This window comes from Roseateles sp. P1_C1_2, assembly GCF_056406535.1.
Genome location: NZ_JBFUAB010000014.1, coordinates 56116 through 109862, shown reverse-complemented (window position 1 = coordinate 109862; position 53747 = coordinate 56116). Strand labels below are relative to the sequence as shown.

Here is a 53747-nt window from a genome sequence, read left to right as displayed (position 1 = left end):
GCGCCCAGTGGGCGGCATGTGCCTGCCGAAGAGCTGCGGCTCATGCCGCAGCGCGGTCTGCAAGACCGACTGGGCTTGACGGCGTTCAGCGCGGCAAGACTGGGCGAGGGGCGCCCTTTACTTCAGTCGATGCAGGTGCGGTTGCGGCCCTCGGCCTTGGCCTTGTAGAGCAGCTGGTCCGCACGCTCCAGCGTCTGGGCCAGCGTCTCGCTGCGGCGGTGGCCGGTCAGGCCGATGGAGACCGTGATCGCCACCTGCTTGCCCTCGCCAATGCCGATGCGCAGCGCGGCGGTCTGCTGACGCAACCTCTCCATGCCGGCCACGGCGGGCGGCATGGCGGTTTCGGGCAGCAGCACGAGGAATTCCTCGCCGCCCCAGCGGGCCAGCACATCGGTGCCGCGCAGGGCGGTCTGGCCACCCTGGGCGAAGGCCCGCAGCACGGCGTCGCCGGCGGCGTGGCCGTGTTCGTCGTTGACGCGCTTGAAATGGTCGAGGTCGACGATGGCGATACAGAAATCGTGGTGGTGGCGCAGCGAGCGCAGCAGCTCCTGGTCCATCAGCGCCTGCATCTGACGGCGGTTGGGCAGGCCGGTCAGCTCGTCGCGCGTGGCGATGGCCTGCAGCTGGGCGAGGGTCCGTGCCAGCTCCTCACGCTGCTCGGCCAGGCGCCGGCGGATGTGGCCCAGCCGCGTCGTCAACACGGCGCCGGCAGGCAACACGCAGGCCAGCATCATGAAATGGCCCAGTTCCACGGCCGGTGGGTAGTGCACGGGGTCCACCCAGGCCATGACGCCCATGACGAGACCGAACACGAGCAGCGCATAGACGCTCATCGCGTGGGCATTGCGCGTGCGCAACTGGAACATGCCGAACATCAGGGTCAGCATCAGCGCCAGGAAGCAGGCGCCACGCAGGGCGCCGGCTTGGGCGTAGGCCAGGGCGGCAGCGGCAATGGCAAAGGCGATCTGCTCGCGCGTCAGTGACGGATCGGCAAAGCGCAAGGACCAGCCGCTGCGGATGGCGGCATAGACCAACACCAGGCCGCCCAGCGACACCACCGTCCAGGGCCACAGCCACGGGCCAGGGGGGCGGCCGCCGACATGCACCGCGTAATGCAGCATGGCGACGCTGATCCCCATCAGCGCCACGGCGAGCAGGTTCTGGCGCAGCCGCAGGCGCTGGGCCGGGTCGCTGCCCAGCCACAGGTCGACGAGGTGCGACACGGCCATCACGCAAGCCTAACGCGGCCAAAGGTGGCGGGGCCTGGTTTTTCATGGGCTTACGTCACGCACCGCTCGTCTCAGCCGCCCAGGTGCCCCAGCGGCAGCACGCCGCTGGCCTTGACCTCACCCAGCGAGAAGCTGGTGTGGATGTCTTTCACGTTGGGCAGGTTCAGCAGCGTGTCGATGGAGAAGCGCGAGAAGGCGTCCAGGTCGGTGGCCATGACCTGCAGCTCGAAGGTGCCGGCACCGGAGATGTAGTGGCAGGCGATGACCTCGGGCAGCTGGCGGATGGCGTCTTCCAGCGGCTTGGTGGCGGCACCCGCGCTGCGCTCGGCGTCCACGCGCACAAAGGCCAGCACGCCCAGGCCGAGCTTGCGACGGTCGATCTCGGCGCGGTAGCCGGTGATATAGCCCTGGTCCTCCAGCCACTTGACGCGCCGCCAGGTGGGCGCGGCCGACAGGCCGATGCGCTGGGCCAGCTCGGCGTTGGACAGGCGGGCGTCGGCCTGCAGCTCGGCCAGGATGGCGATGTGGTGGCGGTCGAGGGCTTCTGGGGTGGCTTCTTCGGAGCTCATGGTTTGCCCTGATTGGTGAAGTGGCGATGAGATTTGAACAAATTCTGCATGTTTGAGAAAGGATGTTGCCAATCGAATGGATTTCGAGCGCAATTGAGAAAGCACTGCTCGCCCCCATTTCCCTACACTGATCGGTCCGGCCATACTGGCCCATGGCCCGCGCGGCCGCCTCACAAGGGCAGGTCGAACGGGTCGCCATTCAGGAGCCCCACCCGATGAACGCCCCGCTGCCCGAACACATCCTGCGCGCGCTGCAGACCGTCTCGCTCGACGACAAATACGCGCTTGATTCCGGCCGTGCCTTCATGAGCGGCGTGCAGGCCCTGGTGCGCCTGCCGATGCTGCAGCGCACGCGTGATGCGATCGCCGGGTTGAACACCGCTGGCTTCATCAGCGGCTACCGCGGCTCGCCGTTGGGCACCTATGACCAGGCACTGATGCAGGCCAAGAAGCATCTGGCCAAGCAGAACATCGTCTTCCAGCCCGGCGTCAACGAGGAACTCGGCGCGACGGCCGTCTGGGGCACGCAGCAGCTCGACCTCTTCCCCGAGAAGGCCAAGTTCGACGGCGTCTTCGGCCTCTGGTATGGCAAGGGCCCGGGTGTGGACCGCTGCATCGACGTGTTCAAGCACGCCAACATGGCCGGCACGTCCAAGCACGGCGGCGTCATCGCCATCGCGGGCGACGACCACATCGCCAAGAGCTCGACGGCGGCGCACCAGAGCGACCACGTCTTCAAGGCCGTCGGCTTCCCGACCTTCTTCCCCAGCAGCGTGCAGGACATCCTGGACATGGGCCTGCACGCCTTCGCCATGAGCCGCTTCTCGGGCGTTTGGGCGGGCATGAAGACCATCCAGGAGATCGTCGAGTCCTCGGCCTCGGTCAGCGTCGACCCGGACCGCGTCAACATCATCCTGCCGGAAGACTTCCAGATGCCGGCGGGCGGCCTGCACATCCGCTGGCCGGACCCGCCGCTCGAGCAAGAGTCGCGGATGATGAATTACAAGTGGTACGCAGCCCTCGCCTACATCCGCGCGAACAAGCTGAACTACAACGTCATCGAAGGTGCCAACGACCGCTTCGGCATCATCACCAGCGGCAAGGCCTTCAACGACACCCGCCAGGCGCTCAACGACCTGGGCCTGGACGACGACACCTGCCGGCGCCTGGGCATCCGCCTCCACAAGGTCAACGTCGTGTGGCCGCTGGAAGCGCAGATCACGCGCGACTTCGCCAAGGGCCTGCAGGAGATCCTGGTCGTCGAAGAGAAGCGCCAGATCATCGAGTACCAGGTCAAGGAAGAGCTCTACAACTGGCGCGCCGACGTGCGCCCCAATGTGCTCGGCAAGTTCGACGCTGGTGACGGTGGCGAGGGCGGCGAATGGAGCGTGCCCAACCCCAGCGACCACTGGCTGCTGCGCCCGCAGGCCGACCTGACGCCGGCCATCATTGCCCGCGCCATTGCCAAGCGCCTGAAGAAGCTCGGCGTGGACAGCGACGTCGTGGCCCGCCTCGATGCCCGCCTGGCCATCATCGACGCCAAGGAAAACTCGCTCAAAGCCGAGGAGAAGACTGCCGGCGGCGCCGATCGCACGCCGTGGTTCTGCTCGGGCTGCCCGCACAACACCTCCACCCGCGTGCCGGATGGCTCGCGTGCGGTAGGCGGCATCGGCTGCCACTACATGGTCACGTGGATGCCCGGCCGCAACACGGCCACCTTCACGCAGATGGGCGGCGAAGGCGTGCCCTGGGTCGGCCAGGCGCCGTTCACCGACGAGAAGCACATCTTCTCCAACCTCGGCGACGGCACCTACTTCCACAGCGGCAGCCTGGCCATCCGCCAGAGCATCGCCGCGGGTGTCAACATCACCTACAAGATCCTCTACAACGACGCCGTCGCGATGACCGGCGGCCAGCAGGTCGGCGAGCGGCCCGAGGGCCACACCGTCATCCAGATCATGAACAGCGTGATCTCGGAAGGCGTCAAGAAGCTGGTCATCGTCACCGACGAGCCTTTCAAATACGAGGGCGTGGCCCTGGCGCCCGGCGTCACCGTGCACCATCGCGACGAGCTGGACGAGATCCAGCGCCAGTTCCGCGAGCTCGAAGGTACGACGGTCATCATCTATGACCAGACCTGCGCGACCGAGAAGCGCCGCCGCCGCAAGCGCGGCAAGCTGGTGGACCCGGCCAAGCGCGTCGTCATCAACGAGCTGGTCTGCGAGGGCTGCGGCGACTGCTCGGTGCAGTCCAACTGCCTGTCCATCGAGCCGCTGGAGACCGACTTCGGCCGCAAGCGCCAGATCAACCAGAACACCTGCAACAAGGACTACTCCTGCGTGAAGGGCTTCTGCCCGAGCTTCGTCACGGTGGAAGGCGGCGAGCTGAAGAAGCCCAAGAAGGAGGCGCGCAAGAGCCCCTTCGACGCCGCGCTGCCGCAGTTGGCCATGCCCGTCGTGCCCAATCCCGAGAAGGCCTGGGGCATCGTCGTCGGCGGTGTCGGCGGCACCGGCGTCATCACCATCGGCCAGCTGCTGGGCATGGCCGCCCACCTGGAAGGCAAGGGCGTCATCACACAGGACGCCGCGGGCCTGGCGCAAAAGGGCGGCGCGACCTGGAGCCACATCCAGATCGCCAACTCGCCTGAAGCGATCTTCTGCACCAAGGTCGGCACGGCGGAGGCGGACCTCGTCATCGCCTGCGACGCCATCGTGGCTGCCAACAAGGCCACGCTGGCTGTCATGCGCGAAGGCCGCACCTATGTGGCGCTGAACACGCATGGCTCGCCGACGGCGACGCTGGTGAACGACGCCAACTGGAGCTTCCCCGGCGCCGCCTGCGAGGCCGCCGTGGGCAATGCAGTGGGCCGCGACCATCTCGGCTCCTTCGACGCCGAGGAAGTGGCCGTCAAGCTGGTGGGCGATTCGCTCTACACCAACCCGCTGATGCTGGGCTACGCCTGGCAGCAGGGCCGTATCCCGCTGAGCTATGACGCGCTGATGCGCGCCATCGAGCTCAACGGCGTGCAGATCGACAACAACAAGATCGCCTTCGAATGGGGCCGTCGCTGTGCGCAGGACCTGAAGAGCGTGCAGGCGCTGTATGCGGCCCAGCAGGTCATCCAGATGGTCAAGCGCCAGGGCGTCGACGAGATCATCAGCAAGCGCGTCGACTTCCTGACCGGCTACCAGGACGCCGCCTATGCGGCCGAGTACAAGGCCTTCGTCGACAAGGTGCGCGCCGCCGAAGCCAAGCTCGGGAGCAAGACCACGCTAACCGAAGCGGTGGCGCGCTATCTGTTCAAGCTGATGGCCTACAAGGACGAGTACGAGGTGGCCCGACTGCACACCGACACATCGTTCATCAACAAGATCGCCAATCAGTTCGAGGGCGACTACAAGCTGGTGCACCACCTGGCGCCGCCGCTGCTGGCCAAGAAGAACAACAAGGGCGAGTTGGTGAAGCAGCAGTTCGGCAGCTGGATCCGGCCCGCCTTCGGCCTGCTGGCCAAGATGAAGGGCCTGCGCGGCACGGCTTTCGACATCTTCGGCTACACCGCGGAGCGCAGGATGGAGCGCCGCTGGATTGCCGACTACCGTGCCGGTGTCGACAAGGCCCTGGCTGGCCTGACGGCTGAGTCACTGGCCAACGCCGTCGAACTGGCCCGTGTGCCGGAAGACATCCGCGGCTACGGCCATGTGAAGGAGCGCCACGAGAAAGTGGCCAAGGCCAAGTGGGACAGCTTGCTGGCCAAGGTCTGATCTCGCGCAGGCCGCACACTTACGTGCGGGCCGAGCGCCGGGCCGCTCCCTAGCCGGCCCGCCTCAGGCGATGTGCTTGCGGCTCAATGCCGCGAGCATCGCCGCCCTCTCGGGGGACCGACCAGGCACGCCCGCGTTCAGCAGGGCGCGACTGGGCGACGGGCTCACGGTCTCACTGTGGAGTGCTGCAGCACGATCAGCCAGCGTCCCTCGATGCGCTGGTAAGCAAAGCTGTAGCGCGCCGGCCTCTCCTTTGACAGCCCGTCGACCTGTTCGGTGAACTCGTATTCGCCCGAGCGCACGGCGGTTTCGCCGAACAGCATCAGGTTGCCGATCATCCAGCGCATGCGGGCCGTCGGCCGCTGCGCCATCTGCTCGAAGAACACCGGCAGCGCGACGCCATCCAGCGGCACAGCCAGGTATTCGTCGTCGGTGATCAGCGCGCCCGGGGCATACAACTGCTGCAGCCGCCGCGGGTCGCGGCTGTTGTAGGCGTCCTTCCAGTCCTCCAGCGCCAGCATCAGCTCGCTGACGCAGCTGTTGCCGGGCCGGTCGCAGGGCAGCGGCGGCGACACGCTCACGCTGGGCGTCGAGCAGCCGCTGCTCAGCACCGCCAGCACGCAGGCCGCAACAGTGAGCGTCGCTCGCAACTTGCCGATCATTTCCATGTCCGCTCCCATCTTGTGGCGCGGATTGTGAAGCGCTGCCGCCGCGGTGCGCGGATCGCCAGGGTGTGAATCCTCCCCTGGGGGGCATTCCCTGAATGGCGCTGACTTTGCGGCCACCTAGACTGCGGCCCTTTTGCAGGGAGTGCAGATGAACAAGAGCTTCCGCGGCCTGCTGGCCGCCCTGGTCGCCTGCGCGGCCTTTGCGGCCCAGGCCGCCGACGCACCGCCCGAGAATCCCGCCTGGACCGAGGCCAAGGCCGCTGCCAAGGCCGGTCCGGCCGATGTGGCCATTGCCGGCCAGGCCACGCTGCACCTGCCGGCCGACCGCATCTTCATTCCCCAGCCCCAGGCCGGCAAGCTGCTGCGTGCCATGGGCAATCCGGGCGAGCACAGCGAGCTGGCCGGGCTGGTCTTCCCCAAGGGCGAGGGCGAATGGTTCGCCACGCTGCGCTATATCGCCTCCGGCTATGTGAAGGACGGCGACGCCAAGGAGTGGAAGGCTGACGAGCTGCTGGCCAGCTACAAGGAAGGCACCGAGGCCAGCAACGACGAGCGCAAGAAGATGGGCGTGGCGCCCCTCGAGATCACCGGCTGGGCCGAGCCGCCGGCCTACGAGGCGACCCAGCACCGCCTGGTCTGGGCCATGAGCTCCAAGGAAAAGGGCGCACCGGCCGATGCCGCCCTCGGCGTCAACTACAACACCTACGCTCTCGGCCGTGAGGGCTATCTGAGCCTGAACTTCATCACCGACCTGAAGGACCTGCCGGCGCAGAAGCCCGATGCCAAGGCCCTGCTCGGCGCGCTGGAGTTCGACAAGGGCAAGYGTTACGAAGACTTCGACTCGGCCACCGACCATGTCGCCGAGTACGGCCTGGCGGCCCTGGTCGTCGGCGTCGGCGCCAAGAAGCTGGGCCTGCTGGCCGTCATCTTTGCCTTCGTCGCCAAGTTCGCCAAGATCATCTTCATCGCGGTCATCGGCTTCGGCGCGGCCATCACCAAGTTCTTCAAGCGCGACAAGCCCGCCTCCTGATGCTCAAGCTGCTCGCGCTGCTGCTGTCGGGCGCCAAGTTCGGCAAGCTGCTGACCACCGGCGGCAGCATGCTGATCTCGCTGGTGGTCTATGCCTGGATCTACGGCTGGCGCTATGCGGCGGGCTTCATCGCGCTGCTCTTCGTGCACGAGATGGGGCATTTCATCGCGGCGCGCTACAAGGGGCTGAACGTCGGTGCGCCGACCTTCATCCCCTTTGTCGGCGCCTGGGTCGAGCTCAAGGACATGCCCCACGATGCCCAGACCGAGGCCTTCGTCGGCCTCGGCGGGCCGCTGCTCGGCACGGTGGGCGCCACCGTCACCTATCTGATGGCGCGCTCATGGGGCGCCGACTGGCTGCTGGCCGTGTCCTACAGCGGCTTCTTCCTGAACCTGTTCAACCTGATCCCGATCTCGCCCTTCGACGGTGGCCGCATCACCGCCGTGCTGTCACCGCGCATCTGGCTGCTGGGCGCCCCCATGCTGGTTGCGCTGTTCTTCTGGCGGCCCAGCCCGATGCTGATCCTGATGGCGCTGCTGGCCTGGCCCCAGCTCATCAAGGCCTGGAAGCACCGTTCAGACAGCGCCGAGGCGCAGACCTATTACGCCGTGCCCGCCGCCGTGAAGTGGGAGTACGCCACCTACTACCTGGTGCTGGCCGCCTACCTCGCCGTCATGTGCCACGACGTGCACGAGATGCTGGCCGTCATGCGGGGCTGACACGAGTTGGCGCCCGACGCCGGTGGGAGCCGCCGCTCGGTTTCGGCCCTGTTTCGTGCCAGGGCGCACTACGATCCAGCCGCCCTGTGGCTTGGAGGTCCTCCCATGACCCGCATCTGCCTGCTGCTGGCCTTGTGCCTGTCCGCCCTGCTGGCGGCGCCGGCCCGCGCTGAGCGGCGCCTGCGTGGCTGTGCCCATCCGGCCGCCCAGCCGATGAGCTGGGAACAGCAGGGCCGCATGCATGGCGTTTGTGTCGAGATGGCGCGGCGGGCCTTTGCGGCAGCGGGCTGGACGTTGGAGGTCGAGGCGGTCGGTCCCTGGGCGCGCTGCCAGGCGCTGGTCGAGCGCGGCGACGTGGACGCGATGGTGTGTGCCTTCGACAACCCCAAGCGCCGCGAGTACGCGCTGGTCGTCGAACCCGCGCTGGCGCGCAACGAGGCGGCTCTGTTCGTGCGGCGCGACAGCCCGGTGCGCTTCGACACCTGGACTGATCTGGCCGGCCTGCGGGTCGGCGTCGGCCGGGGTGTGAGCTTTGGCACCGAGGTCGACCGGCAGCTGGCTCGGCAGGCCCAGGTGGACAACGCGCTCAGCGAGGACCTGAACCTGCGCAAGCTGTTGCTGGGCCGCCTGGACGCGGTGGTGACCGCGCGCGAGGCAGGTGTCCAGATGCTGCGAGCGATGGGTTGCGAGCAAGAGGTGCGCATGCTGCCTCGCGGGCTGGGCGCAGAGGGGCTGCATCTGCAGATCTCGCGTCGCTCTCCCGCTGCTGCGGCCACGCCGCAGATCCGCGACTATCTACAGCAGGCCGACTATCCGGCGGCGCTGCAGCTGCTGCACCGCCAGCAGGCAGAGCTCTATCGCCAGCAGAACCCGCCGCCCGAAGCGGGCCGGTGCGCACGCTGAGGGCGTGTCAAGTCAGGCTTCACCAGACAAGAGCCGCGCGGCCGCCGACCACGCCTAGACTGGGCCGCGCATGCCTGCCGCCGCCTCTTCGACCTCGACCGCAACGGACCGCCGTTGGCTTGGCCTGCTGCTGGCGGTGCTGGGCGCCATCGGCTTCTCGGGCAAGGCCATCATCGTCAAGCTGGCCTACCGCTACGGCGTGGACGCGGTCACCCTGCTGATGTGGCGCATGCTGCTGGCCCTGCCTTTCTTCCTGGCCATGGCCTGGTGGGCGGGGCGGGGCAAGCCTGCACTGACAGGGCAGGACTGGCGCGATATTGCGGTGCTGGGTTTCACCGGCTACTACCTGGCCAGCTATCTCGACTTCGCGGGCCTGGCCTACATCACGGCCAGTCTCGAGCGCCTCATCCTGTATCTCAACCCGACGCTGGTGCTGCTGATCTCGGTGGTGTTCTTCCACCATCGCCTGCAGGCCCGCCAGGTCGTGGCGCTCGCCATCAGCTATGCCGGTGTCGTCGCGGTGTTCGCGCATGAGTTGAGCTTCGAAGGCAGGAACACCGCCATCGGCGCTGCCCTGGTGTTCGCCAGCGCCATCAGCTATGCCATCTATCTCGCGCTGTCCGGCAAGGTCGTGCAGCGCCTGGGCTCGATGCGCCTGGCCGGCCTGGCCAGCAGCGTGGCCTGCGCCTTGTGCATTGGCCAGTTCGCCGTGCTGAAGCCCATCTCCGCCTTCATCGTGCCCGAGCCGGTGATGTGGCTGTCGCTGCTCAACGCCACCGCTTGCACGGTGGCACCGGTGCTGATGGTGATGCTGGCCATCGCCCGCATCGGCGCGCCGCTGTCGTCGCAGGTCGGCATGRTGGGCCCCATGAGCACCATCCTGATGGGCGTCTTCATCCTCGACGAGCCGATGAATGCCTGGATCGTGCTCGGCACGGCGCTGGTGATGGTCGGTGTCTTTCTCGTCACCGCCCGTACAAGTAACCCGGCAGCCACAGCGTCATCCCCGGCCAGAGATACATGAACACCATGCACAGGATGACGATGAGCATATAGGGCATCATGCCCGCGAAGATCTGGTTCAGCGTCACGTGCGGCGGGCTCACGCCCTTCAGATAGAAGGCCGACATGGCAACCGGCGGGCTCAGGAAGGCGGCCTGCAGGTTCACGAACACCAGCACGCCCCACAGCATGGGGTCGATCTGGAAGTGGGCCAGCAGCGGCAGGAAGATGGGCACGAAGATGACGATGATCTCCGTCCATTCCAGCGGCCAGCCGAGCACGAAGATGATGGCCTGGGACAGCAGCATGAACTGCAGCGGCGTCAGGTCCATGGACAGCACCCAGCGCTCCACCAGCGCCTGGCCACCCAGCAGCGCGAACACCGCGGAGAACAGCGCCGAGCCGACGAAGAGCCAGCAGACCATGGACGTCGTCTTGGCCGTCAGGAACACCGCTTCCTTGGTCTTCTGGAAGGTCAGCGAGCCCGCCTGCCAGGCCATCAGGAAGGCCCCCGCCGCGCCCACCGCGGCGGACTCGGTGGCCGTCGTGATGCCGAACAGGATGACGCCCAGCACCACCAGCGTCAGGATGCCCAGCGGCATCACCGACGACACCAGCATGTTCAGGATCTCGTACTGCTCGGCGTCGAAGCGCCAGTAGTACCAGGCCAGCAATGCTGCCGTCAGCGCGCAGGCGATGGCGAAGCCCGTGTAGAAACCCGCCGGCACGGCTTCGTGATGGGGTGCGTCGTCGGTCGAGCCGCCCATGCGCTGCAGCGGCTCGTCGCCGGCCGGCTTGGTGGCACCCGGCTCGGCCAAGGCGCCGGGGGGTTCGCTGAGGCCGGACGATGCGCCTGGCGGCTCCTGCAGGCCACTGCTGGCGCCCGGTGGCTCGGCCAGCCCGCCCGTGGTGCTGGGCGGCTCCTGCAGGCCGCCGGATGGTGCGGGCGCGTCGATCTTCTGCAGCGCCGCGGGTGCGGAGGCCTCGGTCTTCTGCGAGTAGATGGTGACGTACCACCACGTCGTGCCCAGGCAGACGATGGCCAGCCATAGCGGCACCAGCGCGCGCAGCAGGCCGACCAGCAGCCCGCCCCAGCGCATGGAGGCGCCGGCTGGCGACAGCAGCGCCTTCACGAGGGCCCACAGCATGCGCGGCGAATAACGCTCTGCCAGTGCCGCCACGGCCGGCGAGATCGGCGCGCGCTGCTGCTCCGGCGGCAGTTGCGGCGCGACCTTGGGGTCGATCATCGCCCAGCCGATCACGTAGACGAGGTAGAGGAAGGCCAGGAAGAAGCCCGGGAACATCGCCGCTGCGTAGAGCTTGACGACCGACTGCCCGGCCACGGCCGCGTAGACGATGATCATCACGGAGGGCGGGATCAGGATGCCCAGCGTGCCGCCGGCCGTGATGACGCCCGCGGCCAGGCGCGTGTCGTAGCCTGCCTTCAGCATGGGCCGCATCGCGATGACGCCCATCAGCACGACGACGGCGCCGACCAGGCCGCTGGCGATGCCCCAGAAGGTGCAGATGACCAGCGTCGTGACGGCCAGCGAACCGGGCAGGCGGCGGAAGGCCAACTGCACGCTGTGGAACATCTTGTCCACCAGCGCGCCGCGTTCCATCACATAGCCCATCAGCACAAACAGCGGTATCGACAGCAGCGTGTCGTTGTTCATCGCGCCATAAGCGCGCTGCACCATCAGGTCGAAGATGCGGTTGTCCAGCCAGGGCTGGCCGGGGTCGTAGAAGGCGACGAAGCCGAACAGCATGCCCAGGCCCATCAGCGTGAAGGCCGTCGGGAAGCCGAGCAGGATGACGACCACGATGAGGCTGAGCATGGTCAGGCCGAGGGCGGCATTACTCATGCGGGTTGCCTCCAGTGGTGCTGCGCTGGCGCGCGATTTCGTCGATGCTCTTGGTCCGTTCGATGGCCTCGCGGGCCGCGGCGGCGTCGACGTGCGTGCTGGCCGCCAGCTGCTGCTCGACGACGTCGATCTCCTCGGCGTCGCGCAGCCTTGGCGTCCACGCCCCCGTGCGTATGCAGACGATGCAGCGCAGGATCTCGGACAGGCCCTGCAGCATGACCATCGCGCCGGCGATCGGGATGATGGCCTTGAAGGGGTAGACCGGCAGCGGCGTGGCGTTGAAGGTGGTCTCGTGGATGCGCAGCGAGTCGCCGAAGTAGGTCCAGCCGCTCCAGGTCAGCGCGCCGATGCCGGGCAGGAAGAAGACGACGTAGAGCACGAGGTCCAGCCAGGCCTGGGTGCGCGGCTGCATGCGCCCGTAGAGGAAGTCGCCGCGCACATGGCCGTCGTGGGCCAGCGCGTAGGCGCCGCCCATCATGAACAGCGTGCCGTAGAGCATGTTGCTCGCGTCGAAGATCCAGGCCGTCGGCATGTTCAGCGCGTAGCGCTTGAACACCTCGGCCACCACCATCAGCATCAGCACGACGATCAGCCAGGCGGAGGCCTTGCCGACCCACGTGCTGATGCCGTCCACCCGATGCAGCAGCTTCTGCACATCCATCGCGACACCCCTCATGCAGGACAGGCCCCGAAGGGCCCGTCGATTGACACGCTCAGTGGGACTTCAGCCCTTCTTGGCGAAGTAGTGGTTCCAGGCCATCTTGAAGTCGACCAGGTAGTCGTTCTGCCATTGGCCGGCACGCAGGGCGAAGGCACGCTGGCTGTCCAGCACCTTCTTGAAGTGCGGGTTCTCGGCCGACTTCTTGGCGATCACCTTGTCCCAGGATTCGAGCTGGTTGCGCAGGATGGCGTCCGGCGTCTTGTAGAAGGCCACACCGCCCTTCTTCATCTCGGCGTAGTCCTTGGAATTGCGGTCGATGGCCTTCCAGCTCATGTCGGCGCTGGACGCCTGCACCGCGTAGTCGATGATCTTCTTCAGCTCGGCCGGCAACGCGTTGTACTTGCCCTTGTTGAACAGGATCTCGAACTGCTCGGTGCTCTGGTGGAAGCTCTGCAGCATGCAGTTCTTGGCCACGTCGGGGAAGCCGAGGATGCGGTCGCTGGTGGCGTTGTTGAACTCGGCCGCATCGATGAGGCCGCGGTCCAGCGCCGCGACGATCTCGCCGCCGGGCAGCGGGTTCACGGCCGCACCCTGCTCGGTGTAGAGGTCCACCGCCAGGCCCACGGTGCGGAACTTGACGCCCTTCATCTGGTCCAGGTTGGCCACCGGCTTCTTGAACCAGCCATAGGGCTGGGTCGGCATCGGGCCGTACAGGAAGGACACCACTTCCATGTTGATGGACTTGTAGATTTCCTCCAGCAGGGCCTCGCCGCCGCCGTAGTTGTGCCAGGCCAGCAGCATGTTCGGGTCCATGCCGAAGCCAGGGCCGGAGCCCCACAGCGCCAGCGCCGAGTTCTTGCCGTAGTGATAGGCCACCACGCCGTGGCCGCCGTCCAGCGTGCCCTTGTTGACGGCCTCGAGCAGCTGGAAGGCCGGCACCACCGCGTTGGACGGCAGCACCTCGATCTTCAGCCGGCCGCCGGCCATGTCGTTGACCTTCTTGGCGAAGTCCTGGGCGTACTCGTGGAAGATGTCCTTGGCAGGCCAGGTCGACTGGAAGCGCAGGCTGACGGTCTCCGCTTTCGAGATCATGGGGGCTGCCAGGGCGGCACCCCCGGCCGTCGTGGCCGCGGCCGTCTTGATGAAGCGACGGCGAGCGCTGGGTTTCTGGGTCATGGGCTGTCTCCAATGGATGTTTTGAATGCGCCTTCAACAGAACCTGCGGCCGGGCGCGCGCCGCTGAGACCGAGTCTGGCTGGGAGCTGTCGGTGCGCAACTGGGTCAAACCCACGGGATTGCACGCACCACCCCCGAGCCGTTCAAAATCGCTGAACATTGGCGACAAGGCCAATGAACCGCTCCCCCCTCTGCCGGGAACACACTGCAAACCCATATGAGCCCTGCCAACCGCTACACCCCCATCGCCATCGCGCTGCACTGGTTGCTGGCGCTGGCCATCGTCGGCGCCTTCGGCGTGGGTCTGTACATGACCAGCCTGCCGTTCTCGCCCACGCGGCTCAAGCTCTACAACTGGCACAAATGGGCCGGCGTCACCATCCTGACGCTGTCCGCCTTGCGCCTGTTGTGGCGCCTCACCCATCGCCCRCCAGCCGACATCCCCATGCCGGCCTGGCAGTTGCGCGCCGCCCATGTGACGCACAACCTGCTCTATGTGCTGTTCTTCGCCGTGCCGCTGTCCGGCTGGGCCTACAGCTCGGCGGCGGGTTTTCCCATCGTCTGGTTCGGCGTGCTGCCGCTGCCCGACTTCGTGGGCAAGGACAAGGAACTCGCCGAGACGCTGAAGCTGGTGCACCACTTCGCCGCCTATGGCCTGGGCCTGCTCGTCGCCGCCCATGTGGCCGCCGCCCTCAAGCACCACTTCATCGACCGCGACGGCCTGCTTGCCCGCATGGGCCTGGGTCGTACCTGAACCGCGCCTGAAAGGACCTCATGAAACGCCTGTTCTCCGCCCTGCTGATCGCCACCAGCGCCCTGGCCACCCAGGCCGCCACGCTGCAACCCGAGAAGAGCGACCTCAGCTTCACCTTCAAGCAGATGGGCGTGCCGGTGGACGGCAAGTTCAAGAAGTTCGAAGCCCAGCTCGATTTCGACACCAAGAAGCCCGAGGCCGGCAAGATCGCCTTCACGGTGGACCTGGGCAGCGTGTCCCTGGGCGACGCCAGCTTCGACGCCGAGCTCGCCAAGACGCCCTGGTTCGACACCAAGCGCAACGGCAAGGCCACATTTGTGTCCAGTGGCATCAAGGCCACCGGCCCCGGCAAATACGACGTGGCCGGCAAGCTGACCATCAAGGGTGCCAGCCGCGATGTTGTCGTGCCCCTCACGCTGGCCTCAGGCGTGGCCAGTGGCAGCGTGGCCATCAAGCGCCTGGACTTCAAGATCGGTGACGGCGAATGGGCCGACACCTCCATGGTGGCCAACGATGTGACCGTGAAGTTCAAACTGTCTTTCGCCGGCCTGTAACCTCAACCCCTTCCTTCCCCTCACCCCCCGGAGACCTTCACGATGAAGAAAGCCCTGCTGCTCGCCACCCTGCTCGCCGCCGTTGGCGCCGCCCAGGCCCAAAGCGCCACCTACGCCATCGACCCCAGCCACACGGCGGTCACCTTCGAAGCCAAGCATTTCGGCACCAGCACGCTGCGCGGCCGCTGGGACAAGAAGGAAGGTTCGGTCACGCTGGACAAGGCCGCCAAGACCGGCAAGGTCGAGTTCACCATCGACATGGCCTCCCTCACGACCGGTACGGCCCCGTTCGATGGCCACCTGAAGAGCAAGGACTTCTTCGCCGTCGAGGAGTTCCCGACGGCCAAGTTCGTCGGCGACAAGTTCACCTTCAATGGCGACAAGGTCGCCAGCGTCTCCGGCGAGCTGACGTTGCGCGGCAAGACCAACCCGGTCACGCTGACGGCCACCGGCTTCAACTGCTACGAGAACCCGCGCCTGAAGCGCGAGGTTTGCGGCGGCGACTTCGAGACCACCATCCAGCGCAGCCAGTGGGGCATCGTCTACGCCATGCCGGCCGTCACGCCGGACGCCATCCGCCTGCTGGTCCAGGTCGAGGCCATCAAGCAGTAAACCCGCTGCCCTTCCTCTCGAAGCCCGCCTCTGGCGGGCTTTTTGCTGGGCGATCCGTGAACTATTCCCACGGCCTTCACAGCCCTGTCACGGCCGGCCGCACGGCCTGTCGCCCGTCCATGCAGTTCGTCCCCCACCCCGGCCGGCGTGTCGCGTCAAGCCCACGGCGCCCGGCCACTCTGCTTACAGTGGCCCCAACGACGACAAACCGGCCATGACTCCCACCTTCTCTCCCAGCCCCCAGCAAAAGCTCTGGATCGAGCGCTGGCAGCGTTTTTCCGCCACGGTGGTGCGCTACTTCCACATCTACGCCGGCTGGCTGGTCGGCATCAGCTGGAAGCGCTTCGTGCTGCTGTCGCTGGCGCTGCTGATCGGCGTCAACGTGCTGAAGAACCTGCCCCCCTTCACCTGGCGCGTCAGCGAGCAGGTCGAGGACCATGACCATGGCGCCGAGCGCCGCCGGGCCAAGGCCGAGGCCGAAGCCAAGAAGGCTGTCGAGCAGGCCCGCAAGGCCGTCGACAAGGCGGGCAAGAAGGAGGCCGACAAGGGCATCCACTACGAAGTCAAGATCGACGAGCGCGGCGTGCGCATCCAGCCGGTGCGCCCGGCCTCGGCAGCCAGTGCCGTCGATGACGACGGTGAGCCCAAGGCCGACCCGGCCCCGGCCATCTCCATCGACTTCCCCAAGAGTGCCCGCCCTGAGGACATCCGCGCCGCCATCGACCAGGCCAAGGAGCAGCTCGGCCAGCTCAAGCAGGAGGCCGAGGAGGTCAAGGACGCTCAGCAGGCCGCCGCCGAGGCCCAGGCTGCGCTGCAGGACGCCGTCGAGGAAGCAAGCAATGCCCAGAGCCGCAAGCGCGTCACCATCGTGCATGCCGGCGACTCCCTGGTCGACCTGGCCATCTTGTGGATCCTGGCCTCGGCCGTCATCAAGGCCATGTACAAGGGCCGCATCCAGGCCGAGGTGAAGGCCGCCCAGGCGGCAGAGAACGCCGAGAGCGAGGCGCTCAAGCGCCAGGTCATCGAGGCCCGCATGGCCGCCATGCAGGCCCAGGTCGAGCCGCACTTCCTGTTCAACACGCTGGCGTCCATCGACCACCTCATCGAGGTCGACCCGCCGCGGGCCAGCCAGATGCAGAAGAACCTGATCGCGCTGCTGCGGGCCTCCATGCCCACCATGCGCGAGGCCAACGCCACCGCCACCCGTGACCTGGGCCGCGAGCTGGCCGTCATCCGGCCCTATCTCGAGATCCTGAAGATGCGCATGGAAGAGCGCCTGCAGACCGAGATCGACGTGCCCGAGGGCCTGCTGTCCGCCGAATTCCCGCCCATGATGATCCAGGGCCTGGTCGAGAACGCCATCAAGCATGGCCTCGAACCCAAGGCCGAGGGCGGCAGCCTGAAGGTCAAGGCCGAGATCGTGCACGGCAAGCTGGCCGTCACGGTCGCCGACACCGGCCTGGGCTTCGGCCGCGCCGCCACCAGCGGCACCGGCGTGGGCCTGGCCAACATCCGCGAACGCCTGCAACTGCTGCATGGCAGCAAGGCCAGCGTCACCGTCACCGAGAACCAACCCAGTGGCACGGTCGTCACGATCACCGTGCCCTATCGCAGCCGCAACGACGAAGGAGTCGCAGCATGAAAACCCTGTTCAAGATCCTGTTCATTGGCACCGCGCTGATGGTCCTGGTGGCGATGTTCGGCGGCTTTGCGCTGCTGCACCACCACGGCGGCCCGGACATGCACATCGTGCTGGACGACGGCGAGTTCTTCCTCGGCGGCAGCGATTTCGGCGACTGGCTGGGTGCCAGCATCGGCCTCTTCGTCGCGGCCCTGGTCTGCATCGTCGTCGTGCCCCTGGTGCTGCTGCTGGGCGTGGCCCTGCCGCTGCTCATCGTCGGCGGCGTGCTGGCCCTGGTCGTGGCCAGCCTGCTCGGCGTCGGCGCCGTGCTCGGCTCGCCGCTGATCCTGCTTGGCCTGCTGCTCTTCGTCGTCCTGCGCAACCGCAGCCGCGCCAACACTGCCAAATCGACGCCAGTCTGAACTAGCATCGTCGGCTATGAGCAATGCACCCATCCGTGCCGTTCTGGCCGACGACGAAAGACTGATGCGCGAGCAATTGCGCGCCCGATTGACCGAGGTCTGGCCCGAGCTGGAGATCGTCGCCGAGGCCAAGAACGGCCTCGAGGCCGTCGAGCTGACGAAGCAGCACAAGCCCGACATCGTCTTCCTCGACATCCGCATGCCGGGCCTGACCGGCGTGGAGGCTGCCCGCCAGATCGCCCAACTGGGCGACGAGGGGACCGACGAGGACGACGACTGGCTGGTGCCCGAGATCGTCTTCATCACCGCCTACGACCAGTACGCTGTCGAGGCCTTCGAGCAGGGCGTGGCCGACTATGTGCTGAAGCCCGCCGAGCGTGAGCGCCTGCAGCTGACGGTGGCCCGCATCAAGAAGCGTCTGGCCCAGCGCGAGGCGCCGTCAAGCGACTTCAGCGACAGCGCGCCGGTGCCGCTGCAGCAGCTGCTGCACAAGTTGTCGGGGCAGATGAACCCCGCGGGCAAGCCGCAATATCTGCAGTGGATCCAGGCCACCGTCGGCCAGGCCATCCAGATGATCCCGGTCGAGGACGTGCTGTTCTTCATCAGCGACGAGAAGTACACCCGGGTGCAGACGGCCAAGGTCGAGGCGCTGATCCGCAAGCCCATCAAGGAGCTGGTGGACGAACTCGACCCGCAGGTCTTCTGGCAGATCCACCGCTCCACACTCGTGAACGCGCGCGCCATCGACGGCATCACGCGCGACTTCCGCGGCCGTCAGCTGGTGGGCGTGCGCGGCCTGACCGAGAAGCTCGAAGTCAGCCGCAGCTACACGCACCTGTTCAAGGGCATGTAGGCTCGCGCGAGCGGCGCATCCCTGGTTTGGGCGATCTGCGGCGTTGCAAATGCTCGCCGGGCGCGAGCCCGGCTCCGCTTTGCGCCTTGCAGCTCATCCCAAACCAGGGCGCGCCGCACGCGCGGCGGCACTGGCTGAAAGTGGATTACTTTTCTACAAACGCGCGCTCGATGACGTAGTCGCCCGGCGTCGTCGTGCTGCCTTCCTTGAAACCACGGATCTCCAGCATCTCCTGCATGTCCTTCAGCAGCGCGGGGCTGCCGCACAGCATGATGCGGTCGGTCTCGGGGTCCAGCGCCGGCAGGCCCAGGTCTTCCTGCAGCTTGCCGGTCTGGATCAGGTCGGTGATGCGGCCCATGTTCTTGAAAGGCTCGCGCGTGACCGTCGGGTAGTACAGCAGCTGCTCGGCAGCGAATTCGCCGAGGAATTCGTGCTGGTGCAGGTCGACGGTGAGGTGGTCGTGGTAGGCCAGCTCGTTCACATGGCGCACGCCATGCACGACGATGACCTTCTCGAAGCGCTCATAGGTCTCGGGGTCGCGCGCGACGCTGATGAAGGGCGCCAGGCCCGTGCCGCTGCCCAGCAGGTAGAGGTTCTTGCCCGGCAGCAGATAGTCGATCAGCAGCGTGCCCGTGGGCTTGCGGCCGACGATGATCTTGTCACCCGGCTTGATGTGCTGCAGCTTGGAGGTCAGCGGGCCGTCCGGCACCTTGATGCTGAGGAATTCCAGCTGCTCTTCGTAGTTGGCGCTGACGATGCTGTAGGCGCGCAGCAGCGGTTTGCCCGTCTCCGTCTTCAGGCCGATCATCGTGAAGTGGCCATTGGAAAAACGCAGGGCCTGGTCGCGCGTCGTCGTGAAGCTGAACAGGCGGTCGGTCCAATGGTGGACGGTCAGGACGGTCTCTTCGTGGAAGGCACTCATGGCGGTCGTTCTTGCGGACGGTTGGGCGGACGGTTGGGCGGACGGTTTGGCGGGTTAACCCGGGTATTTTCGCCGGGAAGTGCTCACCCGCCGTCGCCAAGGGGTCAAGTCGCGGTTTCGATGCGCAGAAGCCTCGCCCCGGCACCCTCGCCGCGCTTGACGTCCTCGGGGTTGTAAAGGGCGCATGCCTTCAGCGACAGGCAGCCACAGCCGATGCAGCCCGTCAGCCGCTCGCGCAGCTGCTGCAGGGCCGCGATGCGCTCGTCCAGCAGCGGCGCCCAGCCGGCCGACAGCCGCGTCCAGTCGGCCTTGGTGGGCGTGCGGCTCTGCGGCAGGGTGGCCAGCGCCGCCTTGATCTGCGGCAGCGTCAGCCCCACCACCTGGGCGGCGCGGATGAAGGCCACCCGGCGCAGCACATGGCGCGGGTATTGGCGGTGCCCGCCGCTGCTGCGGCCGCCGGCAATCAGACCTTCGGCCTCGTAGAAGCGCAGCGCGCTGGCTGCCACGCCCGAGCGCTTGGCCAGCTGGCCAATGCTCAGGGGAGCGGTCGGGCCGTCAGGGCTTGACTTCAAGTCCACTTGAACTTCGAGCATGGCGCCATGTTCCCACAGCCGAGACCGCCCATGCTGATGAAGACCGCCACCCCCGCGCCCGCCACGCTGGCCCAGCTGCACCACTTGCTCGATGCCGGCGCGGCGCTGTCGCCCACCTACCGTGGCCGCCTGAGCAACCACCTGCCCATGGCCCAGCAGGCGCTGCTGGAGCTGGGCGCCTCGGCCGCACGCCTGCAAGCCTGGAGCGAGGGCTATGAAGCCCACCTCGAGCCGCGCGTCAACGGCCGCCCGGCCAGCATCAGCCTGGAGCGCGACCTGGGGCGGCCGGACAGCGAGGCCGCCTGGCACGCCCACTTCGCCGCGCGCATCGCGGAGACCGGCGCCGCTGACACGTTGCGCGAGGCCCTGGCGCTGCTRTTGCCCGGCGTGGGAGCGATCGCCTTCCATGGCCTGATCCGCACCGGCCATGCGGTGCTGGCCGGCCATGATGGCGAGCTGGCCAGCGGTCTCGCCCACTGGGCGGCCCACTTCCTGCCGCTGCCGTCGCCGACGACGGCCGACGCTCCGCCGCTGGAAATGGCCGATTGGTTGCAGGCGCTGCGCAAGCTGCCGCCTGTCATCTACCCGGCGGGCGCGCTGATCCATGGCCGTATGCAGGCCTGGGGCGAATCGCCCGACTTCGCCGCGGTCGCCGGCCGTCTGCGGCAAGGGCCGGACACGCTGCGCGAGCTGGCGCTGCTGGCGGCGCGCACCTATTCAGCGACCGGCAACTTCACCGTGCTGCATCTGCTGACGGCCAGCCACGCGATGGGGGTGCTGGAACCCTGGTGGCCGGCGCCCGGGCTGGCCCTCGGCTTCAGCATCGCCGCGGCGGCCGGCCTGCTGGCCAGCGGCGCCGAGCCGGCGCTGATGCTTGACCGCCCGCCCAGCCGCCCCTGGCCGGCACTGATCGCGGCCGCCTGTGAACAGGACGACGCCCATGTCATCAAGCTCACCCATGCCGCCTGGCGCCTTGGCCGGCGCTGGCCCGACCCGGCCTGGCGTCGCGCCGTGGAACGGGCCATTCCATTTTGATGGAAAGAAAATTCCAGTAAACTGGAATGCATGGACATCACGCAACGCATCGGCCGCCGCCTCCACGAACTTCGCTCGGCTGCCGGCCTGTCGCTGGACGCGCTGGCGCAGAAGAGCGGCGTCAGCCGCTCCAACATCTCGCTGATCGAGCGCGGCCAGAGCAGCCCGACGGCCGTCGTGCTGGACAAGCTGTCGTCGGCCCTCGGCGTCAGCGTCGCGTCGATGTTCGAGGCCGGCCCCGCGCCAGCGGCGCCTTCGCCATTGACGCGCGTGGCCGATCAGCCCGTCTGGGATGACCCCGCCTCGGGCTACCGCCGCCGCAATGTGTCCCCGGCCGGCGCGTCGCCACTGCAGCTGGTGGACGTCGTCTTCCCGGCCGGTCAACGCGTGTCCTTCGAGACATCGGAGCGTGACGCCGACATTCATCAGCTGGTCTGGATGATCGATGGCGTCATGGAAATCGGCCACGGCAGCGAGCAGTGGCAGCTGAACCCCGGCGACTGCCTGGCCATGCGGCTGGATGCGCCCATCCGTTTCCACAATCCTGGAACCAAGCCGGCGCGCTACCTTGTTGCGCTCACTGGAGCCCGCCCATGAACGTCCGCGAACTCGATGGCGCCGAGGCGCTGGCCCGTGTGGATGAACTGGCCGAGGTGCTGCGCGATTGCGTCGAGGGTGGCGCGTCGGTGGGGTTCATGCTGCCGCTGGCGACCGGCCGGCCCGAGGCGTTCTGGCGCAAGGTGGCAGCGGGAGTCGCTGCGGGTGAGCGCCATCTCTTCGTCGCCGAAGACGAGGCTGGCCGCATCTGCGGCACGCTATCCCTCGTCATCGACATGCCAGACAACCAACCTCATCGGGCGGACGTCGGCAAGATGCTGGTTCACCGCCGCATTCGCCGACAAGGCGTCGCCGAGCGGCTGCTGCGGGCGCTGCAGTCGCGAGCGCAAGAACTGGGCAAGACGACGCTGGTGCTCGACACCGTCACGGGCAGCGATGCATCGCGGGTCTACGAAAGAACGGGCTGGCAGCGGGCGGGGGACATTCCGAACTACGCGCTGATGCCGGATGGGGCGCCATGCTCGACAACGTACTACTACCGGGCTCTTTGACGGAGATGGCGCGCTAGGCTGCGAGCAGCTGTGAATTGTCATCGGTGTCTTGCGGGAGCATTCAATGCAGCATCGCTTCTTAGCGCAGTTCGGCGTCGCACTGTTCATCTGCACGACGGTTCACGCTGACGACGCGCTGATTTCGCAGTCGTTCGATGCCGAGGGGATTGAGCGCGTCGTCTTGAGATCGGCGCACGCAGAACGGGCGAAGGTTGAAACTGCGAACGCGATGCAAATCACAGTCGCTGGTCGTGTCGAGGGCGGTGCTCAGGGCTATCACTCCCCCGATCCGAACTGGAAGGAAACACCCGCATCTCAATGGGGCATGAAGTTCGTTGCCAAGCGCTTTGGCCCGGTCCTGGTGGTGTCCAGCCTGAACGAGATGGGCTACATCCACCATCAGTACGCTATTGAGGCCATCACAGTCACCTTGCCGAAAAATGCGCAGCTCGTTCGAGAGACGCGCACGCTCACCGGTTCCGGTGATCCTGACCTCCGCGACCCTCAGTAGCCGGGTCGCTTTGGGTCAAGCCCTGAACCCGATTCCCCTGCGCTCGCGCACCTCCGGCTTGGCCCGATGCTCAGCCTCCAGCTGAGCCAGGAACTCATCCGGCGTGAAGGCCTCGCCGAGGATCTCGACCTGGTTCCGAACGGCTGCGAAGTCGCCATGCGTCAGGCAGTCCATCGCGGCCAGTCGCACGCGTTGCTCGTCCGTCGGGGCCTCGCCCGCCTCGCGCTCGAACATCGCCATGCGTTGCTCGGCTTTCAGCGCCTTGAAGCGGATCTTGAACGCGAAGCGCCGCAGTGCCGCCTCGTCGAGATCGTCAAACAGATTGGTCGTGCAGATGAAGAGGCCGCTGAAGCGCTCCATGCCGGCCAGCATCTCGTTGACTTCACTGACCTCGTAGTTGCGCTCGGCATGCTTGCGGCTGCGCAAAAAACTGTCGGCTTCGTCGAGCAGCAGCACGGCGCCTTCGGTCTGGGCCGTTTCGAACATGCGTGCCATGTTCTGCTCGGTCTCCCCGACGAACTTGCTGGCGATGTCGCTGGCGCGCCTGACCATCAGCGGCCGGCCCAGGGCCTGGGCGATGTGCTCGGCCAGCGCGGTCTTGCCGCTGCCGGGCGGGCCGTAGAAGCAGAGCTGGCCGCTGCCCTTGCGGCGCAGGGCCTCGACGATGCGCGGGATCTCGAAGCGGCTTTCGCAGTTCAGCAGACTCAGCGCATAGCTGGTGACACAGGGCCGAGCCATGCTGCTGCCATCGTCGCGGCCCAGGGCCTTGTCGGCGTTCAGCAGCTGTCGCTCGATGAGTTTTTCGGCCTCATCGGCACCACCGGCCAACTGGGCAAAGCGCACCGCGGTGCGGATCTGCGCCGGCGTCAGGCCCGGGCGCTCGGCCAGCTTGGCGATGAAGGTTTCGCTGACGCTGACTTCACCCAGCGCCTTGGACACCAGGCCCTTGCGTGCACCGGGCGGCGGCGACTTCAGCTCCAGGTGGTACTGGAAGCGACGGCGGAAGGCCGGGTCGATCTGCTCGATGCGGTTGGTCACCCAGATGACGGGCACCGGGTTGGTTTCCAGGATCTGGTTGACCCAGGCCTTGCCGCTGACCGAGTTGCCGACGCCACCTTCGCCGCTGGCGTCCAGCCGGTTGAGCAGCGACGCCGTGTCGCTGGACAAGGGCGGGAACACGTCCTCGACCTCGTCGAACAGCAGGGCCACATTGGCGCTGGCCTTCAGGAAGACCTGGCTGATCTGCAGCGAACGGTAGCGGTCGCGGCCGGACAGGGAATTGCCGTCGCGGTCGGCGTACTCGACCTCGTACAAATCCAGGCCCGCGGCCGCGGCGGCCACCTTGGCCAGCTCCGTCTTGCCCGTCCCCGGGGGGCCGTAGAGCAGCACGTTGACGCCGGTCGCATGCGTGGCGACGGCCTGGCGCAGCAGGCCTTGCAGCAGGCCCAGGTCGTCGCTGACGAACTGGAAATCGCTGGCGCCGAGCATGCTCAGCGTGGCCGGCCGCGTGAACACGGCCATCAGGTCATGCGGGCCCTGGTATTCGCGCATCAGCACCGGTGGCAACTGGTCGCTGACCTTCATCAGGTCGGCCAGGTCGGTGATGTTGTGTTCCGAGATCAGGTTCTCGACCATGCCGATGCGCTCCAGGCGCGAGCCGGCGCGGAGGGCTTCGGCCACCTCGCGCTCATCGACGCCAGCGACGGCGGCAATCGCGGCAAAGGCCTCCTGGGCCGTGTTGACCTTGAACTCGACGAGGGCGCCGCGCAGTTCGCGCTGGTAGCGGGCCAGCGTGCCGTACAGCAGGATGGCGCGCTCGGCCGGGTTGAGCTGCAGCAGCGTGCCCAGTGCGGCGATGTTCTTCTCGACCAGCGTCGACTCGCGCTTGAGCTGGCGGTCCAGGTGCTCGCAGGTGGTGGCGAGCAGGGCCATCATGTCCTTGGGCGCATCCTTGACGTATTCGTCGAGGTAGAAGAACAGCGTGGCTTCCGAGAAGGGGCCGCTCCATTGGCCGAAGCGGTCCAGGAAGGCCTCGTCGCTCAGCGCGTCGTGGCCGCGCCACAGCTCGTTGCCGGCGCAGCGCTGCCCCAGATAGCCGCGCAGCCTCTGCAGCACGCGGGTGGGCCAGACGAGGTGGCGGCCCGTGAAGGACAGCAGGCCGTTGAAGTCGCGGCGCAGATTGAAGCGGCCCGCGTGCCTGACGGTCAGCGTCAGCACGAACTGCGAGCACATGCGGTCCAGCACCGGGGCGCTGTCCAGGCCGGGCGAGGGCAGCACGCGGGCAGATGCCCGGGCGGCTGTCTCAGCGGCGACTCGCTTCACCATTCGATGGACTCCTTGCGCAGCCTGCAACGGCCGGCGCGGACCCATCTTGTATCAGGCTTGGCGGCAGATCAATGCAAGATCGGCCCCCCAAGTGCTCAGTGCATCACGACTGGTTGCTGGCCCATCACGGCATAGCGCTCGATGAAGGCGTCCAGTTCGTCCTCGGAAGGCTCGCCGTCGTCGATGAGGGCCTGCACGCCTTGCTGGAAGGATTCGGCCAGGGCGCCCTCGATGAAGATTTCCTTGCGGGCGAACTTGTCGACGATCTCGAAACCGCCGCGGTTCAGCTGCGGCCCCGCTTCCACCGCCTGAAGCTCGGCGTGCGGCACGTCAAACTGGACGACGATGAAGCTGTCGGAGTTGTAGAGCATGTGCATGGAGTTCTCCTCAGGGCTTCAACTGCGGGTGGGGCCGGGCGTTTCAAGCCCCGCTTGGTTCAGATACTGGCAGAACACCCCGCTGTTCGGGTCATCCCATGCGCTGACAACGTGTAGGAAGCGTCAGGAGTTCACGTCGGACAGACGGATCTCGAAACCGCGCGTTTCCGGGTCGCCCTGGCGCAGCCGCACCGGCCAATAGGCCCGCGCCGGGTCCAGCCACAGCTCGACGCCGGGGTCACGCTCACCCAGCGGCAGGCGGCGCAGATGCAGCATGCCGGCGTCTTCGGGGCCTGGATCCACGGCCTCGAAGGTCCATTCCCGCAGCTCGCCGCGCAGTCCGGCTACCCAGACGCGCCAGCGCCCGCCGGGTGCCGGGGTGGCCTGCACCAGCGCCGCGAGCTGCAGCCACCAGGACAGGCGGTCCTGCGCGCCCTCCGGCAGGTCGAGCTGGGCGGGGCTGGCCGAAAAGCTGACGCGCCGGCCCTCGGCATCGAAATTGATGGCCTGGCGGTCCTGGCCGCCGCGCTGCAGCGCGAAGCGTTCGGGCGCCAGGCCGGCACTGCCCAGATGGCCCAGGCTTTCCAGCGCCGGCAGGGCGCGCTCGCCGACGCGGCGTGTCAGGCGCAGGCTGTAGCGGCCGTCGGCCTCGGGGCGCCAGTCCAGCAGGGCCTCGCCATCCTGGCCGCCCTGGCGCAGCCGGAAATGCCAAGCGGCCGGGCCGGCCAGCCGCAGCAAGGGTGCATCGAGCGCAGGGGCGGGCGCTTCCACCGCCGGCATGGGAGGCCGGGTGCTGGGGCGGCTTGAGCGCGCCTGGGGCGAGGGCGGGACGGGCAGCGCCGGTTCGGGCAGGGCCGTTGGCGCGGTCGGCGGCAGCAGCAGCGCGACGCTGACGGCCCGTGCCGGCCGGGTGGCGCCGTCGTCGCGCACGCGCTCGCCCCCCAGCAGCGCCAGGTGGGCGAGCAGGCTGGCCGCCAGCGCGAGCAGGGCGGCGCGGGGGAAGAGCAGGCCGGCGCGCATCGCACAATGCTGCCATCACCCCGGATCTCCGCCCATGAAACTCGCCAGCTACGCCGACGGCTCGCGCGACGGCCATCTCGTCGTCGTGTCGCGCGACCTGACCCAGGCGCATTACGCCACCGGCATCGCCACGCGCCTGCAGCAGGTCCTCGACGACTGGGGCTTCCTCGCTCCCCAGCTCGAAGACCTGGCCGTGCAGCTCAACCACGGCAAGCTGCGCCACGCCTTCGCCTTCGAGCCCGAGAAATGCGTGGCGCCGCTGCCACGCGCCTTTGGCTGGGCGGTGGTCGATGCCGATGGCGGCGTGCGGCGCGAAGCCGGCCAGTTCCAGGCCTCGCACCAGCCCCTGAAGGCGCCCGCAGCCTGCGAGCCGGTGCTGGCCGCCATCAGCGGCGACCTGGCTGCCGCCAGCGACACCGCTGCCGCACTGGACGCGCTGCGCCTGCTGACTTTCGCCGTGGACTGGCGCCTGGACGGCGAATTGATCGCCACCCACTGCGCGCCGCTGGCCGTCACACCCGATGAGCTGGGCGAGGCCTGGGCGGGCGGCCGCCTGCAGGCCCGGCTGAACGTGCTGCACAACGGCGCCAAGCTCGACCCGCGTGATGTGGCTGCAGCGCCCGGTGAAGTGCTCGCGCGGCTGGCCCGCCTGCGTTCGCTGCGTGCCGGCCAGCTCGCCGGCGCGACCCTCGGCAGCCTGGAACTGCCGCTCGCCGCCGGCGACAGCCTGCGTCTGGACCTCAAGTCCGCCGAGGGCGCCAGCCTCTTCGGCGCCATCGACCTCGACCTCGCACCCCCGCCCGCCCTCGTATGAGCCAAGCCATCATCATCGACACCGACCCCGGCCAGGACGACGCCATCGCGCTGCTGCTGGCCGCCGCCAGCCCCGAGTTGGAGCTGCTCGGCGTGACGACGGTGGCCGGCAACGTGCCGCTGGCGCTGACGACACTGAACGCCCGCAAGGTCATGGAACTGGCCGGCCGCCGCGACGTGGCCATCTGCGCCGGCGCCGACCGGCCGCTGGACGTGCCGCTGGTGACCGCCGAGCATGTGCATGGCGATACCGGCCTGAACGGCGTCGAGCTGCCCCAGCCGACTCTTGGCCTCGACCCGCGCCATGCGGTGGACTTCATCATCCAGACCCTGCGCGAGCGCGAGGCCGGCACGGTGATGCTGTGCCCGCTCGGCCCGCTGACGAATATCGCGCTGGCCCTGCGCCAGGCCCCCGACATCGCGGCGCGCATCCGCCGCATCGTGCTGATGGGCGGCGGCTTCTTCGAGGGCGGCAACGTCACGCCGGCGGCCGAGTTCAACATCTACGTCGATCCCCAGGCCGCCCATGAGGTCTTCACCAGCGGCGTGCCCATCACGATGGCGCCGCTGGACGTGACCCACGAAGCGCTGACGACGGCGGCCCGCATCGAGGCCATCCGCCACCTGGGCAACCGCGTCGGCGGCGTCGTTGCCGCGTGGATGGAGTTCTTCGAGCGCTTCGACGAAGAGAAATACGGCCAGGACGGCGGCCCGCTGCACGACCCCTGCGTGATCGCCTGGCTGCTGCGCCCGGAACTCTTCACCGGCCGTGACTGCAATGTGCGCGTCGAGACGCAGAGCGAGCTGACGCGCGGCATGACCGTCATCGACTGGTGGGCCGTGACCGGCCTGCCTGCCAATGCCCAGGTGCTGCGTCATGTCGACTCGGATGGCTTCTTCGGCCTGCTGACCGAGAGATTGGCGCGATTGCGCTGATCGTCTGCCGCCGCATTCTTCTGCTCGCCCGCATGCACGCGGGCACCTCATTTCGAGACAGCCATGTCCCTTGCCCGCCTGCTTGCCGTGTGCAGCACCCTGTTGTTCGTCGCCTGTGCCACGCCGCCGCAGCCTTCCGTCGTGCGCATCGGCATTGCCGGGCCGACGTCGGGAGTGATCGGTCATCTCGGACGAGACAACGAGTACGGCGCGAGGCTGGCGATCGAGGAGCTGAACCAGAGCAGCTTCAACATTGGCGGCCGGGTGGTCACTTTCGAATTGGTGAGCCGGGACGACCGGGCCGATCCGCGGGAGGGCGTGGCCGTCGCTCGGCAATTGGTCGAAGCGCGCGTGCAAGGCGTCGTCGGGCACCTGATTTCAGGCACCTCCATTCCGGCGTTCAAGGTGTATGCGGATGCCGGTATCCCGTCGGTGGCGCCGGCCGCCACCAACCCCAAGCTCACCCGGCAAGGCCTGCGCACAGCCTTCCGCGTCGTCGTCGACGATGTGGCGGTCGGCCGCGTGATGGGCCGGCATGCCGCTCAACTCAAGTTCCGTTCGCTGATCATCGTGGACGATCGCTCGGCTTACGGCCAGGGCCTGGCGGATGCTTTCGAATCCGGCCTGCGCGAGTCCGGTGCAACGGCGAGCGGGCGGGAGTACACGAGTACTTTCTCCAGCAACTTTGCTGCTCAGGCGGGCCGTATCGTCGAAGCCCAGGCCGATGCCGTCTTCTATGGCGGCACGGACCGCGAAGCCAGGGTCTTGCTCGAAGCCCTGGCCCAGTTGGGCTGGAAGGGGCAATTCTTCGGCGGTGACGGCATCTGCACTGGGGAAATCGGGTCGGTCCGCTTGTCCGCCCAGATTCTCTGTGCCGAGCCTGGAGGGCTGATCGACGGCCCCGGCAGCGATGAAATGCGGACCTTCAAGCAGCGCTTTCGCAGCCGTTTCGGCCTTGACGTGCAGCTCTACGCTCCCCAAGCCTATGACGCGGTGAAGCTGCTGGCCGATGCCATGCAGCGCGCCGGCTCGGCCGACCCGGCCCGATATCTGCCCTTGCTGGCCGCAACGCGCAGCTACCAGGGCGTCACCGGCAGCATCGGCTTTGATGCCAAGGGTGATTTGCTGGAGCCTTTGGTGCCGCTGTATGGCTACCGGAACGGGCGTCGACAGTTCGTGCAGGTTCTGCGCTGATCCCAGGCTGTGCCCGGATTTGAGCCATTCCTGATGGGTAAATCCCCGTCGACATCATTTATGTCTGGATGTAAAAATCCACCCTGAACAGGGTTGTTCCCGACAGAGAGCATCGCTCCGCGGGGCCGCATCCAGGGTGATGCAGGCAGGAGTCGYAGGTGCCGAGCAGAGAAAAGCTGCTGGAGGTGATCGCCATCCAGACCGAGGTGGCTCGGCTGGGACTGGATCTGGGCGGGCTGATGAGCCTGGTCGTGCAGCGCACATTGAGCCTGGTGGGCGCCGACGGTGCGGCCGTCGAGCTGGCCGAGGGCGAGGACATGGTCTATCGCGCCGCGGCCGGCATGGCCCGCGGCAGTCTGGGCCTGCGGCTCAAGCGTGGCGCCAGCCTGTCGGGCCTGTGCGTGCGCGAGGGGCGCGCCCTGCACTGCGACGATGCGCTGACCGACCCCCGCACCGACCGCGTTGCCTGCGAGAAGCTGGGCCTGCGTTCCATGGTCGTCGTGCCGCTGCGCCATCAGGGCGAGACGGTGGGCGTGCTCAAGGCCATGTCCAGCCAGGTGGCTCATTTCAATGACCGCCATTTCGCATTGCTGGAGCTGCTGTCCGACCTGGTCGCCGCAGCCATGTATTTCGCCACCCGGTATGCCCCCGGCGAGCTCTTCCACAAGGCGACGCACGACGGTCTGACCAACCTGCCCAACCGCTCCCTCTTCCTGGACCGGCTGCGCTCCTCCCTGGCCCAGGCTGGGCGCGACGGTCTGCCCTTGGCTGTGCTGATGCTGGACCTGAACGGCCTCAAGCCCATCAACGACAACCATGGCCATCGCGTGGGTGACGCGGCCCTTTTGGAGTTCGCCGGACGGCTGAACGCCAGCGTGCGCCAGTCCGACACGGCGGCTCGCCTGGGCGGTGACGAGTTCGGCATTCTGTTGCGGCCCCTGGCCCCTGAAGGCGGGCTGGAGGCGACGATCGCCCGCCTGCGCCAGCAACTCAACGGCGACTTCCACTTCGAAGGCCGCAACCTGCCGCTGGCGGCCAGCCTGGGTGCGGCCTGCTTCCCCGAAGACGGCAGCGATGTCGTGCAGCTGCTGGAACTGGCCGACCAGCGCATGTACCGCCAGAAGCGCGAGATCCAACGCGCGCTGCAGCACGTCGTCGCAGCCTAGAACGGGCGATGGCAAGATGGGGCTCCCCCGACCGGAGCCTGTCACCATGCAACGCCGCCTCGTCATCGCCAGTGCGCCCGCTCTCCTGCTGCTGCGTCCGGCCTGGGCACTCAACCTCAGCGAGGGTGACGCCAACGCCGGCATCCGCACGGCCCTGGAGCGTGGCGCCAATTCCGCCGTGGCCTTGCTTGGCAAGCAGGACGGCTTCCTCGGCAACCCCCTCGTCAAGATCGAGCTGCCCGGCTATCTGAAGGACGCCGCCAAGCTGCTGAAGGCCACCGGCCAGGGCAAGAAGCTGGACGAACTCGTCGCCGCGATGAACCGCGCCGCCGAGGCGGCGGTGCCGGCCGCCAAGCCTCTGCTCGTCAAGGCCGTCAAGGACATGAGCGTCGACGACGGGCTGAAGATCCTGAAAGGCGGCGACGACTCGGTGACGCAGTTCTTTGCCGGCAAGACGCGTGAGCCACTGGGTCAGCAGTTCCTGCCCATCGTGACCAAGGCGACCGAGAAGGTGTCGCTGGCCGACAAGTACAACGCCGTCGCCAAGAAGGCCGGCGGCTTCGGCCTGGTGAAGGGCGACGAGGCCAACATCCAGCAGTACGTGACCGCCAAGGCGCTGGACGGCCTCTATCGCATGATTGCCGAAGAGGAGAAGAAGATCCGCCAGGACCCGGTCGGCACCGGCAGCGCCATCCTCAAGAAGGTCTTCGGCGGCCTTGGCTAGAGGCCGTGTGCCTGGTGCCACTCGGCCAGCGAGTGGTCCGGGTACTCATCGAAACGCGGGTCCTTTGGCGAGCCTTCCACCTCGACCCAGTCCGCCTTGGAGCCCACCATGCAGTGCACATGCTCAGGTGGCGTCGGCAGCGGTGTGTCGATGGCGCTGGCGTGCGGGTGCACGAGCTCGGGCCAGGTCGGGTCCCACAGCCACAGGGCGCTGCCGCATTTCATGCAGAAATAGCGTCGCGCGCTGCTCTTGTGCTGGCCCTTGCCCGACTTGTCGGGCAGCTTGGCGCGGTAGATGCGCAGATGCCGCTTGCCCTTGACCTTCATCGACAGCGTCTTCGCTCCGAGGTTGATCGCATAGCCGCCCGCACCGGCCGTCTTGCGGCAGATGGAGCAGTAGCAGCGCATGAAGGGGACGGGCGAATCCGCTTCGACGGAGAACCTGATCTGGCCGCAATGGCATGAGCCTTCGAGGTGCATTGGGCTGGCCTTTCCAAGAGATGGCGTGCAGGTGGCCATGATGGCCGACAATCCCGGCCCTTGCCTGTTTGCTGCCGCTTCGGCGGCTTTGCGATGAATTCCGATCTTCCCGATCCCGTCACCCCGTCCGAAGAACCGGCAGCCGCTGCGGCTGCGCCCGTGTCCGCACCAGAGGCGACGCCCGCCACCGAGAGCGTGTCCGAGACGCCCGCCGACGCTGCGCCGGCTGTTGCCGAGGCCGCGCCCGCTGCATCGGCGGCAGACGCCACGGCCGAGCTGAAGGCTCTGTTCCCGGCGCTATTCACCGGCAGACCTAAGCCGGTCAAGCTGCGCGTGCAGGCCGACATCCAGGAGCGTGCGCCCGGCAAGTTCAGCAAGGCCCAGCTCAGCGTCTTCCTGCGCCGCTACACCGGCAGCACCGGCTATCTGATCGCGCTGACCCAGGCCAAGACCCGTTTCGACCTCGACGGCCAGCCGGCCGGCGAGATCACCGAGGAACACCTCAAGGCGGCCCAGGAAGAGCTGGCCCGCCGCCGCGGCCTGAAGCAGGAACGCGAGCAGGTGGAGCAGGAGCGCCACCAGCTGGAAGCGCAGCAGCGCCGCAACCGCGGCCAGCTGCTGTGGGACTTCGAGCGCACGACGCTGACCGAGGCCAACTTCTGCGTGCTCAAGGGCGTCGTGCCCGAAGAGCTGCCAGGCCTGCTGGAGATCGCCCGCAAGGAGCGCGCCGAGGCCCCGCCGGCACCGCCGCGTGAGGCCCGCCGCGACGGTCCGCCACCGCGACGCGATGACCGCCGTCCCGGCGGCGGTGGTCGACCGGAAGGCCGCCGCGATGATCGTCGTGAAGGCGGCCGCCCGCCCCAGCGCCAGGGGCAGGGCAGGAAGCCCGACCAGCCGCGCCGAGATCAGGCCGCCATGCCCAAGGCTCCCGAGGCCGCTCCGGCCCAGGAGGCTCAGCCGCCTGGCAAGGATCAGGCGACCGAGTAATCAGGCCGAATACCGCTGCTCCAGGTAGGCGAGCAAGGTGCGGATCGTCTGCGCCTCGCCGCCCACCGGGCGGCCAGGGCGCGGCGCGTCGTTCCAGGCGAACAGGTCGACGTGCAGCCAATCCTGCTGGGCCGGCAGGAAGTCTTCGAGGAACAGCGCGGCGTTGATGGCGCCGGCCAGCGGGCTCTTGCCGGTGTTGACGATGTCGCCGATGGTGCTCTCGATGCCCGAGTGATACGGCGCCCACAGCGGCATATGCCAAAGCGGGTCGTCCAGCTTCAGGCCCAGGTCGACCAGGTCGCGGGCCGTGTCCATGTGCTTGGCGAACAGGGCCGGCAGCTGGGCCCCCAGGGCCACGCGGGCCGCGCCGGTCAAGGTCGCCAGGTCGATGACGAGGTCGGGCTTGCCTTCGGCGGCATAGGCCAGCGCGTCGCAGAGGATGACGCGGCCTTCGGCGTCGGTGTTGCCGATCTCGATGTGCAGGCCCTTGCGGGTCTTGATGACGTCGCCGGGCCGGTAGGCGTTGCCCGAGATCGAGTTCTCGACCGCCGGGATCAGCAGCTGCAGCCGCACCGGCAGCTTGAAGGCCATGATGAGGCCGGCCAAGCCCAGCGCATTGGCCGCACCGCCCATGTCCTTCTTCATCTGGCGCATGCCTTCGCCGGGCTTGATGTTCAGGCCGCCGGTGTCGAAGCAGACGCCCTTGCCGACCAGGGCCAGCTTGGGGTGCTTGGGATTGCCCCAGTTCACCTCGATCAGGCGAGGTGAGCGCGTGCTCGCGCGGCCAACGGCGTGAATGCTGGGGAAGTTCTTCTTCAGCAGCGCGTCCCCGACGGTTTCGGTGAAGGTCGCGTCGTACTGCTTGGCCAAGGCCTTGGCGGCGGCGGACAGCTCGGCCGGGCCCATGTGCTCGGCGGGCGTGTTGACGAGGTCGCGCGTGGCGGTCATGGCCATCGCCAGCGCGATGCCGCGCTCGGCGTCGCTGCCTTGCTTCAGCGCGAGCGTCGCCGGCGCCCGCTTGGCCGGCTTGTACAGGTCGAAGCGGTAGCCGCCCAGCTCCCAGGACATGGCCGCCGCCTCGGGCAGCAGAGCCAGGCCGGCGTCATCCAGCTTGTAGAGCCCTTCCGGCAGGGCCAGCGGCAGATGGCTCAGCGCAAAGGGGTGGGCCGTGTGCGCCACGCCGGCAAACACCTGGGCGAGGCGGCCGTCGGCGCCGGGCAGCAGGGCGTGGCTGTCGGCGGCACCGACGAAGCCGACCGTCGCCAACCAGGCGCGGGTGGCCTCGGGCAGGCCGGGGGCCAGGGCCTGGAAGGCAGCCCGGTCGACGACGGTGATGGGGGTGGCCTTGGCCGGGAGGGTTTTCTTCAGCTGGACGGTCATCGCAGTGCCCTGAATATCAAAACCGGCATTTTGTACACGTCAGGTGACTGCAAGCCACAACTGCAAAGAAGTGTTTTGGACCTGTCAACCAGCCCCGGCGGGCTGGCGTTGTGCCTCCCAATCGCGCCGCAATCGGCGTGAGACGGCCCCCAAGGGCCACCAGCCATCATGAAGATCCAGCCCCGCACCGAACACCAGCCGCGCCGCCTGCCCCTCCCCGAGGCGGCCTGGAGCGCCGAGGAATCCGTCGAAAAGGGCCGCAAGCACGAGGCCTTCGACACCGGCTTCTACAGCGGCGAGCGCCGCGGCCTGGCCCGCGCCATGCGCTTCGACCGCAAGCGCTGACACCCCCAGCGATCCACTTCCCAGCCCGCCGTCCGGCCCCGGACGGCGGGCTTTGTTTTGGGCCGATCGGGAAATCCTCCCGAATCCGGAGCGCCGACAGCGCCGAGAATGCGCCCCCATGAAAGCCGCCCGCCGCTCCATCGCCTTCTTTTCCGGCCTCCTGCTTTACTGCTTCGGCGCGGGCGCCGCCATGAAGTACGCCAGCACCGGTCTGCCGCGCCAGATCTATGCCCAACTGGGTGGTCGCAACAGCCTGCCGGTGATGCTCGGCGAGGCCATCGCCATTGCGGTACTGCTTTTCCTCGTCTCGCTGACCTGGGGATACCTGACGCTGCGGCCGCAGCGCCGCCGCCATCGCCCCTATGTCGCCTGGATGATGTCGGGCATCGGCGTGGCCTGGGCGGGCTGGCTGATCTTCGGCGCCTTCAGCTTTGCGCTGAAGCCGCGTGCCTATTCGGCGCCGCTGCAGAACATGCTGCTGTCGTCCAACGCGGCACCGCTGTTCGGGGCGCTCAACATCTTCGGTGTCGTCGGCGGCGTCTGGCTGGCCGGGCGCCTGGCCAAGCGGCGCCAGGAAGGCCTGCCGAGCACGCGCTCGCGGCGTCGTGCCAGCGAGGAGGCGGCGGCCGCCGATGCGGGCGCCGACAGCACGGTGTCGACCATCGCGCCGCATTCCGTGTCGCCACCGGCGAACTGAGCCGCGACACCATGCCGCGCGCGGTCTGCCCGCGCTGCGAGCGCCCCGCCTCCACCTGCCTGTGTGCGACGCTGCCGGCGCCGCTGGCCGTGAGCACCGAGCTGCTGATCCTGCAGCACCCGGCCGAGGCCGGCCATGCCAAGAGCACCGCCGTTTTCCTGACGCTGGGTTTGAACCCGGCTGCGCGGCTGCTGCGGGGCGAGGCCTTCGACCCGGCGCTGGGCGGCCCGACCACGGCACTTCTTTACCCGGGCGAGGGCGAGCTGGCCAGGCCAGGCGACGTCGACCGACTCATCCTGCTGGACGGCAGCTGGCGCCAGAGCCGCCGCCTGCTGGCGGCCAACCCCTGGCTGGCCGCGTTGCCGCGGCTGAGCCTGCCGGAGCAGCCCGGCCGCTACGCGATACGCCGTGCTCACCGGCCCGGCCAGCTGTCGACTTTCGAGGCCGGTTTGCATGCCTTGGCCCTGCTGGAAGGCGGGCCGGAACGCTTCGCGCCGCTATGGTCTGCGTTCGACGCATTTGTTCATGCGGGCCTGTCCCGGCGCGGTGAAAGCAGTTTGGCCTAGGATTTCAGGATGTTCTCGTTCCCGCGCCCCTTCCTTTCGGCCCTTCTGGCCGCTCCGCTGCTCGCGCTCGCCGCCCCGCCCGAGGCCGCCACCGAGCATGTGCAGGCGCGCCTCGTTGCCAGCCAGGCCACGGTGGCGCCGGGCCAGCGCTTCACGGTGGCGCTGGCGCAGAACATCAAGCCGCACTGGCACACCTACTGGCTGAATCCGGGCGATTCGGGCCAAGCCACCAGCATCGACTGGCAGGGCACCGAGGCCGGCGCCATCCAGTGGCCCACGCCGTCCATCCAGGCCATCGGCCCCATCGTCAACTACGGCTACGAGGGCAAGCCCGCGCTGCTGGTCGACCTGACCGTGCCGGCCGACGCCAAGCCGGGCAGCCGATTCAAGCCGACCGCCGAGGTGCGCTGGCTGGTCTGCAAGGATGTCTGCATTCCCGAGCAGGTGTCGCTGGGCCTGGACTTGCCGGTCGGCGCCGAGGCCAAGGCCGGTGCCGACGCGGCCCAGGTCGAGGAATGGCGTGGCGCCATTCCCAAGCCCGCCACCTTTGCCGTGCAATTGAAGGCGGCCGCCCAGGGCGTGCAGCTCAGCGGGCCGGCCACTGGCGTCACCAAAGCGTATTTCTTCGCCGACACCTGGGGTGCCGTCGCGCACAGCGCACCGCAGGCGCTGAAGGGGCAGGGCGGCGGCTGGGCGCTGGATATTCCGGCCGGCGACGAACCCGTGCCGGCGGGCAAGCCGCTGTCTGGCGTCCTCGTGCTGACGACGGCGGCTGGCGAGCAGGCCTGGACCGTCTCCGCGGCCATGCCGCAAGGCGCCGGCAAAGGCCCCGGCCCGGCCGACCTGAGCGCACCGGCCGCGGCCACCACGCCAACGCCCAGTCCCGAAAGCGACCTCGGCCTGCTGCCCGCGCTTGCGCTGGCCTTGGTGGGCGGCCTGATCCTGAACCTGATGCCCTGCGTCTTCCCAGTGCTGTCCATCAAGGCCCTGGCCCTGGTGCGCGAGGGCAACCACAAGGCGGAGGGCCTGGCCTACACGGCCGGCGTGCTGCTCAGCTTTGCCGCCCTGGCGGCCGTGCTGGTCGCGCTGCGCGCCGGCGGTCAGCAGGTGGGCTGGGGTTTCCAGTTCCATTCGCCGGTCTTCGTGCTGATCGTCAGCTACCTGCTCTTCATCGTCGGCCTGAACCTGTCGGGGGTCTTCGACTTCGGCGGCAGCTTCACCGGCGTGGGCTCCAACCTGGCCGCTCGCCAGGGGCTGGCCGGCAGCTTCTTCACCGGCGTGCTGGCGGCCGTCGTCGCCACGCCCTGCACGGCGCCCTTCATGGGCGCGGCGCTGGCCTTCGCGCTGGCCCAGCCGGCCGCGGTGATGCTGGCCGTCTTTCTCGCCCTGGGCCTGGGCCTGGCGCTGCCCTTCCTGATCCTCGCCTTCTGGCCTGCCGCCCAGCGCTGGCTGCCGCGGCCCGGCGCGTGGATGGACAAGTTCAAGCAGTTCCTGGCCTTCCCGATGTATGCCGCTGTCGTCTGGCTGCTGTGGGTGCTGGCGCAGCAGGCCGGGCCGGATGGCGTGGCCATGGCCCTTGGCGGCCTGGTGCTGATCGCCTTCGCGCTGTGGGTGCGCCGAGCTGGCCAGGGCGTCGTCAGTGGCGTGGCCATGGTGGCCAGCTTTGCGCTGGCGCTGGGCGTGGTGCATTGGATCAAGCCGGTCGAGTTGACCGAGGTGCGCGCTGAATCCAACGTCGAGGCCTACAACGCCGAGCGCCTGGCCGAGTTGCGCGCTCAGAACAAGCCGGTCTTCGTCAACATGACGGCGGCCTGGTGCATCTCCTGCCTCGTCAATGAACGCGTGGCCCTGTCGCGCCCCGAGGTCAAGGAAGCCTTCGCCAAGGCCGGCGTGGCCTATCTGAAGGGCGACTGGACGCGCGAGGACCCCCACATCACCGCCGTGCTCAAGGCCCATGGCCGCTCGGGCGTGCCCCTCTACCTCTACTACGCACCGGGTGCCGCCGAGGCCCAGGTGCTGCCGCAAATCCTCACCCCCGGCCTCATCGTCGAGGCTGTCTCCACGCCCCCCACCGCTTCCAGGAGTTCGACATGACCTTGCTTCGCCGCAGCCTGCTCGCCGCCCTGATCCTGCCCGCGTTGGCTCACGCCACCGCCAATGTCGACGCACCGGCGCCGACCTTCTCCGCCACCACGGCCGATGGCAAGACGGTCTCCCTGGCCGACTACAAGGGCAAGACGGTGGTGCTGGAGTGGACCAACCATGACTGCCCCTACGTGAAGAAGCACTACGGCGCCGGCAATATGCAGACCCAGCAGAAGGCCGCTGCTGCTCAAGGCGTCGTCTGGTTGCAGGTCATCTCCTCCGCGCCCGGCCAGCAAGGATTCGTTGACGGCGCCGCCGCGCAGAAGCTCAATGCCGACCGCCGTGCCGCGCCCGCCGCGACGCTGCTGGACCCCAAGGGTGAGCTGGGCAAGCTCTACGGCGCGCAGACGACACCGCATATGTACGTCATCAAGGCCGATGGCACGCTGGCCTACAAGGGCGGCATCGACAGCCTGGCCACGTCCGACAAGGCCGACATCGCCAAGGCCGAGCCCTATGTGACCGAGGCCCTGGCCGCCGTGGCCGCCGGCCGCAAGGTGGAGAAGGCGTCGACGCGGCCCTATGGCTGCAGCGTCAAGTACGCGAGCTGAGATGAAGCCCCTCGTCCAGTCGCACACCGCTGGACGCGGTGCGTCTGACCGGTCCCCCGAGGGGACGGCGATGCTCGCGGCATCGAGCCGCGAGCACATCGCCAGACGGGCCGGCTCGGGAGCGGCCCAGCGCTCGGCCCGGAAGACCCCGGTTTCGTAGGGCGTGGGCAGCGCTCAGCGCAATCAAAAGCTGAGTTGATTCAGAAGACAGACAGCCCCGTCTTCGCGACGAAGAGCTCCAGCGCCCGGCGGCCCAGCAGGGAGTTGCCTGTCGAGTCCAGCGCGGGCGACCAGACGCACAGGCTGAGCTCGTCGGGCACCACGGCGACGATGCCGCCACCCACACCGCTCTTGCAGGGCAGGCCGATGCGGAAGGCGAACTCGCCCGCTGCGTCGTAGGTGCCGCAGGTCAGCATCAGCGCGTTGACGCGGCGGGTCTGCGCTTCGCTGAGCACGGGCGTGCCAGCCAGCGGGTGGCGGCCGTCGCGGCACAGATAGCCCGCGGCGCAGGCCACCTGCTCGCAGCTCATGCGAATAGCGCACTGGTTGAAGTAGACGTCCAGCACCGTGGCCACGTCGTTGTCCAGCGTGCCGAAGCCCTTCATGAAATTGGCCAGCGCGGTGTTGCGAAAGCCGGTGTCCGCTTCGGACTGCGCGACCTCCGAGTCGATGGTGACGGGCTCTCCGCAAAGCCGGCCCAGCAGCGCCAGCAACTCGGTCTTGGCGTCACCCTGTGAAACCAGCCGGTCCGCCACCGCGATCGCGCCGGCATTGATGAAGGGGTTGCGCGGAATGCCGCGTTCCGTCTCCAGCTGCACCAGCGAGTTGAAGGGGCTGCCGGACGGTTCGCGGCCGATGCGATCCCACAGGGCCTCGTCCAGCGCGCGGATGGCCAGCGTCAGCGAGAACATCTTGGACATGCTCTGGATGGAGAAGGGCACCGCGCTGTCGCCTGCATGCGCCGTCTTGCCGCCCACCGTGCGCAGCGCGATGCCGAACTGCAGCGGCGACACGCGCGCCAGGGCCGGGATGTAGGTGGCGACCTTGCCACCGGCCGCGGCCAACTGCGGGCGCAGTTCGGCGTTGATCTCGTCGAGGATGAGCTGGAAGTCCATGGCGGCCATTCTGGCCCGGGACAATCGCACCACCATGCAAGCCCTGCTCGATGCCATTGCCGCGATGGCGGCCCTTCCCCAGGATGCCCGACGTCTCTTTCATGGCCGCGGCGGCCTGCACCCCGGCTGCGAACACCTGACGCTGGACGCCTACCCGCCTGCGCTGCTGCTGACCAGCTTCGAGCCGCTGGCCGATGACGCCCTCGCTGCCATCGGTGCGGCGATCGCCGCGCGCTGGCCCGAGGCGCCATGGGTCTTCCAGTGCCGGCAGGAAGGTGGCCGCGTCGAGACGCGGTTGATGGCCGATGTGCTGCCCGAGCCTCACGTCGTCACCGAGCTGGGTACAAGCTATCTCGTGCACCTGCTGCGCGGCCAAAACCATGGCCTTTTCCTCGATATGGCGGAGGGCCGGCGCTGGGTGCGCGAGCGGGTGGCGCCCGGCGACAAGGTGCTCAACCTGTTCGCCTACACCTGCGCCTTCTCGGTCGTGGCGCTGCAGGCCGGCGCGGCCGAAGTGGTCAACGTGGACATGGCGTCAGGCGCGCTCGCCATCGGCCGCAGCAACCATGAACTCAACGGTGTGAAGGCCAGCGCCAGGTTCCTGGCCCACGACATCTTCAACTCCTGGGGCAAGCTGACCCGCGGGGGACCTTACGACCTTGTCATCTGCGACCCGCCGAGCTTCCAGAAGGGCAGCTTCGTCGCCACCAAGGACTACGCGCGGCTCGCCCGGCGGCTGCCCGGGCTGTTGGCGCCGGGGGGCCATGCGCTGCTGTGCCTGAACACGCCCAAGCTGGGCCTGGACTTCCTGCGCGACGTGATGGCCGAGCACGCACCGGAGCTCGAGTTCGTCGAGAGGGTCGTGAACCCGCCGGCGTTTGCAGACGTGTCGGAAGACCGGGGACTCAAGGTGCTGGCCTACCGCCTGCCCTGAACCCGGGTCGGCCGCGCCTCAGCCCAGCCGCCCCAGCTCGGCCAGCAGCTTGGCGCGTGCCGCCGGGTCGTTGACGGCTTCCGCCAGCCGGTTGAAGAACACCGCGCGGCTGTCCGTGCCGGTGGCCGCGCGCTTGATCAGCACCTTGGCGATGGGCCCGACATGCTGGGCCAGCAGGGCCTGGGCCTTGTCCATGACGGCTTCGTTCAACGGGCCGCCAATCATCGTGCCGCCGCCGGATCCCGCCGTCGCGCCCTTGGAGCCACCCGCTGAGGGCGAACCCGCCGTGACGCCGCCCGCCGTGCGGTGGTGGTGGCCACCGGTGACCAGGCTGGCCTGGCCCAGGAAGGCGTCGCGTGCGCGCGGGTCGGTGACCTGCTCGGCGAGCTTGTTGTAGAGCTCGTTGATGTCGTGGCACTCGCGCGCAGCGCGGCGCACCAGCACGCTGGCGAGCGGGCCGACATGCTTGGCCAGCGTCAGCTCGGCCTGCGTGAGCTGGGCCTTGTCCCAGTGCGAGGGCGTGGGGGCGCTGGCGGTGCCGGCTGAGCCCACCGAGCCGCCCAGCGAGGTGCCGGCCAGGGACGGCGGTGCATGCGTCGGCGTGACCAGCGGCTGGGTGGGCTTGGCGCGCGCCGGCGCCAGCATGACGGTCTTTTCCCAGGACGACTCGTCGATGACCTGGCCGATGCCGTGGGTCAGCGCCTGCTTGAACTCCTCGGCGGTGTCGAAGCGCTCGTCGGGGCGCTTGGCCAGGGCCCGGGCGATGATGGCGTCGAACCAGCCCGGGCGCTCGACGCCCTCGATGGTCGACGGCGGCTGGGGCATGTCGTTCACGACCTTGTACATCAGCGCCTCTGTCGTGCCGGCGAAGGGTGCGCGGCCGGTCAGCAGCTGGTACAGCACGACGCCGGCGCCGTAGATGTCCACGCGCCTGTCCATGGGCTTGCCGAGGAACTGCTCCGGCGCCATGTGGCTGGGCGTGCCCACCATGTAGTGGGTCTGGGTGAGGTTGGTGCTCTCGATGCGGGCGATGCCGAAGTCGGCCACCTTGAGCCGCCCGGCCGTCGTCATGATGATGTTGGCGGGTTTGATGTCGCGGTGCCAGACACCTTTCTCGTGCGCGTGGCCGAGGGCATCGAGCAGCTGGCTCATGATGCCGGGAATGTCGTTGTCCGTGAACCTGACCTTGGCGCTCAGATAGCTCGCCAGCGAGCGCCCCTCGACGAACTCCATCGCGATATAGGCCACGTTCTCGTCGCGGCCGAAGTCGTAGACGGCCACGATGCCGGGGTGATGCAGACGGCCTGCGGCCTGCGCCTCGTTGCGAAAGCGCGAGGCCGGTGCGCCGGGGCTGTCGTCGTCGGCGTCGAGCTGGGTGCGGATGGTCTTCAGCGCGACGGTGCGCTGGATGTCGGGGTCGAAGCCCTTGTAGACGACACCCATCGCGCCTTCACCGAGGACCTCGGTGATGCGGTATTTGCCGAGTTTCTGCGGGTGCTTGGAGGGGTCAGGCATCGAGCAACTTCATGGCCTGCACGACGCTGGCGCGCATGCGGGAGAAGGAATCGGACAGGGTGGCGATCTCGTCCTTGCTGCTGGACTGGAATTCCGGCGCGTCCAGCTCGCCCTGGCTGACGCGGTCGGCCAGCGCCGACAGGCGGGTGACGGGGCGCACGACCAGCATCCACACCATCAGGTTGAGCACGATGCCGACGGCAACGAAGACGCCGATCAGCGAAGTGATGAAGACCTTGAAGGTCTGGTCGGCACGCTGCAGCGGCACGCCCAGGGGCACGGAGACGATCTGGGCGCCGATGACCTCGTTCAGGTTCCAGCCGAAGCCGTTGGCGGGGCCGTACTTGGCGACCATGGTGGCCGGCGCGGCCTCGACGCTGCTGTGGCAGGCCAGGCAGGCGGGGTCGGTGATGCGCAGCGGGCGGGCGATGTAGAGGGACGGGCCGGCGGGCGTGTCGCGCACGCCCGTCGTCTCCTTCAGGTCGGCCGCGCTGCGGAACTGGCCGACGATGTCGACCTCCCAGCTGGTGGCACGGTCACGCGGATTGGTCGGGTTCAGCGTCGCCTCCTTGTAGGCGAACTCGGGGTGCTTGGACARCAGCGTGCCCAGCACTTCCGTGGCCGAGTAGCTCGGCACCGTCTGGGGCAGGAATTCATTCGCCATCTGGGACACGAGCAGCGGCTTGATCTGCGTGTTCGTGTAGGCGCGCACGGCCAGCGCCTTCTCCATCAGCATGCGCGCGCTCTCGACGACCTCCTGCTGGGCGTTGTTCTGCAGCAGATTGCGGGCGATGTAGCCGCTGAGCGCGATGCCCAGGCTCATCACGAGCAGGTAGACGAGATTGAATTTGGCGAGCAGTTTCATGGTGAATTTTCCCCCGAGGGCAGCAATGGTAGTGCGCTGACATGGCTGAGTGGCTGCGTGCTTGCTAGCGGTTCCCGGTGCAAATCCACAAAAGAAAAGGGCGCCCGACCGAAATCGGGCGCCCTTTGAAGGCTTGGGGGCGTCATCAACCCTTCACGCAGACCACCTGCTTGAGCGTGTGCACCACGTCCACCAGCTCGCGCTGGGCGGCCATGACGGCGTCGATGTCCTTGTAGGCCGCGGGCGTCTCATCAATGACATCCTTGTCCTTGCGGCATTCGACGCCCTCGGTCGCGGCGCGGTGGTCGGCCAGCGTGAAGTGGCGCTTGGCGTCGCCGCGGCTCATCACGCGGCCGGCACCGTGGGAGCAGCTCTCGAAGCTGTCCGCGTTGCCCTTGCCGCGCACGATGTAGCTGCGCGCACCCATGCTGCCCGGAATGATGCCCAGCTGGCCCTGCTTGGCGCTCACGGCGCCCTTGCGGGTCAGGTAGACCTCCTGGCCGAAGTGGGTTTCCTTCTGCACATAGTTGTGGTGGCAGTTCACCGCCTCGATGTGACTCTGGAAGTTCTTGCGGATCACCGTCTTCGCGGCTTCGATCACGCGCTTCATCATCAGTTCGCGGTTCAGCGCCGCGAACTTCTGTGCCCAGCTCACGCTGCGCACGTAGTCGCCGAAATAGCGGCTGCCCTCCTCGAAATAGGCCAGGTCGCGGTCCGGCAGATTCGCCTGGTGGCGCATCGCGTCCTGCTTGGCCAGCTCGATGAACATCGTGCCGATGAAGTTGCCCACGCCGCGCGAGCCCGAGTGCAGCATGAACCACACGGCACCCGCTTCGTCCAAGCAGACCTCGATGAAGTGGTTGCCGCCACCCAGCGTGCCCAGGTGCTGGATGTGGTTGGTCTTGGCGAGCTTGGGGTAGTCGCGGCACAGCTCGGTGAACTCGGGCTCCAGCTGCGCCCAGGCCGTGTTGACCGAGCCGGGAGGCTTCTGCCACGCGCCCGGGTCACGGTTGCCAGGCTGGCGGCCGTGGGGCACGGCGCGCTCGATGGCCGCGCGCAGCGGGCCCAGGTTGTCGGGCAGGTCCTCGGCCGTCAGCGTGGTCTTGCAGGCCATCATGCCGCAGCCGATGTCCACACCGACGGCGGCCGGAATGATGGCCTTGACGGTGGGGATGACCGAGCCGACGGTCGCGCCGATGCCGAAGTGCACGTCCGGCATCGCGGCGATGTGCTTGAAGACGATGGGCAGGCGGGCCGCGTTCTGCAGCTGGCGCATGGCCTGCTGCTCGACAGGCACGCCCTGCGTCCACATCTTCAGCGGCACGCCGCCGGGGACGTCTTCGTGAATGTGTTGGGGTTCCATGTTGATTCCTTGTTACGTCACTGCACCAGCCCTTGGCGTGCAAGTTCCGCGTAGTTCTTGAGTTCCTGATCGCTTACGTCGAGCGATCGGATGAATGTCTTGACGGTCAGATTGATTTCTTCTTGGCGATCCAGATCGCGCACGGTGTGGCCAATGCCGTGCAGTGCAGCGATCTGCACCTCGCGGCAGGGCACTTTCAGCATTTCGCTCAGGACCCGCCAGACGGCTTCCTGCCAGCGCGGTTCGCGTCGCACGTTCCAGAACGTGGGCCAGACGTCGAACCACATATAGCAGGCGTAGCCAAGCCGACCTGAGGAGGCGCCAATGGGGCCGTGAACGTCGGCCAGCCGCGGCCCGATGCATTGCCGCCAGAGTTCCGGCATCGCATGCATCATCCGCATGGCCTCTTCGAGCGGCACGCTTTCGTGGATGGCAGCGAACGGCACGTCGCTGAACGAGTTGTTCATGACGTAGGCCAGACCCATGCCGACTTGCTCATCGTTGTAGAGGGCCAGATCGACGCCGGCATTGGCGAACAGCACGGTTTGGATTCGCGTCCATTCCAGCCGCGTAGCGTCGAAGGCAGGTTCGTCGGAGTTCCAGTACCACTCGGCATGACTGCGTGCCACAACGGGGCGATCGAACAGGTAACGCAACGCTGCGTCGTATCGCTCGGGAGCCAGACCGACGCCCTGCAGGCTGCAATCCGGCGTTGCCGCAAGGCGGCGTTGCTGCGCGAGTGTCAGTCGTTTGGTTTTCATGATTTGCTGATTTGAAAGGTATTGGTGAGGCGCCACCACCTTGCGGCGGTGGCGCCTGGATCAACGCAGCTTCACCAGCCCGTTGAGCACCTGGTCCAGACCCCCGAACACGGAGATCTTGTCGATGCGCTCGGCCACGCGTTCCAGCGTTTCCAGCTCCTTCAGGCGCAGGGCGACGGGGTTGTCCTCCATCACCTTGGCCGTGTTGAGCAGGGAACGCGTCGCCGCGGTTTCCTCGCGGCGGCGGATCACATTGGCCTCGGCCGCCTTGCCGGCCTCCACCACCTGGGCGAGGATGGTCTTCATCTCGCCCGGCAGCACGATGTCCTTCACGCCCACACCGTCGAGCTGCAGGCCGTAGCCGGCCAGCTTGGCGGTGACCTGGGCGGTCACGACCTCGTCGATGACCGACTTGTTCTCCAGCAACTCGTCCAGCGTGCGGGTGCCCACCGCCGCGCGGAGCCCGAACTGCAGCTCGCGGTAGAGGTGGTCCGCCGGCTTCGGCAGCGCCTGAAAGGCACGCAGCACGTCTGCCGAGCTCGCATAACGCCAGTTCGCCGAGAGGTTGAGCCGCAGCGCAACCTTGTCACGGGTCAGGATCTCCTGGCCCGTCACCTCCAGCGCCTGCAGTCGCAGGTCCACCAGCTCCACGGCCACGTTGCGGCCGAACTTCCAGAACGCGTGAGCGCCGGGTTCGAGCAGCCGCTCGACCTTGCCGTCCACGCGCAGCAGCCCGGCGCCGTGCTCGGGCACCTCGACCTGCAGCAGGCCGGCCAGGCCGGTCACCGTGCGCGGCCGCAGCTGCGGCTGCGCCAGGCGAGCGGCGACGGCAGCCGGCAGCTCGGCGGATGCGCGGATGTCGAGCACCTCGACCTGCACGTCCACGTGGCCGCGCCAGTACAGGCGCCGCGTGGCGGGCGGCAGCAGCTCGACCAGCACACCGTTCTCGGTCCGCAGGCCGACTTCGTGCTCGCCCAGTTCGACGCGCATGAACTCGGCGGCGACGACCTCGGGCTCCTTGGCCATCAGGTAGTCGGCCAGTGGGTGCACGAAGGCCGGTGCGCCGATGTTGAAGAGCTCGACCTTCAGCTCGTCCAGGCCGGCGAACAGCCAGTGCGTGCCCGGTTGCAGCACGTGTTCGAAATCGCCATTGCGCAGCAGCAGGCCGCGCTCGTTCTTCTTCACAGTCACACGCTCGATCGTCATGGTGTTCTCCTTGTGGTGACGCGTGTACGGGAAGCGCTGACCCAGTCACCTTGTGCGCAGCGCATCCCTGCTTTGGGCGGTCCGCTGCGTCGCAAATCCGCGCCATAGGCGAGCTATGGCTGTGGTTTGCGACTGGCGGCCCATCCCAAACCAGGGCGCGCTGCATCACAAGTGACTGGGCCAGCGCTTCCTGAGGGTGCCGTTACAGCAACCCGTGCGGACGTCGGATGCCAAGGCTTGGCGCCACGGTGCGCGTTGAACGCCTCCTCCCTGAAGACGTCCGCGGCTGGCCGTGGAAGCAGAGCCCCGCTTGCCCGACGTGCGAGCGCGGGCCGCTGATGCGCGGTCCGGCCGGGGCCGGGGCGCACGTTCGGCGGGTGGTCTTGCGACCGTTGTGGTTTGGAGTGGGAGTCGAACCCACGACAGACGAATTACGAGTTCGTTGCTCTACCGTTTGAGCTATCCAAATGGCGGAAATGAAGGGACTCGAACCCGACCCTTGCGGGACACCATGTCATTCCAGGATCAACCGATTCCGGCAGGGCGGCATACGGCGCAGCGACGGGCGGACCCGGCTGCGGCGCACCGGCGGGGCGTGGGAACCCCGGCCTGTGAGCCTTTGCCTTCCTCGGCAGACTCTTTGACGCCTCAGCTGAGGCGTGATCCTTTGGGCAGGCGCGCAGCCAGCCAGTCGTGCACGTCCGCGCGGATGTGTCGGCCCTTGAGGATGAAGTCCTCGAAGCGGCTCGGCACGAAGGGCGCGAACAGCAGCGGCATACGGGCCTCGTCCGGCGTGCGGTCGGCCTTGCGCGAGTTGCACCCGCGGCAGGCCGCGACCGTGTTCATCCAGCTCAAGGCGCCGCCACGGCTGGCGGGCACGATGTGGTCGATGGTCAACGCGCGAGCGTCGAACACCGCGCCGCAATAAGCGCAGGTGCAGCGGTCACGCTTGATGACCTTCGCCTTGCCGTAGGTCGGCGCCACGTCGAAGAGGTTGAGCCTTGAGGCGCCACGCAGCGCGACGATGGGGGGCACGGCCAGCACCGACGGCTTGCCGGTGACGGCGTTGAAGCCGCCGCGCAGCACGGCCAACGGCTGTTCGCCCGCCGACCACACGACCGAATCGGTCGCGACCAGGCAGGCGGCCTGCTCCACCGAGATCCAGGCCTGCGGGAGGCCGGTGATGTCCAACTGCAAAACGTCGTGCATGGGCGCCTCCTTTCTTTGGCTGGGCACGGTGATGAATGGGAATGGCGGGGGCAGCAGGGCTCGAACCTGCAACCGACGGCTTCAAAGGCCGCTGCTCTCCCAATTGAGCTACAACCCGGCTGAAGATGAACTAACGCTGATAGTGGTGACGGTTCACCCCGTCAAAAGCAGCCGCCGTTCAGGCAACAGCGCTTGAAACGACCTCCGGGAGCCGCAGGGGCAGGGGTCGTTGCGGCCGAGCTTCTCGACCAGCTCCTTGTGGCCGTGCACGATACGTTCGCCGCGCTTGACTTGGGTCTCAGACGGGAAGCCCTTGCGGCGCTTGCTCATCGTCTCGAAAGCTGTGGGCTTGGGTTGCAGTCTTCTTCATGATGGCCTCCGGTTAGTCTTGTGGTGCGCTTGGGGGTAGCSGACCGGATTCGAACCGGTGCTGCGAGGGTCACGACCTCGAACCTTGGACCGCTAGGTGACGGCCACCCCCAAACGCACGTAAGAAATTGGCGCCGCCAGCGGGTCCTGACCCCGCGACCTCCGGTTCGACAGACCGGCGCTCTTCCAACTGAGCTATGGCGACACGATGAGGTGATTGGTCCGGGTGGCACGACTTGAACGTGCAACCCCCTGCTCCCAAAGCAGGTGCTCTTCCTGGTTAAGCTACGCCCGGACTGAAAAGGTTGTCGGTAACGGGTTCCGACGCCGCCCAATCGTTGCGGCCGGTTTGCGCCTCTCGAAGCGTGAGCTCGACGAAAGGCTTCGGTTTGAACAGTGGTACCCCGTGCGGGAGTGCTGGCGCCATGCGCCAGGCCTTCGGCCCGCAGCAAGCTGCGTCCTGAGCGGTTGCGCCGCTCAGAGTGAACCCGCCTCTCTGGTTTGAAGGACCAGGGACCTCACCGGAAGTCCAACGGGGCATGGTGATGGTGGTGGAAGCGGCCGGCATCGAACCGGCAACCGTCTGCTTGCAAGGCAGGTGCTCTCCCTGTTGAGCTACGCCCCCCATGAGTCGTCTGAACGATGTGGTGCCTCGTGGACGACTTGAACGTCCAACCTCCGGCTTCGTAGACCGGCGCTCTACTCCATTGAGCTAACGAGGCAAAAAGATCCATCTCGGCTGTGTCCACACGCGACGCGGCTGGCTTGCGCAAGCCAGAGGTGCATCGCTGCACGCGACAGGCGGCCGCCCGAGCGCACATGCACACCGGGCCGGCCGGTGCTTGTGCGTGGGCACACCCGAGATGGGGCAGGGCAGCCGAGGACGAGCCTCGGCGCCTGCCAGTGGTGAGCGCTGTGCCAGGTCAAGCTGGCGCGGCACTCGGTGCGAGTTGTCAATGAGCGGGCGCTGCGCATGCGCAGCGGCGTCGGGGCAGCCCCGGCGCTGTGTTCGTTTGAACAGTGGAAAAGGAAAAGGCCCGGTTCCTTGCGGAGACCGGGCCTCGAATGAGCTTGGAAGGTCGGCGTCAGCCGGGTCCTTCACCCGATAGGTTGTTGTCATCACTGTCACGACCGAAGTCATGGGCATAGGCGACCGGGGCATGCAAGCCCGCCAGAGGCATCTGCACGGCATCGCACCGGCTCTGCGAGCCGGCGAGGGTGATGGCGGTGACGAGATGGCGGTTCATGGCGGAAAGCGGTTCGGTCGTCGGTTGGGGTTGGTAAAAAAGCTCAGTTGTGCTGAGCGAATATGCGCATTGTTAAGAATCTTCACTTTCTCGTCAACACCTAGAATGCCTGTGAAGTGTTTTCACAACACCGCGTTGCTTTGCTTCCCACGTGTCCAGCCCCGCCACCATCCGCCGGCTCAACGCCATCTCGCTTTTCCAGTCCTTCGCCGAGGAGCGCATCGCCGCGGGCGATCCGCCCAAGGGGCTGGAGGCGGCGTGGGCCGCGCGCATCGGCGTCAGCGGTGCGACCTGGTCGATGGCCAAGAGCGGTGCGCGGCCGCTGGGAGACAAGCTGGCGCGACAGATCGAGCACCTCTGCGGCAAGGAGGCTGGCTGGCTCGACGAGGAACGCGAACCCACCGGCCTGACGCCGGCCGAGCAGCAGTTCCTGGCGCAGGCGCTGAGGATCTATCGGAGCACCAACAGCGRCGGGCGCAAGAAGCTGCGCCACTGGCTGAAGGAATTCGGCAACTAGCGCAGGCCCAGGCGCGACAGCTTCTTGATGAGGCCGACGCGGGACACGCCCAACTGGCGAGCGGCTTCGGATTGGTTGCCGCCCGCAGCGCTCATCGCGTCCTGGATCAGGCGGCGCTCCAGTTCGTTCATTGCCGCGTCGAGCACGCCGGTGCCGGCCGCGGGTTCGGCGCTGCGCTGGGGCTCGGTGCTGTCGCCCGCCGCCAGGCGCAGCAGCTCGGTGTCGACTTCGTGCTGCTCCGGCAGCAGCAGCGCGCCGGCCGATTCGACAATGGCCTTGAGCTCGCGCACATTGCCGGGCCAGTCCCGCGCCGTGACCCAGGCCAGGGCGCCGGCCGAGAAGCGCGCCTGGGGTGCGCCGCGCTGCAGGAAGCGCGCTGCCAGCACCGGCACATCGGCCATGCGCTCGGACAGCGCCGGCGTGCGCAGCACGACGCCCTTGAGGCGGTAGTAGAGGTCCTCGCGGAATGCCCCGTCGCGAACCATGGCCTCCAGATCGCGGTGCGTGGCGGCGATGACGCGCGCCTCGGCCTGCTTCTGCACGCGGCCGCCCACCGGCACGAAAGTGCCTTCCTGCAGAAAGCGCAGCAGCTTGACCTGCATGGCCGGCGGCATCTCACCGACTTCGTCGAGGAATAGCGTGCCGCCATGCGCCGCTTCGACGAGGCCGGGCTGATCGCGGTAGGCGCCGGTGAAGCTGCCCTTCAGGTGACCGAAGAGTTCGCTCTCCAGCAGCTCGGCCGACAGCGCACCGCAGTGCACGACGATGAAGGGTCCGTCGCGGCGCGGGCTGCCCTCGTGCAGCGCACGGGCCACCAGCTCCTTGCCGGTACCGGTGGGGCCCAGCACCAGCACGCTGACACGCGTTGGCGCGACCCGCCGCACCATGGCGCGCAGCTGCTGCATGGGTGGCGTCTGGCCGACGAGGCCGAGGTCGTCTGCACCTTGCTCGGCACGCAGCCGAACCAGTTCACCGTCCAGGMGCGACTTGCGCAGCGCGCGGGCCACGACGAAGCGAAGCAGGTCGGGGTCGATGGGCTTGGTGATGAAGTCCCAGGCGCCCAGCTCGGCGGCGCGCAGGGCCAGCTCATGCTCACCGTGGCCGGTCAGCACGACGACGGGCACGCCGGCCAGGCGCGGGATCAGCTCCAGGCCGCGCTCGGGGTCCATGTGGGGCGGCATGGCCAGGTCCAGCAGCACCAGCTCGGGCCGCTGTTCGGCGAAGCGGGCCAGGGCCGCGTCGCCGTCGCCGGCGATGTCGACCTCGTGCCCGAGGCTGCGCAGGAAATTGCCGCCCAGGCGCTGGAAGGCTGCTTCGTCGTCGACGAGCAGCACGCGGCCCGTTTCAGGATTGGGTTGAGTCATGAGGGAAGCTCAGCGTGAAGCAGGTGCGCCAGCCGGGACGCTCGGTCAATGCGGCCGTGCCGCCATGCGCGGCCATCACGCGGGCGACGATGGCCAGGCCCAGGCCCGTGCCGCCCGGGCTGCGCGAGGCGAAGGGTTCGAACAGGCGCTCGCGGATGCTGTCGGGCACGCCGGGGCCGTTGTCGCRGACATGCAGGCGCAGGCCCGCGGCGTCGCGCTCGGCGTCGACATGGACCGCGCCACCGCCGGCCGTGCGGCCGTTCTCGACGAGATTGGTCAGCGCCTGTTCGACGCGACGCGCGTCCAGCAGCGCCGGCAGCGGCTGCTGCAGGCCGGGGCCGAGCTCGACCTCGGGCTGGCGACGTGCCACCGTCTGCGCGAGGGCGGTGACATCGACCTCAGCGGTGCTGAGTTTCCAGGGCTTGGCGTAGTCCAGCAGATCGCGCGTCAGATGGGCGATGCGGTCGACCTGCTCGGCCACCTCGCGGCGCGTGTCGCCGGGCGCCATCGCGACGGCCATGGAAATGATGTTCAGCGGGTTGCGGATGTCGTGGGCCACGGTGGCGGCCAGCGCGCCCAGTTCGGCCAGGCGGGCCTGCAACTGCCGCTCGCGTTCACGCGCCGCGAGCTGCTGGGCCTGCTCCACGCGCATGGCGGCTTCCAGCACCAGGCTGCCAAAGAGTTCGGCCAGGTGGCGCTGGCCCGGTGGCGCGGCGGCCCAGCCCTGCAGTTCCAGCCGCCACGGTGAATGCCGGCAGTTGAGCCGGGGCAGGGCCGGTTCGGATGCCGCGTCGAACACGACCTCGACCGGCGTGCCCAGGCGCTGGCTCAGCAGCCGGCCGGCCAGTTCGCCCAGTTCGGGCAGGTTTTCGGCTGGCAGCAGCGCCTCGCGCCAGGCCTGCAGGTCCGCGGCCGAGGCTTCGCCACCCGGGTAGATCAGGCGCTGCACAAAACGCCGCACCGGCCCGCTCAGCGCGAGGCAGCCTGCCGCCACGGCCACACCGCTGAGCCAGCGCGACTCGAAGGGCAGCAGCAGCGGCATCAGCCCGACGATGCCGACGCCGACGGCCAGCAGCAGCGTCCACACCAGGGCGCGGCCGGCCCAGGCATTGGCGACGAACACGCCCCAGCGCAGCACGCCGTAGACCAGGATGACGGGATAGAGCGGCAGCAGCAGCAGCGGCACCGGGAAGACCGGCACTTCCAGCAGCACCAGGCCATAGCCGCTCAGGCACAGCAGCCCCCACAGGCAGGAGGCGGTGACGGCCGCGATCTGCTGCCGCGCCGGCGGCTTGGCGAGCGCGAGGCCACGCAGCAGCACCGCCACGCCGGCGATGCCCAGGAGGATCCAGGCGAAGCTGGCCAGCCAGCCCAGGCGGCCGGCAATGAAGATCCAGCCGACGGTGTCGCTCCACGCCAGATGGCCGGGCTGGCCCAGCAAGGCGCTCACCGATGCCAGGGCGCCGAGCCCATAGGCCGTTGCCACGCCGACGCGCCCCAGCGGCACGCGGCAGAACACCACGCAGAAGTGGAAGAAGAAGGTCGAGACGAAGGGCGCCATCGACACCAGCCGCAAGGCCAGGGGTTCGGCGGCCTGACCCCACCAGTTGGGCAGCTCGTTGCCCGTGATCCAGACGGCGATGCCAACCAAAAAGGTCGCCAGCAAGCGCCCGCCGGCCACCCGGTCCGACCACCAGAGCAGCACGCCGGCCAGCACCAGGGTCTCGAACAGCGAGAAGCCCAGGGCGAAACGGATCAGCAGCATGGGGTGTTAACGAAGTTGACAGATGGGGTCGTCGGCACTGTATCCGAGGTATGCGCATTGCGGATGTGATTTCAATGAAATCAATCACTTAGAAGCTGAATCGGGCCTGGCACGCTTGTCGCGATAGAGGGGGTATGAACGCCGCCAAGCCCCTCGACCTCTCCGCCCTCATCGGCCCCGCTGCCTGGGCCCGCCTGCCCGCCGCCGTGCAGCGTCGCTTTGCTGCCGGCCACCCGGAAGCAACCTACCGCGGCCTGATGGACATGCGCTGCTCGGCCCTGGGCCGCGTGCTGGCCTGGCTGGTCAAGCCGCTGCGCAGCCCGCTGGCCGCCGCGAATGCGAACGGCGTGCCGACGACGGTGCGCGTGCGGGCCGTCGGCGGTGGCGTCGTCTGGGAGCGCAGCTTCGAGGGCGGCGTCGGCCGCGTGTTCTCCACCAAGGAGTTGGACGAGCACGGCCGCCTGCAGGAGCGCACCCGCGGCGGCCTGGGCATGGCGCTGAATGTCTTCGAGCACGACGGCGCGCTGGTGTTCCAGAGCCATCGCTACTTCCTCGACCTGGGTGCCCTGCGCCTCGTCATGCCCCGCCTGCTCAGCCCCGGCACCTGCCGCGTCGAGCACCGCGACCTGGGCGACGGCCTGTTCCGTTTCACGCTTTCCATGACTCATCCCCTGTGGGGCCAAACCTTCCACCAAACCGGCGTGTTTGCCGATCCCGTATGAACCTCCTCTTCACTCTGCTCAGCGTCCAGGCCGTCATGGGCGCTTTCGACAACCTCTGGCATCACGAGCTTCAAGCCAAGCTGCCGCAACGGGCTTCGGCGCGGCGCGAGCTGGCCCTGCACACGGCTCGCGAGGCCATCTACGGTGTCGTCTTCATCGGCCTGGCCTGGTGGCAATGGCAGGGCCTGTTCGCCGCGCTGCTGGCGGCGCTGCTGGGCGTCGAGGTCGTCGTCACGCTGGCCGACTTCCTGGAAGAAGACCGCAGCCGCAGCCTGCCGCCTTTCGAGCGCGTGCTGCACACGCTGCTGACCATCAGCTACGGCCTCTTCCTGGCCGTCCTGGCGCCGGTGCTGTGGCGTTGGGGCCAGCAGCCGACGCGGCTGCTGCCGGCCGACAACGGCTGGTGGGCGCCGCTGCTGACGGCCTATGGCCTGGGCGTGCTGGCCTGGAGCGTGCGCAACCTGATCGCCGTGCGCCGGTTGGCAGGCATGGCGACGCCGACAGCGCAACCGGCCTCGATG

54 protein-coding genes and 7 tRNA genes (1 of these 61 running past the window's edge) are annotated in these 53747 nt (G+C 67.9%); 30 read left to right on the top strand and 31 right to left on the bottom strand.

The window, feature by feature from the left end; all coding sequences use genetic code 11:
* Window positions 1-122: 122 nt before the first annotated feature.
* Window positions 123-1229, bottom strand: coding sequence for a GGDEF domain-containing protein (locus tag AC1D2H_RS15395; RefSeq protein ID WP_477930233.1), 1107 nt, complete (start codon window positions 1227-1229; stop codon window positions 123-125).
* 71 nt (window positions 1230-1300) lie between these two features.
* Window positions 1301-1798 (bottom strand): Lrp/AsnC family transcriptional regulator, encoded by a 498-nt coding sequence (locus AC1D2H_RS15390; RefSeq protein WP_477930235.1) that lies wholly within the window; start codon window positions 1796-1798, stop codon window positions 1301-1303.
* 215 nt (window positions 1799-2013) lie between these two features.
* On the opposite strand from AC1D2H_RS15390, the gene AC1D2H_RS15385 reads away from it, so the two are divergent.
* A complete protein-coding gene (locus tag AC1D2H_RS15385) occupies window positions 2014-5559 on the top strand; it encodes an indolepyruvate ferredoxin oxidoreductase family protein (protein ID WP_478011561.1) in 3546 nt (1181 codons plus the stop codon).
* 164 nt (window positions 5560-5723) lie between these two features.
* On the opposite strand, the gene AC1D2H_RS15380 is transcribed toward AC1D2H_RS15385, so the two are convergent.
* The gene (locus AC1D2H_RS15380) at window positions 5724-6227 is read right to left on the bottom strand and encodes a DUF4440 domain-containing protein (RefSeq protein ID WP_477930237.1); all 504 of its coding nucleotides are present in this window, start codon (window positions 6225-6227) and stop codon (window positions 5724-5726) included.
* 148 nt (window positions 6228-6375) lie between these two features.
* On the opposite strand from AC1D2H_RS15380, the gene AC1D2H_RS15375 reads away from it, so the two are divergent.
* From AC1D2H_RS15375 to AC1D2H_RS15360, 4 genes are all read left to right on the top strand, one after another.
* On the top strand, window positions 6376-7257 hold the full coding sequence (locus tag AC1D2H_RS15375) for a DUF2167 domain-containing protein (protein WP_478011560.1): 882 nt from the start codon (window positions 6376-6378) through the stop codon (window positions 7255-7257).
* On the top strand, window positions 7257-7976 hold the full coding sequence (locus AC1D2H_RS15370; protein ID WP_477930241.1) for a site-2 protease family protein: 720 nt from the start codon (window positions 7257-7259) through the stop codon (window positions 7974-7976). Before AC1D2H_RS15375 ends, AC1D2H_RS15370 begins: the two co-directional genes overlap by 1 nt.
* A gap of 105 nt (window positions 7977-8081) precedes the next feature.
* Window positions 8082-8879 (top strand): substrate-binding periplasmic protein, encoded by a 798-nt coding sequence (locus tag AC1D2H_RS15365; RefSeq protein ID WP_477930243.1) that lies wholly within the window; start codon window positions 8082-8084, stop codon window positions 8877-8879.
* Window positions 8880-8949: 70 nt separating this feature from the next.
* Entirely contained in the window at window positions 8950-9903 is a 954-nt protein-coding gene (locus tag AC1D2H_RS15360; RefSeq protein ID WP_478011559.1) for a DMT family transporter, read from the top strand.
* On the opposite strand, the gene AC1D2H_RS15355 is transcribed toward AC1D2H_RS15360, so the two are convergent.
* The 3 genes from AC1D2H_RS15355 to AC1D2H_RS15345 all read right to left on the bottom strand — a co-directional run bounded on the left by AC1D2H_RS15355 (window position 9845) and on the right by AC1D2H_RS15345 (window position 13583).
* Window positions 9845-11746: a TRAP transporter large permease gene (locus tag AC1D2H_RS15355; RefSeq protein WP_478011558.1), complete on the bottom strand. Its 1902-nt coding sequence runs from the start codon at window positions 11744-11746 to the stop codon at window positions 9845-9847. The two genes, AC1D2H_RS15360 and AC1D2H_RS15355, sit on opposite strands and share 59 nt — an antisense overlap.
* Entirely contained in the window at window positions 11739-12407 is a 669-nt protein-coding gene (locus tag AC1D2H_RS15350) for a TRAP transporter small permease subunit (RefSeq protein ID WP_478011557.1), read from the bottom strand. The genes AC1D2H_RS15355 and AC1D2H_RS15350 overlap by 8 nt, the downstream gene beginning before the upstream one ends.
* Before the next feature lie 63 nt (window positions 12408-12470).
* Window positions 12471-13583, bottom strand: a complete 1113-nt coding sequence (locus AC1D2H_RS15345; protein WP_477930249.1) for a TRAP transporter substrate-binding protein — start codon at window positions 13581-13583, stop codon at window positions 12471-12473.
* Between the two features lie 217 nt (window positions 13584-13800).
* On the opposite strand from AC1D2H_RS15345, the gene AC1D2H_RS15340 reads away from it, so the two are divergent.
* From AC1D2H_RS15340 to AC1D2H_RS15315, 6 genes are all read left to right on the top strand, one after another.
* Entirely contained in the window at window positions 13801-14337 is a 537-nt protein-coding gene (locus AC1D2H_RS15340; protein ID WP_478011556.1) for a cytochrome b, read from the top strand.
* A 20-nt stretch (window positions 14338-14357) separates the two neighbouring features.
* Entirely contained in the window at window positions 14358-14891 is a 534-nt protein-coding gene (locus tag AC1D2H_RS15335; protein WP_477930253.1) for a YceI family protein, read from the top strand.
* 42 nt (window positions 14892-14933) lie between these two features.
* Window positions 14934-15503, top strand: coding sequence for a YceI family protein (locus tag AC1D2H_RS15330; protein WP_477930255.1), 570 nt, complete (start codon window positions 14934-14936; stop codon window positions 15501-15503).
* Between the two features lie 214 nt (window positions 15504-15717).
* Window positions 15718-17145 carry a sensor histidine kinase gene (locus tag AC1D2H_RS15325; RefSeq protein WP_477930257.1) on the top strand — a complete coding sequence of 476 codons (1428 nt, stop codon included), beginning with the start codon at window positions 15718-15720 and terminating at the stop codon, window positions 17143-17145.
* Entirely contained in the window at window positions 17142-17546 is a 405-nt protein-coding gene (locus AC1D2H_RS15320) for a hypothetical protein (protein WP_477930259.1), read from the top strand. The genes AC1D2H_RS15325 and AC1D2H_RS15320 overlap by 4 nt, the downstream gene beginning before the upstream one ends.
* Before the next feature lie 16 nt (window positions 17547-17562).
* Complete coding sequence (locus AC1D2H_RS15315) at window positions 17563-18399, top strand: LytR/AlgR family response regulator transcription factor (RefSeq protein WP_477930260.1); 837 nt, start codon at window positions 17563-17565, stop codon at window positions 18397-18399.
* A gap of 145 nt (window positions 18400-18544) precedes the next feature.
* Here the strand turns inward: AC1D2H_RS15315 and AC1D2H_RS15310 are convergent, their stop codons facing one another.
* On the bottom strand, window positions 18545-19321 hold the full coding sequence (locus AC1D2H_RS15310) for a ferredoxin--NADP reductase (RefSeq protein ID WP_457445897.1): 777 nt from the start codon (window positions 19319-19321) through the stop codon (window positions 18545-18547).
* A 104-nt stretch (window positions 19322-19425) separates the two neighbouring features.
* Window positions 19426-19914, bottom strand: a complete 489-nt coding sequence (gene soxR / locus AC1D2H_RS15305; protein WP_478011555.1) for a redox-sensitive transcriptional activator SoxR — start codon at window positions 19912-19914, stop codon at window positions 19426-19428.
* A gap of 36 nt (window positions 19915-19950) precedes the next feature.
* Here soxR and AC1D2H_RS15300 point away from each other — a divergent pair, with 36 nt between their 5' ends.
* The 4 genes from AC1D2H_RS15300 (at window position 19951) to AC1D2H_RS15285 (ending at window position 22569) form a co-directional block, all read left to right on the top strand.
* Window positions 19951-20949, top strand: coding sequence for a questin oxidase family protein (locus AC1D2H_RS15300; RefSeq protein WP_478011554.1), 999 nt, complete (start codon window positions 19951-19953; stop codon window positions 20947-20949).
* Between the two features lie 30 nt (window positions 20950-20979).
* Window positions 20980-21546 (top strand): helix-turn-helix domain-containing protein, encoded by a 567-nt coding sequence (locus AC1D2H_RS15295; RefSeq protein WP_477930266.1) that lies wholly within the window; start codon window positions 20980-20982, stop codon window positions 21544-21546.
* Window positions 21543-22058: an N-acetyltransferase family protein gene (locus AC1D2H_RS15290; protein WP_478011553.1), complete on the top strand. Its 516-nt coding sequence runs from the start codon at window positions 21543-21545 to the stop codon at window positions 22056-22058. The genes AC1D2H_RS15295 and AC1D2H_RS15290 overlap by 4 nt, the downstream gene beginning before the upstream one ends.
* A 64-nt stretch (window positions 22059-22122) precedes the next feature.
* Window positions 22123-22569 (top strand): hypothetical protein, encoded by a 447-nt coding sequence (locus tag AC1D2H_RS15285; protein ID WP_478011552.1) that lies wholly within the window; start codon window positions 22123-22125, stop codon window positions 22567-22569.
* Between the two features lie 15 nt (window positions 22570-22584).
* Here AC1D2H_RS15285 and AC1D2H_RS15280 read toward each other — a convergent pair whose 3' ends face one another.
* The 3 genes from AC1D2H_RS15280 to AC1D2H_RS15270 form a co-directional block, all read right to left on the bottom strand.
* Window positions 22585-24894, bottom strand: coding sequence for an ATP-binding protein (locus AC1D2H_RS15280; RefSeq protein WP_477930272.1), 2310 nt, complete (start codon window positions 24892-24894; stop codon window positions 22585-22587).
* A gap of 95 nt (window positions 24895-24989) precedes the next feature.
* On the bottom strand, window positions 24990-25271 hold the full coding sequence (locus tag AC1D2H_RS15275; protein WP_056191800.1) for a BTH_I0359 family protein: 282 nt from the start codon (window positions 25269-25271) through the stop codon (window positions 24990-24992).
* Between the two features lie 123 nt (window positions 25272-25394).
* Complete coding sequence (locus tag AC1D2H_RS15270; protein WP_478011551.1) at window positions 25395-26291, bottom strand: hypothetical protein; 897 nt, start codon at window positions 26289-26291, stop codon at window positions 25395-25397.
* 34 nt (window positions 26292-26325) lie between these two features.
* Here AC1D2H_RS15270 and AC1D2H_RS15265 point away from each other — a divergent pair, with 34 nt between their 5' ends.
* The 5 genes from AC1D2H_RS15265 to AC1D2H_RS15245 all read left to right on the top strand — a co-directional run bounded on the left by AC1D2H_RS15265 (window position 26326) and on the right by AC1D2H_RS15245 (window position 31124).
* Window positions 26326-27105, top strand: coding sequence for a fumarylacetoacetate hydrolase family protein (locus AC1D2H_RS15265; RefSeq protein ID WP_477927443.1), 780 nt, complete (start codon window positions 26326-26328; stop codon window positions 27103-27105).
* Window positions 27102-28040, top strand: a complete 939-nt coding sequence (locus AC1D2H_RS15260; protein ID WP_478011550.1) for a nucleoside hydrolase — start codon at window positions 27102-27104, stop codon at window positions 28038-28040. The genes AC1D2H_RS15265 and AC1D2H_RS15260 overlap by 4 nt, the downstream gene beginning before the upstream one ends.
* Before the next feature lie 63 nt (window positions 28041-28103).
* Entirely contained in the window at window positions 28104-29234 is a 1131-nt protein-coding gene (locus AC1D2H_RS15255) for a branched-chain amino acid ABC transporter substrate-binding protein (RefSeq protein WP_478011549.1), read from the top strand.
* 158 nt (window positions 29235-29392) lie between these two features.
* Window positions 29393-30400 (top strand): diguanylate cyclase domain-containing protein, encoded by a 1008-nt coding sequence (locus AC1D2H_RS15250; RefSeq protein ID WP_478011548.1) that lies wholly within the window; start codon window positions 29393-29395, stop codon window positions 30398-30400.
* A 46-nt stretch (window positions 30401-30446) separates the two neighbouring features.
* A complete protein-coding gene (locus AC1D2H_RS15245) occupies window positions 30447-31124 on the top strand; it encodes a DUF4197 domain-containing protein (RefSeq protein ID WP_478011547.1) in 678 nt (225 codons plus the stop codon).
* Here the strand turns inward: AC1D2H_RS15245 and AC1D2H_RS15240 are convergent.
* Window positions 31121-31603, bottom strand: a complete 483-nt coding sequence (locus tag AC1D2H_RS15240; protein ID WP_478011546.1) for a GFA family protein — start codon at window positions 31601-31603, stop codon at window positions 31121-31123. The two genes, AC1D2H_RS15245 and AC1D2H_RS15240, sit on opposite strands and share 4 nt — an antisense overlap.
* Before the next feature lie 93 nt (window positions 31604-31696).
* Between AC1D2H_RS15240 and AC1D2H_RS15235 the strand changes: the two genes are divergently transcribed.
* The gene (locus tag AC1D2H_RS15235; RefSeq protein WP_478011545.1) at window positions 31697-32590 is read left to right on the top strand and encodes a ProQ/FINO family protein; all 894 of its coding nucleotides are present in this window, start codon (window positions 31697-31699) and stop codon (window positions 32588-32590) included.
* Here AC1D2H_RS15235 and AC1D2H_RS15230 read toward each other — a convergent pair whose 3' ends face one another.
* Window positions 32591-33970, bottom strand: coding sequence for a leucyl aminopeptidase family protein (locus AC1D2H_RS15230; RefSeq protein ID WP_478011544.1), 1380 nt, complete (start codon window positions 33968-33970; stop codon window positions 32591-32593).
* A gap of 168 nt (window positions 33971-34138) precedes the next feature.
* On the opposite strand from AC1D2H_RS15230, the gene AC1D2H_RS15225 reads away from it, so the two are divergent.
* The 5 genes from AC1D2H_RS15225 to AC1D2H_RS15205 all read left to right on the top strand — a co-directional run bounded on the left by AC1D2H_RS15225 (window position 34139) and on the right by AC1D2H_RS15205 (window position 38274).
* Entirely contained in the window at window positions 34139-34315 is a 177-nt protein-coding gene (locus AC1D2H_RS15225) for a hypothetical protein (protein WP_477927461.1), read from the top strand.
* Between the two features lie 118 nt (window positions 34316-34433).
* Complete coding sequence (locus tag AC1D2H_RS15220; protein WP_478011543.1) at window positions 34434-35012, top strand: hypothetical protein; 579 nt, start codon at window positions 34434-34436, stop codon at window positions 35010-35012.
* Window positions 35013-35023: 11 nt separating this feature from the next.
* Window positions 35024-35578 carry a tRNA-uridine aminocarboxypropyltransferase gene (locus AC1D2H_RS15215; protein ID WP_478011542.1) on the top strand — a complete coding sequence of 185 codons (555 nt, stop codon included), beginning with the start codon at window positions 35024-35026 and terminating at the stop codon, window positions 35576-35578.
* Between the two features lie 9 nt (window positions 35579-35587).
* Window positions 35588-37672, top strand: a complete 2085-nt coding sequence (locus AC1D2H_RS15210) for a protein-disulfide reductase DsbD family protein (RefSeq protein ID WP_478011541.1) — start codon at window positions 35588-35590, stop codon at window positions 37670-37672.
* The gene (locus AC1D2H_RS15205) at window positions 37669-38274 is read left to right on the top strand and encodes a redoxin domain-containing protein (protein WP_478011540.1); all 606 of its coding nucleotides are present in this window, start codon (window positions 37669-37671) and stop codon (window positions 38272-38274) included. Before AC1D2H_RS15210 ends, AC1D2H_RS15205 begins: the two co-directional genes overlap by 4 nt.
* 200 nt (window positions 38275-38474) lie before the next feature.
* Here the strand turns inward: AC1D2H_RS15205 and AC1D2H_RS15200 are convergent, their stop codons facing one another.
* Window positions 38475-39398: a glutaminase gene (locus tag AC1D2H_RS15200; RefSeq protein WP_477927468.1), complete on the bottom strand. Its 924-nt coding sequence runs from the start codon at window positions 39396-39398 to the stop codon at window positions 38475-38477.
* Between the two features lie 25 nt (window positions 39399-39423).
* Between AC1D2H_RS15200 and AC1D2H_RS15195 the strand changes: the two genes are divergently transcribed.
* On the top strand, window positions 39424-40323 hold the full coding sequence (locus AC1D2H_RS15195; RefSeq protein WP_478011539.1) for a class I SAM-dependent methyltransferase: 900 nt from the start codon (window positions 39424-39426) through the stop codon (window positions 40321-40323).
* Between the two features lie 18 nt (window positions 40324-40341).
* Here the strand turns inward: AC1D2H_RS15195 and AC1D2H_RS15190 are convergent, their stop codons facing one another.
* From AC1D2H_RS15190 to AC1D2H_RS15120, 15 genes are all read right to left on the bottom strand, one after another.
* The gene (locus tag AC1D2H_RS15190) at window positions 40342-41838 is read right to left on the bottom strand and encodes a serine/threonine-protein kinase (protein WP_478011538.1); all 1497 of its coding nucleotides are present in this window, start codon (window positions 41836-41838) and stop codon (window positions 40342-40344) included.
* The gene (locus tag AC1D2H_RS15185) at window positions 41831-42703 is read right to left on the bottom strand and encodes a Tll0287-like domain-containing protein (RefSeq protein ID WP_477927472.1); all 873 of its coding nucleotides are present in this window, start codon (window positions 42701-42703) and stop codon (window positions 41831-41833) included. The genes AC1D2H_RS15190 and AC1D2H_RS15185 overlap by 8 nt, the downstream gene beginning before the upstream one ends.
* Before the next feature lie 145 nt (window positions 42704-42848).
* On the bottom strand, window positions 42849-44066 hold the full coding sequence (locus AC1D2H_RS15180; RefSeq protein ID WP_478011537.1) for an RtcB family protein: 1218 nt from the start codon (window positions 44064-44066) through the stop codon (window positions 42849-42851).
* Window positions 44067-44083: 17 nt separating this feature from the next.
* Window positions 44084-44827 carry a hypothetical protein gene (locus AC1D2H_RS15175; RefSeq protein ID WP_478011536.1) on the bottom strand — a complete coding sequence of 248 codons (744 nt, stop codon included), beginning with the start codon at window positions 44825-44827 and terminating at the stop codon, window positions 44084-44086.
* Between the two features lie 60 nt (window positions 44828-44887).
* The gene (locus AC1D2H_RS15170; RefSeq protein WP_478011535.1) at window positions 44888-46033 is read right to left on the bottom strand and encodes a slipin family protein; all 1146 of its coding nucleotides are present in this window, start codon (window positions 46031-46033) and stop codon (window positions 44888-44890) included.
* A gap of 395 nt (window positions 46034-46428) precedes the next feature.
* Window positions 46429-46500, bottom strand: a tRNA-Thr gene (locus tag AC1D2H_RS15165).
* A 181-nt stretch (window positions 46501-46681) separates the two neighbouring features.
* The gene (locus tag AC1D2H_RS15160; RefSeq protein ID WP_477927478.1) at window positions 46682-47242 is read right to left on the bottom strand and encodes an HNH endonuclease; all 561 of its coding nucleotides are present in this window, start codon (window positions 47240-47242) and stop codon (window positions 46682-46684) included.
* Between the two features lie 153 nt (window positions 47243-47395).
* Entirely contained in the window at window positions 47396-47572 is a 177-nt protein-coding gene (locus tag AC1D2H_RS15155; RefSeq protein WP_478011534.1) for an SEC-C metal-binding domain-containing protein, read from the bottom strand.
* A 70-nt stretch (window positions 47573-47642) separates the two neighbouring features.
* A tRNA-His gene (locus AC1D2H_RS15150) sits at window positions 47643-47720 on the bottom strand.
* 20 nt (window positions 47721-47740) lie between these two features.
* Window positions 47741-47816 (bottom strand) — tRNA-Asp (locus tag AC1D2H_RS15145).
* Window positions 47817-47829: 13 nt separating this feature from the next.
* Window positions 47830-47906 (bottom strand) — tRNA-Pro (locus AC1D2H_RS15140).
* 102 nt (window positions 47907-48008) lie between these two features.
* Window positions 48009-48150: transfer RNA gene (locus tag AC1D2H_RS15135), tRNA-Glu, on the bottom strand.
* A 10-nt stretch (window positions 48151-48160) separates the two neighbouring features.
* A tRNA-Ala gene (locus AC1D2H_RS15130) sits at window positions 48161-48236 on the bottom strand.
* 20 nt (window positions 48237-48256) lie between these two features.
* A tRNA-Arg gene (locus AC1D2H_RS15125) sits at window positions 48257-48333 on the bottom strand.
* Between the two features lie 363 nt (window positions 48334-48696).
* Entirely contained in the window at window positions 48697-48858 is a 162-nt protein-coding gene (locus AC1D2H_RS15120) for a hypothetical protein (protein WP_478011533.1), read from the bottom strand.
* A 151-nt stretch (window positions 48859-49009) separates the two neighbouring features.
* On the opposite strand from AC1D2H_RS15120, the gene AC1D2H_RS15115 reads away from it, so the two are divergent.
* Window positions 49010-49375, top strand: a complete 366-nt coding sequence (locus AC1D2H_RS15115) for a hypothetical protein (RefSeq protein WP_478011532.1) — start codon at window positions 49010-49012, stop codon at window positions 49373-49375.
* On the opposite strand, the gene AC1D2H_RS15110 is transcribed toward AC1D2H_RS15115, so the two are convergent.
* Complete coding sequence (locus AC1D2H_RS15110; protein ID WP_478011531.1) at window positions 49372-50739, bottom strand: sigma-54-dependent transcriptional regulator; 1368 nt, start codon at window positions 50737-50739, stop codon at window positions 49372-49374. The two genes, AC1D2H_RS15115 and AC1D2H_RS15110, sit on opposite strands and share 4 nt — an antisense overlap.
* Complete coding sequence (locus AC1D2H_RS15105; protein WP_478011530.1) at window positions 50720-52504, bottom strand: sensor histidine kinase; 1785 nt, start codon at window positions 52502-52504, stop codon at window positions 50720-50722. Before AC1D2H_RS15105 ends, AC1D2H_RS15110 begins: the two co-directional genes overlap by 20 nt.
* A gap of 134 nt (window positions 52505-52638) precedes the next feature.
* On the opposite strand from AC1D2H_RS15105, the gene AC1D2H_RS15100 reads away from it, so the two are divergent.
* Window positions 52639-53226 carry a DUF4166 domain-containing protein gene (locus tag AC1D2H_RS15100; RefSeq protein ID WP_478011529.1) on the top strand — a complete coding sequence of 196 codons (588 nt, stop codon included), beginning with the start codon at window positions 52639-52641 and terminating at the stop codon, window positions 53224-53226.
* Window positions 53223-53747 carry the start of a TIGR01777 family oxidoreductase gene (locus AC1D2H_RS15095; RefSeq protein ID WP_478011528.1) on the top strand. 945 nt of this gene lie beyond the right edge of the window, so 525 of the gene's 1470 nt are visible here — the first part of the coding sequence; the start codon lies at window positions 53223-53225; the stop codon falls past the right edge of the window. Before AC1D2H_RS15100 ends, AC1D2H_RS15095 begins: the two co-directional genes overlap by 4 nt.

What these genes read in the sequence shown, in the direction of transcription:
- AC1D2H_RS15395 (WP_477930233.1), bottom strand. Translation starts at nt 1,229, where the DNA reads ATGGCCGTGTCGCACCTCGTCGACCTGTGGCTGGGCAGCGACCCGGCC.
- AC1D2H_RS15390 (WP_477930235.1), bottom strand. Translation starts at nt 1,798, where the DNA reads ATGAGCTCCGAAGAAGCCACCCCAGAAGCCCTCGACCGCCACCACATC.
- AC1D2H_RS15385 (WP_478011561.1), top strand. Translation starts at nt 2,014, where the DNA reads ATGAACGCCCCGCTGCCCGAACACATCCTGCGCGCGCTGCAGACCGTC.
- AC1D2H_RS15380 (WP_477930237.1), bottom strand. Translation starts at nt 6,227, where the DNA reads ATGGAAATGATCGGCAAGTTGCGAGCGACGCTCACTGTTGCGGCCTGC.
- AC1D2H_RS15370 (WP_477930241.1), top strand. Translation starts at nt 7,257, where the DNA reads ATGCTCAAGCTGCTCGCGCTGCTGCTGTCGGGCGCCAAGTTCGGCAAG.
- AC1D2H_RS15365 (WP_477930243.1), top strand. Translation starts at nt 8,082, where the DNA reads ATGACCCGCATCTGCCTGCTGCTGGCCTTGTGCCTGTCCGCCCTGCTG.
- AC1D2H_RS15355 (WP_478011558.1), bottom strand. Translation starts at nt 11,746, where the DNA reads ATGAGTAATGCCGCCCTCGGCCTGACCATGCTCAGCCTCATCGTGGTC.
- AC1D2H_RS15350 (WP_478011557.1), bottom strand. Translation starts at nt 12,407, where the DNA reads ATGGATGTGCAGAAGCTGCTGCATCGGGTGGACGGCATCAGCACGTGG.
- AC1D2H_RS15345 (WP_477930249.1), bottom strand. Translation starts at nt 13,583, where the DNA reads ATGACCCAGAAACCCAGCGCTCGCCGTCGCTTCATCAAGACGGCCGCG.
- AC1D2H_RS15335 (WP_477930253.1), top strand. Translation starts at nt 14,358, where the DNA reads ATGAAACGCCTGTTCTCCGCCCTGCTGATCGCCACCAGCGCCCTGGCC.
- AC1D2H_RS15330 (WP_477930255.1), top strand. Translation starts at nt 14,934, where the DNA reads ATGAAGAAAGCCCTGCTGCTCGCCACCCTGCTCGCCGCCGTTGGCGCC.
- AC1D2H_RS15325 (WP_477930257.1), top strand. Translation starts at nt 15,718, where the DNA reads ATGACTCCCACCTTCTCTCCCAGCCCCCAGCAAAAGCTCTGGATCGAG.
- AC1D2H_RS15320 (WP_477930259.1), top strand. Translation starts at nt 17,142, where the DNA reads ATGAAAACCCTGTTCAAGATCCTGTTCATTGGCACCGCGCTGATGGTC.
- AC1D2H_RS15315 (WP_477930260.1), top strand. Translation starts at nt 17,563, where the DNA reads ATGAGCAATGCACCCATCCGTGCCGTTCTGGCCGACGACGAAAGACTG.
- AC1D2H_RS15310 (WP_457445897.1), bottom strand. Translation starts at nt 19,321, where the DNA reads ATGAGTGCCTTCCACGAAGAGACCGTCCTGACCGTCCACCATTGGACC.
- soxR (WP_478011555.1), bottom strand. Translation starts at nt 19,914, where the DNA reads ATGCTCGAAGTTCAAGTGGACTTGAAGTCAAGCCCTGACGGCCCGACC.
- AC1D2H_RS15295 (WP_477930266.1), top strand. Translation starts at nt 20,980, where the DNA reads ATGGACATCACGCAACGCATCGGCCGCCGCCTCCACGAACTTCGCTCG.
- AC1D2H_RS15290 (WP_478011553.1), top strand. Translation starts at nt 21,543, where the DNA reads ATGAACGTCCGCGAACTCGATGGCGCCGAGGCGCTGGCCCGTGTGGAT.
- AC1D2H_RS15285 (WP_478011552.1), top strand. Translation starts at nt 22,123, where the DNA reads ATGCAGCATCGCTTCTTAGCGCAGTTCGGCGTCGCACTGTTCATCTGC.
- AC1D2H_RS15280 (WP_477930272.1), bottom strand. Translation starts at nt 24,894, where the DNA reads ATGGTGAAGCGAGTCGCCGCTGAGACAGCCGCCCGGGCATCTGCCCGC.
- AC1D2H_RS15275 (WP_056191800.1), bottom strand. Translation starts at nt 25,271, where the DNA reads ATGCACATGCTCTACAACTCCGACAGCTTCATCGTCGTCCAGTTTGAC.
- AC1D2H_RS15270 (WP_478011551.1), bottom strand. Translation starts at nt 26,291, where the DNA reads ATGCGCGCCGGCCTGCTCTTCCCCCGCGCCGCCCTGCTCGCGCTGGCG.
- AC1D2H_RS15265 (WP_477927443.1), top strand. Translation starts at nt 26,326, where the DNA reads ATGAAACTCGCCAGCTACGCCGACGGCTCGCGCGACGGCCATCTCGTC.
- AC1D2H_RS15260 (WP_478011550.1), top strand. Translation starts at nt 27,102, where the DNA reads ATGAGCCAAGCCATCATCATCGACACCGACCCCGGCCAGGACGACGCC.
- AC1D2H_RS15255 (WP_478011549.1), top strand. Translation starts at nt 28,104, where the DNA reads ATGTCCCTTGCCCGCCTGCTTGCCGTGTGCAGCACCCTGTTGTTCGTC.
- AC1D2H_RS15245 (WP_478011547.1), top strand. Translation starts at nt 30,447, where the DNA reads ATGCAACGCCGCCTCGTCATCGCCAGTGCGCCCGCTCTCCTGCTGCTG.
- AC1D2H_RS15240 (WP_478011546.1), bottom strand. Translation starts at nt 31,603, where the DNA reads ATGCACCTCGAAGGCTCATGCCATTGCGGCCAGATCAGGTTCTCCGTC.
- AC1D2H_RS15235 (WP_478011545.1), top strand. Translation starts at nt 31,697, where the DNA reads ATGAATTCCGATCTTCCCGATCCCGTCACCCCGTCCGAAGAACCGGCA.
- AC1D2H_RS15230 (WP_478011544.1), bottom strand. Translation starts at nt 33,970, where the DNA reads ATGACCGTCCAGCTGAAGAAAACCCTCCCGGCCAAGGCCACCCCCATC.
- AC1D2H_RS15225 (WP_477927461.1), top strand. Translation starts at nt 34,139, where the DNA reads ATGAAGATCCAGCCCCGCACCGAACACCAGCCGCGCCGCCTGCCCCTC.
- AC1D2H_RS15220 (WP_478011543.1), top strand. Translation starts at nt 34,434, where the DNA reads ATGAAAGCCGCCCGCCGCTCCATCGCCTTCTTTTCCGGCCTCCTGCTT.
- AC1D2H_RS15215 (WP_478011542.1), top strand. Translation starts at nt 35,024, where the DNA reads ATGCCGCGCGCGGTCTGCCCGCGCTGCGAGCGCCCCGCCTCCACCTGC.
- AC1D2H_RS15210 (WP_478011541.1), top strand. Translation starts at nt 35,588, where the DNA reads ATGTTCTCGTTCCCGCGCCCCTTCCTTTCGGCCCTTCTGGCCGCTCCG.
- AC1D2H_RS15205 (WP_478011540.1), top strand. Translation starts at nt 37,669, where the DNA reads ATGACCTTGCTTCGCCGCAGCCTGCTCGCCGCCCTGATCCTGCCCGCG.
- AC1D2H_RS15200 (WP_477927468.1), bottom strand. Translation starts at nt 39,398, where the DNA reads ATGGCCGCCATGGACTTCCAGCTCATCCTCGACGAGATCAACGCCGAA.
- AC1D2H_RS15195 (WP_478011539.1), top strand. Translation starts at nt 39,424, where the DNA reads ATGCAAGCCCTGCTCGATGCCATTGCCGCGATGGCGGCCCTTCCCCAG.
- AC1D2H_RS15190 (WP_478011538.1), bottom strand. Translation starts at nt 41,838, where the DNA reads ATGCCTGACCCCTCCAAGCACCCGCAGAAACTCGGCAAATACCGCATC.
- AC1D2H_RS15180 (WP_478011537.1), bottom strand. Translation starts at nt 44,066, where the DNA reads ATGGAACCCCAACACATTCACGAAGACGTCCCCGGCGGCGTGCCGCTG.
- AC1D2H_RS15175 (WP_478011536.1), bottom strand. Translation starts at nt 44,827, where the DNA reads ATGAAAACCAAACGACTGACACTCGCGCAGCAACGCCGCCTTGCGGCA.
- AC1D2H_RS15170 (WP_478011535.1), bottom strand. Translation starts at nt 46,033, where the DNA reads ATGACGATCGAGCGTGTGACTGTGAAGAAGAACGAGCGCGGCCTGCTG.
- AC1D2H_RS15160 (WP_477927478.1), bottom strand. Translation starts at nt 47,242, where the DNA reads ATGCACGACGTTTTGCAGTTGGACATCACCGGCCTCCCGCAGGCCTGG.
- AC1D2H_RS15155 (WP_478011534.1), bottom strand. Translation starts at nt 47,572, where the DNA reads ATGAGCAAGCGCCGCAAGGGCTTCCCGTCTGAGACCCAAGTCAAGCGC.
- AC1D2H_RS15120 (WP_478011533.1), bottom strand. Translation starts at nt 48,858, where the DNA reads ATGAACCGCCATCTCGTCACCGCCATCACCCTCGCCGGCTCGCAGAGC.
- AC1D2H_RS15100 (WP_478011529.1), top strand. Translation starts at nt 52,639, where the DNA reads ATGAACGCCGCCAAGCCCCTCGACCTCTCCGCCCTCATCGGCCCCGCT.